Source organism: Rhizobium sp. IY2 (genome assembly GCF_047532935.1).
In the GTDB taxonomy this organism is placed as follows: domain Bacteria; phylum Pseudomonadota; class Alphaproteobacteria; order Rhizobiales; family Rhizobiaceae; genus Rhizobium; species Rhizobium anhuiense.
The window spans coordinates 1-57,671 of the sequence record NZ_JBLKNU010000017.1; the positions used below are offsets into that span (position 1 = coordinate 1).

The window sequence follows — 57,671 nt, forward strand, 5'->3', positions numbered from 1 at the left end:
TTCTACAACCCGAAACGTCGCCACTCGACACTGGGGTATCTCAGCCCAAATGACTTTGAAACCAAGGTGGGATTAGCTTAATCTCGTGTCCGATAAACCGGCAGCAGGCCACATACCAGGCCTCAATCATCGTTCTCACAACCGACTGAATAATAGGGCGGAGAATCCTCATCAACCCATCCGACGACGGGAGAGGATCATGAAGCGCTTCAAAGTATCTCGACAGCTTCAGCGTTTTCGTTTCCATCCACGACCGGATCAGCAGACACGCAGATCTTCACCCAGCCGGAACATAGTAACGTCCCGGGTTTCGAGCACCGCTAACAAAACTGCGTATCCGCATCTTCAGACTCAAGCCGCACACCATTCGGCAGCGACGCTGTCAAACATAGGCGTGTCGATGTCTGCCGAGCTTTCCGCCGGGGCCTCCATGCGCGAAGCCTCCTGGAACATTATCTCGCGCATCCAGATGCTTCCGGGGTCGGAATTGTGAAGCAAGGGCCACTGCACAGCCTCCGTGAACCAGAGGGAAGGCAGCGGATGATCGACGATCTGGAGGCGGATGGTGGGTTCGAAATGTCTGACGAGCCGCAAGGGAAGGGTTGCTATCCGATTCGTCCCCTGAAGTAACATCGGGATCGCGTTAAAGCCCTGGACCACGATTTCGATACGCCGCTTAAAACCGTGCTCTAGCAACAGCCATTGTTCAATGGATGGCTTCAAAGTACGTCCAAACATGGCCGCGACGTGTCCCAGCGACATGAATCGCTCGAGGGAAAGCTTCCCGCGCAGCTGCTGATTGTTAGGGCAGCCGACGCATACGAGCTTCTCCTCAAATAGCTTCGCACTGGGATGAGCGGCTGACATAAACTGATCTGGAAAAATCAAAAAATCCAAATCTCCACTGCGCAGACGCTCGTCCGGATCATCATTGATGTGAAGCAATTCAAAACTGACGCCGGGTGCCTCGCGCGCTACGCGCTTTATCACCTTTTCGAAGAATACGAGCGTCATGAAATCGGACAGTACGATTCTGAAGCGCCGGTTAGATTCCGCTGGGACTAATGGATCCCACGCAATGACAGAGAGCTGAATCTGCAGTAGAGCTTCGCGAACTGCAGGGGCGAGCGCCTCGGCTCGCGGGGTCGGGACAAGTCTACGCTGCTGCATCACAAACAGCTCGTCATTGAAGTAGGCGCGCAACCTAGCGATGGCTGCGCTCATGGCTGGCTGACTAAGGTTGATGCTGCGCGCTGCTGCCGTGAGTTTCCGCTCGGTCATCAAAGCATTGAGAGCGACGAGAAGATTTAGGTCCAGGCCCTTAAAACGCATTCCACCACACCTTGATGGTCCCATCAATATCGGGGCACGATCTCCCTCCTAACGAGTGTGGAGGCGAATGTGACGCCTTCAATGAGAACTGTCTCCACTGGATAACCGCGGACTTGACCGCCGGTTCACCTTATCTTCTCGTATTATGGTATACCATCAACCGCAAGTCAAGCTTCCGCGGACTCTCTGTCTGACACCTCGATGAAGTCGTGGTACGCGGGGAGAGCAATCCCCCGCTTTATGGCGCAGCTTCTCGCCGAGAAGAAGTTCCAAGCGCGATGTCACGTTGTTTCATGGACGCCTCGGTAAAGAGCCGTGGTGGTGAGCGTTGCAGAAAAGGCGGATCTTAGTCCGTCAGGTGACGTTTAGAGAGACGAGCGTATTGGTCATCACCTCCGAGGCGAGGATCTAATCTATCCACCTAATTTGTTGGGGTTGTCTAGCAAGAGGGGGAAACTCATCGGGCTGCTTGACAGGTTGGTACGCGAACATAATTGCTTTAAACGTTCCCACGGACCAACTACCGATCTTGCGATCGAACCTTCGAGATATTGGCATCAATACTTTAACAAACTAAGCCTTTCTGTTTGTTCCGCGAAAAAACCAAATACAGAATCGCATTCGAGCGCGGCAATCATGTATATCACAAAATATATTATTGTTTTATATTGATCTACGCCAAGGTGCCGTCTAGATGTGGCGTACGAGCGGCCGGAGTGTGCCCCGGGTAGCGACAAGAGGCCTAAATGACACGACCTAACACCCTGACGATGCGGACTTTCGTTGCGGTGAAGATCGCGCGACCCAAGCGAAGGATGAGAGATGGCCGGATTTTTGAGAAAATTGCTGCCGAAACGGTTCCGCAAGGATGGGCTCACCATCCCGGTCGTTAAATTGCAGGGCGCAATCGTCGCCGGCGGCGGCCCGTTCCGGCCAACCCTCAACCTCGCCAATGTCTCTCCGGTTCTGGAAAAGGCCTTCGCCATGAAGGACGCACCGGCGGTGGCCATCTCCATCAATTCGCCGGGTGGCTCGCCCGTCCAGTCGCGCCTGATCTTCACCCGCATTCGCGAGCTTGCCCGCGAGAAGCAGAAGAAGGTTCTGGTCTTCGTCGAGGATGTCGCTGCCTCGGGCGGTTACATGATCGCGCTGGCCGGCGACGAGATCATTGCCGACGCCACGTCCATCGTCGGCTCGATCGGCGTCGTCTCCGGCGGTTTCGGCTTTCCCGAATTGCTGAAGAAGATCGGCGTCGAACGCCGCGTCTATACGGCGGGCGAAAACAAGGTGATCCTCGATCCTTTCCAGCCGGAAAAGGAAAAGGATATCGAGTATCTGAAGAGCCTGCAGCTCGAAATCCACCAGGTCTTCATCTCGATGGTGCGCGAACGTCGCGCCGGCAAGCTGAGGGACGATGCGACGGTGTTTTCCGGCCTGTTCTGGAGTGGCACGCGCGGCCTCGAACTCGGCCTCATCGATGGCCTCGGCGACATGCGCCAGGAACTGAAAAGGCGCTACGGCCAGAAGACCAAACCGGAGCTCGTCACCGCCGGCCGCAGCCTGTTCGGCCGCCGTATTCCAGGTGTGTCGCCGGTCTCGCTCGAAGGTGCTGCAGCCGGTCTTACGACGGGGCTTGTCGAAGCGGCGGAAGAGAGAGCATTGTGGAGCCGTTTCGGGCTTTGAAGGGGTGCGGTGCCGGTCCATGGTGGTGGACGCCACACATAGGCGCGATCGACATCGCCCCTTGGGGTATTGTCACGTTAACTGGGTTGCGGTTGCCTGCCTGACGGGTTGCGCATAATTTTCGGCAATGCAGACATCAGATATCAGTTTTAAGCGTCACCGTTTTCCCCCGCAGATCATTGCTCACGCCGTCTGGCTTTATCTGCGGTTCAACCTTAGTCAGCGTGAAGTTGAGGAAATGCTGCTCGAGCGTGGAATCGACGTGTCATACGAGACAGTCCGCCGCTGGATCGCCAAGTTCGGACCCCAGATCGCACGCAACTTGCGGCGGCGGCAGGCGCGCCTCGGCGATATTTGGTATTTGGACGAAGTCGTCGTGAAATGCGCTGGAGAGAAATCCTGGCTCTGGCGTGCGGTCGATCAACATGGCACTGTTCTCGAAGAGATATTGCAGAAGCGGCGTGATAAAAGAGATGCAGCGAAGCGCGTGCTGGTGGCGTTAATGAAGCGCTATGGCTTTGCTCCCAAACGGATCATTACCGATAAGCTCCGCTCCTACGGTGCAGTGGCACCCGGCCTTGACTATTGATCGCACAATGGCCTCAATAATCGGGCCGAGAACAGCCATCTGCCGTTTCGAAAACGGGAACGAACCATGCAAGGCCACCGATCACTAGGCACGTTGCAACGGTTCGTCTCCATGCACTCAGCGACCCGCAATTGCTTTTCGGTTCCGTCCCGTCGCGGCACCGCGCAAACAATTCGCTACTATCGGCTCGAAGCTTTCGATGCATGGAAAATTGCGGCCTGTGTCGCCTGAATATCCACGAGCCGTTGGCCTTTCCAGCCAGAGAAACTTAACGTGACAACACCCACCAAACGCGGTGACGCCCAGGCCGAAGCCGGACGACAATGCGCTGCTGCCTGATATATCGAGGGTGAAGGGATCGTGGGACATGAAAGCTCCTTTTCGAGGATGTGCGCCATCTCCCACGGGACAGGTCCCGCGGCTGCGAAGGCGGATGAAATTGAGGTGAGGAAATTTGGACCTGGTTCGTCCGGCGGCAGCGATCGCGAGCTACGAGCGCGTGATTACGGAGCGCTGCATTGTTTCCGTCGCAAACTCCGCCCGCAGATGCGTGGCTTCCGGGTTTGTGGAAAGCATGGCTTCCAGTCTCTCAGCGTCGATGAAGACGATGCCGTCGTCTCCCCCGAAATACCGGCGCTTGTAGTCCCGGTAGTCCGGATTGGTCTTCGGATCGCACTCGTCGGCATAGACCGCGAGTGCCCTTTGGCCCTCTGCCAATTTTCCGTTGGAAAGCACATAGACGCCTTCATCGCCGACGATCCACAGGCCGTGCCGTTCGTCCTTATCCGGGAGCAGTCCATAGTGAGGATTGCGGAAACCGCCATTGGCTACCGCGTCGGTGTGTCCGCGCGCGATCACTGCACGAACGTCGACCACGCTAAAAGTGAACAAGGCGTCCTCCTCACGCGGCAATCGGGGAGGGAAGGTGGCGAAGATGCACCGGCAGCTTCACAGCGCTCTCCCGTCGGTGAGTTCCTCGAGCAGCTTCAGGAAAGTGCCCTCGTTGCCGCCATAAAGCACGACGGTGCGCTTGCCGCGAGCGGACTGCGGCCACTTGGCTCCGGCATAGCCGCGGTAATCGTCGGCAGTCGTGCTCCAGATATGCTCGAGCCGCTCTTGCCGCGTCATGGACCGGACGGCTTTCGCGCTCGATGATGGCGACGCGCATCGTTTCGACGGATGCCTTGTCGGAAAGATCGCAGTAGCCATGGAAATATCGGATGGCCGCGTCGATCCTGAGCGCGAAGAATACTGATGTCACCGAGCCGGTCATGAACTCGCGCATCGCAAACATGGATCCTCGGATCGAAAATGGTGGCAGGATCTCGAACATGTAATCATGTTCGGTTTCGCCGATCTCGAACCATTCGCCCGAGTAAAGTGGCCCGGCAACACCGACACAACGGTTCGGGCGCTGCGCGTGGCGATCAAACATGCGGAACATCTGCTGGCGGCTTGCGACACCCTGAAAAACCTTGGCGGTTGCGGGAGAGGGGATCATCTGCGGCTCCTTTGGAGGTTTTCGGACTGAAGTGCAGCGCCGTCCTCTCGACCTCGCCATCCCCTTCAGTCCTTCATGACCACTTCCGAGCCGCCGACATTGCGACCGGCCGGGTCAAGGGCCGGCTCCGCTGGGCGAAGCCTCCCTTGACGCGAGCGGTGCGAATGCGGCACGCCTCCTTCCTTTCTCTCCGGCTTTTCCATTTCCCTGATCTTCAGGGTCTCGTTCCAGTCCTCCTCGGGCGGGCGGAGCCGCGACCAGTCGCAACCGGTATCCTCGGCCAGCGCCCGCAACCGCTCGGCAAACAGATCGCCTTGTGCATTGGCGTCCGTCGCAGCGACCAGCCGGGCGTCCGGTCGGGAGGCCAGTTCCCGCAGCGCGGCTTGCGTGGCCGGCGACCATCCGCCGCCGGTGCTGAGATAGAGCGTGCCTCCCCGCATCCCCTCGATAGCCGCAAGGCTCATGGCGTCGATCGCAGCTTCCGTGACAGCCAGGCGCAACGCAGTAACCGACCCGAGACGGAAGAGAGCCTTCCTTCCACCAGAGGAGAAGCCCCGGTATTGCGGCCCTCGTGCCTCCCAGCCGGTCACAGCTCCAGTCTTGTCCGAATGAGCTGCCCATAGGCTGCCATGCGGGCCTTCTCGAAGAAGGTCGCCTTTGATCGCGTTGCGGAGTAAATGTGCAGGCAGGCAACGCTCGCCGTTGAGGTAACACCATGTCGACGACCCGGGCCATGGGCGGCGGCGCGCCTGCCAACGATCGGGGAGGGAGAGGTCGTATCCTCCATCAGGCTTCAATGGCTGCCACTCCGGCTCGGTGATCGTGAAACCGACGAGATCTGCGACCCGTTCGGCGCATTCGATAAATCCGACATGATCGAGATGCTCGACAAGCCCGAACACATCGCCTTTCGCATCGCTGAGCGGATCGAACCATCCGCGCCCCTCATGCGTAACGATGATGATTTCACCGCCACGGCGAAACTTGATCGCCCGCCGGCTGCTTTCCTTGATGTCGATGGCGAAGCTCGCCCTTTCGAGAACCGCCGCGCAACCGACCCGTTCGCGCAGCGCTTCTATGTCTCTTCTCTTCATTTGATTTCCAATCGCCCGGCGATTGGCCCTCGTTGCCTTTCTTTGCCCGTCGTTTCGCGGGCACCCTTCGGCCAGCCGCGAAGAGCAAAGGCGGCAAGGGCGCGGCTGACAAGTGTCGGATCATGCAATGCTTGACCGCGGCGAAGCCTCCCTTGCGTCTGCAGTTCGCAAGCGGCACGCCAGACCCACGGAAAGAATCGTGAACGATCGCAAGATCGTCGTCGGCGTCGATTTCGTCAGAGGGTAGAACGCCGTACTCGCCGTCGGCTGCGAAGACCGTGACCATCAGGTCGCGGGAGAGCTGGAAGGCGTGGGACCGTACAAAGGAAAGATCGAGCGACTTTAGAGGGCTCAAGCCCGGCCAATTCCCGCTGAATGACTCCTCAAAGGCGCGGGACCGGCGCGATCAGCGCGACGCGGCAGCAGCTTCCTAGCGGACCTTTCAGCGGGTTGATCGTGGAATCCGGAAGAGAGCCAGGATCCATTCAAACACGCAAATTGGCTTGCGTTCGTGGCCACTTCGATTCGGCTACGTTCCGCACCGACCGCAGGAGCCATCGTCTCCGTCTTTTTAAAAACCGGTGGCGCGATCTTGCTGAGGACCTGGACGTCGCCGAAACGGTGCATTTACAAGCGGATGAAAGGCAAGGTGAAAGCGTCCGGCGCCCGCAACCATGATGGGATCAGTCTGATCGCGTGAGCTTCGCTTTCTCAAGCGCCTGTTCCAATGATTCGGCGTTGAGCGAAATAACCGCACGCTCCACGCATGCCTGAATTTCAGCGGCACCCTTTCCCTCGATCAACGCGATATCAGCCACAGTCCACCCCCTCGATATCCAGTGGAGACAGGTTCGTTCAATCGGAGAGAGCATTGCTGTCGTCATGGCGCGAGTCCCACTCAGCTAAAGCCCACTAGGTTTTCGAGCGGAAACATCGACTTTACCGGTGCAAATTTGTTCAAAACTCACCATGGCCACTTGCCTCGAATACCTTTGGTCCACCTATCCAGCTCGACTTCAACTCAAACCCGGGGTCAACACCACGAGATCTGCGTCGTCTTGAGGCACAAGCCGCCCTTTGTGCTAAGCATGCCTTTGGCCTTTGCGGGTTCCCCAAGCGGAAGCTTATTCGTCAGAGCGATCGACGCAGCGATCACGCGCGTGGCTGCCTGGGCAAGGCAGCGCCTCGACCAAGCTGAGCCCGACACCGTAGATTGAGGCGAGGGGCGGCCGAATCGAAGAGACGGGTAATTTCGCCCTCAGCTCGATGGGACATCTCAATGAGATGGCGGGATGGTCGGACAAGCAGCGCGCGACCGTGACGACGAACGCGGTGTTCTCGGAACGCAAAGCCGCACCGGCGGCAGCGAAGGTGGCCTGCATGATAGGATCCTGTCTTGTAAGAAGAGAGGTCAGTTTTCGAGAAAGGTGAGCTCGCTGACGAAACCTTCGGCATCGCCTCGAAAAAGTGAGCGGCTGAATTCGATCGCGCGGCCCGAAGCAAGATAGGCAACGCGCTTTGTTAAAAGACCAGCCGTTCCGATCGCGACGCCAAGCGTGGTGGCGTCCGGATCTTCGATGTTAAGTGCGAAAGTGCGCTGGATCGCACGAACGGGTCTAAAGTTTGCGTCCGCGAGTGTGTTGCAGGTGGAAGAGGTAACGGTACGAGCGTCGGGCAGGAACTCGGAGGAAATGCATAGGCGTTCAATCGCAAGCGGCTGGCCCGCCGAGCTCCGCAAATGGGTGATGCGCACGACGCGACTGTCGCTTGACAGGCCGAGTGTCATCATCTCCTCGGGTGCGGGATGAGACGTGCTGCGCTCGATGCACTCGACTTTCGTGCCCGATCCAAGCCAGGAAATGTCACCCGTCAAAAGGTTCGCGCGTGACGGAGGCTGATCTGCGCGGACCGCCGATCCGGCTACGAAGGTTCCTGAGCCGCGCCTGCGAACCAGAAATCCGTCTTGGACGAGATGGTCGATTGCTTTGCGGACCGTTACACGGCTAACGCGGACATGTTCAGCGAGGTCTCGTTCGGGATAAAGAACGTCGCCCTCTTTGAGTTTACCCGACAGGATCGCCTTTTCAAGCGCCAGGCGAAGTCTATGGTAGAGCGGGCCGGCACCGTTGATCTCTATGCCCCATCCTGGAAGCATGGCCGCAAGTCTGTCACTCATTCGATCGCTTTCAGAGGCCCGAAGCGCGAAACCGCCAGGGCCACGGCCCCGCTCAGTGCATCGCCTTCGGGCGTTACCAATAGACTTTGATGCCGTGCAGCGATCCAGGACGAATAGAGCGGCCCCAATCCCCCGAGCAGGCAAATCCTCTGCGTTCCTCGAGCGACTAGACGATCAAGTGCTTCGTCAACTGAAACAGCGGCTTCTTTCAACAGGCGCGCGGCGACGGCATCGCCCTGTTTGATGTGCTCGAATACGCGCGGCGCATAGCGACCAAAGGCGCCGGGCTTTGCCTGCCGCGCAAACTCGACGATATTACGTGGGTCATTCTTGAATTCCGCAAGGACGGAGGCGGTCATCGCGGACATGACATGGATGCCGTCATATGCGAGCAGCGATTCTTGCAAAAGCGCATGTCCAATACGAGCGCCGCTGCCGAGGTCGCCGACAGTAAAGCCCCATCCGCCGGTGTAGGTCACCGTATCACAGTGGCGGGAGATGTAGATCGTGCCTGTTCCTAAAATGGCGACGGCTCCGTCTTTATCGCCAAGCGCGCCTTGTAGCGCGATCAGTCCGTCTGACTCTATGTCCGCCTCGGCGAAGGGTAGCCTGTTTTTCACGTAGTGAACGGCCTCGCCGACATTATTGCCCGCGACCCCCAGAACTGCACGCGCCGAGGCGATGCTACGCGCATTGATGCCAGCTGCGTAAAACGCCGCGCGGGTCGCACTGGCAATGTTGTCGAGCGCCGTATCCGGATCGGAAAGGATGTTGGCTGGCCCGGCTTGAGCCCGCGCAAGGATATTCCCGTTCGAACCGGCGACTGCCGCACGGCAGCTCGTGCCACCGCCGTCGATTCCGATTAGGTATGCGGTCATCCGCCCGTTCCTTCAGGAGGTCATCTGACACAACGTCGATCGCGTTCGGGCCGCGCCAGCTGCCCTCGTAGTGTTAGTACGTACGTCGCACAAACATACTTCATTGTCAATTGGAAACCGGCTGGCGAGGGCATGGGGCGACGCTGTCGCGAGTAACCCTCATGCAATTTTGGGAAAAGTTCGCGCGCAAAGACGTCGACGGCTTCGTCGCCAGGATTCGAAGACCTTTGCTCCGTTGTTCAAGTTTGAAGGATTCTTCGGACGGCATCGTGTCGAGGCAGTCGCATCAAACAACAGCCATGGCAGGGAAACTTTGATCTGGATCAAAGCGCGGTCCCGGCGAAATTGATAATCATCAAGCCGTGCCGGAAAAACGGGATAGCCGAACCCGCAATCGCGGCGTAATCATCTCGGGCATGCCCGGCATGCGCAGCCACGCCCGCCACACGCGGATTTTCGAAGGGATCAGGACATGGACGTCGTACGCAGTGAGCTTTTCGAGACCGGCACGGCGTCGTCTGCGGCGCCTTGTCCAACAGCCAGCTCCGGGAGCTCGGCCGCCACTCGCTCCGCCGCACGGTCGGCGCGGGCTGCGAGATCATCGCTCAAGGCTCGGAAAGCTCTTCCTATTCGAACATCATGCGCGGGGTGGTGAAGCTCTGCAAAGTGATGCCGGACGGACGCCAGCAGATCGTCGGCCTGCAATTCGCCCCCGATTTCGTCGGCAGGCCATTCGTGCGCGAAAGCACGCTGTCGGCCGAGGCTGCGACCGATGCCGAAATCTGCGTTTTCCCCCGCAACCTGCTCGACCGCATGATATCGGAAGCGCCGGAACTGCAGCGCAGCCTTCACGATCAGGCGCTAAAGGAGCTGGACGCCGCGCGCGAATGGATGCTGACGCTCGGCCGACGCACCGCAGGCGAGAAAGTCGCAAGCCTGCTTTACCTGATCGCCACACACGCCGAACCGCAGACCGCCACGAGCACCGATTTCGACCTGCCGCTGTCCCGCGCCGAGATCGCCGATTTTCTCGGGATGACGATCGAAACCGTCAGTCGCCAGATGACCAGGCTGCGCAAGAGCGGCGTCATTCGCATCGAGAACTTCCGACATATCATCGTGCCCGACATGGATGAGCTGGAGCGAATGATCAGCGCATAGAACGGGATCTGCCAACATCGAGGCGCTGACCCGGGATCGGCGCGCAAAACGGATCAGATGCCGAATTCAGAGTCTGGCGCTGAGCCGAGATCAGCGCGTGATCACGACGCGGGTCTTGGCGAGGCCAGCCCGTGGCGCCAGCGAGAAGAACTGCGCGGCATTCTCGAAGTGCAGGCGAACGCAGCCATGCGAGGCCGGCCGGCCCAAGCGCTTCAGGCTATAGCCCTCCTCATCACGTCACCCACCCGGGACCCCGTCCCCATTCAAGCTCGAACGAGGCAGATACATGAACAAGATCAAGGTCGCCAATCCCGTCGCCGATCTCGACGGCGATGAAATGACGCGCATCATCTGGCAGCTGATCAAGGATAAGCTGATCCATCCGTATCTTGACCTCGACATCGACTATTTCGACCTCTCCGTCGAAAACCGCGACGCCACCAACGACCAGGTCACCGTCGATGCCGCCAACGCCATCAAGAAGTACGGCGTCGGCATCAAGTGCGCGACGATCACGCCGGATGAAGCCCGCGTCAAGGAATTCAACCTCAAGGAAATGTGGAAGAGCCCGAACGGCACGATCCGCAACATTCTCGGCGGCGTCATCTTCCGCGAGCCGATCATCTGCAAGAACGTGCCGCGCCTTGTTCCCGGCTGGACCAAGCCGATCGTCGTCGGCCGCCACGCCTTCGGCGACCAGTACCGCGCCACCGATTTCAAGTTCCCCGGCAAGGGCAAGCTGACGATCAAGTTCGTCGGCGAAGACGGCACCGTCATCGAGAGGGAAGTCTTCAACGCACCGGGCGCCGGCGTTGCCATGGCCATGTACAACCTCGACGAATCGATCCGCGAATTCGCCCGCGCCTCGATGATGTACGGTCTGATGCGCAAGTGGCCGGTCTATCTGTCGACCAAGAACACCATCCTCAAGGCTTATGACGGCCGCTTCAAGGACATCTTCGAGGAAGTCTACGAGACCGAATTCAAGGATCAGTTCAAGGAAGCCGGTATCACCTATGAACACCGCCTGATCGACGACATGGTCGCCTCGGCGCTCAAGTGGTCGGGCGGTTATGTCTGGGCTTGCAAGAACTATGACGGTGACGTCCAGTCCGATACCGTTGCCCAGGGCTTCGGCTCTCTCGGCCTAATGACCTCGGTTCTGCTCACGCCGGACGGCAAGACGGTCGAAGCCGAAGCCGCTCACGGCACGGTCACCCGCCACTACCGCCAGCATCAGAAGGGCCAGGAAACGTCGACGAACTCGATCGCCTCGATCTTCGCCTGGACGCGCGGCCTGGCGCACCGCGCCAAGCTCGACGACAATGCCGAGCTCGCCCGCTTCGCCGCAACGCTCGAAAAGGTCTGCGTCGACACTGTCGAATCCGGCTTCATGACCAAGGACCTGGCGCGGCTGATCGGCCACGACCAGCCGTGGCTCTCGACCACTGCCTTCCTCGACAAGATCGACCAGAACCTTCAGAAGGCCATGGCGTAAGCCGGCTTATCCAAGATAACATGGAAGCGGCGGGAAATTCCCCGCATTCAGAGTGCTGACAAAACCCCTGGCCTTGGCTGGGGGTTTATGATTCAGTGGGACATGTTGAAGAAACTCCCGCCGCAGCAGACGGCTCTCGAGGCAAGTGGCCTGAAACGTCGCTAGCCAGCAGTCGCCGGCGAGGATCTCTGCCTATTGATCGACGACACCGACGAAGCCGACAGATTCTTTGGTCTAGACTGTCCATCCATCCGGGCCCGGAACTGTTCAGGCGTCAACGCTGCTACCGAGAAATGTCGAGGGTAAGAGTATTCGCCATCATGCGCTTTGCCTCGCGCGCGCCTCGGCGACCATCTCCTCGAGCCTAACAGCAACACTGTGAGCGCGGCGATAGTAGGCGGATTCTGGAATCCCATACCGGTCCATTGGCGTCTCGAAGTTGAGCGGAGTCTGATAAGGAGTTGCGGCGATCGCCGAGGTGATCGTGTGCCAATCTAATCGTCCATCGAATGGCAAGAGATGGTTATCCATTGCTCCGAAATTGTCGTGAATGTGAGTAGCGATGAGGCGATCCGCGAAACGCTCAAGCACGCTGAGCTTGCCTGGCTCGATCAGTTCCCAGTGGCCACAATCGAAGCAGACGCCGATGAACTCCTTGCCGTATCGAGCGAACAGCCGATCATAGAGGTTGAGGAAATTCTGAGCGTTGGCGCAAAGAAGAGTTTCCGCGGCAATCTGGATGCCATTTTCGACGCAGTAAGGCCTGATCTCGTCGAGAGACTGGAAAAGGGGTTCGAAGAACGCTCGTTCGGCGGCTTCGCTGCCGAAGACGTTGTCGTTGATATCGATGTGCAGGACAATATTTGGGGACTGGAACGCGGCCGCCAGGTCGACACGGTTACGCAGCAGCTCGACTCCGCTGCGGCGCTGCCATTCATGCGGCGACAAGAAGTCCTTGCGCGTCTCCATCGCGAAAGGGCCAGGGTTTTTGTGGCCGAACTCGGTGATAGGATTGCGGCCATTGCTGCCATGAACCGAGTGCACTTTCAGCCCAGCATCGGCCACGATCCTGCTTGTAAACTCGATCTCGGCGTCGGCTAGCCAGTACGAACTGCCGGAGTCGGGATTCCAGTTGATGTGTGTGAAGCCAGCTTCCTTGATGAGGGTGAGCGAGTTGCGAATGCCTTCGTCGTACCAACGCTCCTGGTGCGGCCAATGCCAGACGGTGATGCAGGTATCCAATGGATCAGTCTCCGGTTCTACAATGTTGTGGTTTCTGGACCTTTGCCAAGGCCGATGCGCTCGGCCAACAGAATGATCGCCAGTGAAAACGCCATGATCAGAGTGACATAGACAAGGTTGAGCGCGGCCTGCTCAGGATCGACAGACAGCGAGCTGTCTACGATTGCAATCGGCAGCGGTTTGTTGTTGACGTTGTATAGAAACGCCGACAGGGGGTATTCCGACAGGAGATCGTTGAAGGCCATCCCGGCGACGAGGATTACAGTCGGCGCCACTATCGGCAGAATGATGCGGCGATAGCGATAAAGACCAGTGGCGCCCATCGAGCGGGCCGCCTCGTTATAGGCCGGATCGATTCCTATGAAGGCTGCCCGCAGGAACCTCACCATAAGCGGCAAGGCGACGATGGCGTAGCCAATCGGCAGGAGCCAGTAGCCGCCGAGGAGGACTGCGTTTCCAACGAGCGGGTTTGGCGTGTCGAAGGTGACGATCAGCCCGACAGCGAGCAGAACACTAGGAACTACCCATGGCAGGAAGAAAGTGATGTCTAGAAGGCGTGTCAGCCAACTGCGCCGGCCAAGAATAACCGGGACAGCAAACAGCGTAACGACCAGCGCCGCCGATACCGCGACAAGGCTCATCACTATGGAGTTGAAGAACGGAAGAAAGGCGGTGCCTTCGGTAAAGACGCGGGCATAGTTCTTCAGGGTCAGGCTGGATGGGATCACTTCGATGCCGATGCTCGCGGCCGGGGCGAAGGAGAAGAGTACGACAAGAGCGATCGGCACCGCATAAATAGCCACAAGAAGATAGGCAAAAAAATGTAGCACTGTATTGCCGATCGGGCTGCAAATTTTGCGTAGCTGGATGGGCGCAGTCGCTTTCGCGCCGCCGACATAGGAGCCGCGCGCTTCGTAATATTGAGACAGCAGGATAAGCGCCATGAGACACAGTCCCATCATAAGCGCCAGTAAGGCGGCCATGTCGGGACGGCGCAGGCTGTTCAGAGTCAGCACCATCTGGCTCAGCATGTGGAAATCGCGACCGCCCAGCACCTGAGGGGCGGCGAAAGAGCTGATCGCGGTGTAAAGGGTAAGAAGGGTGACAGCGAGGAGCGTCGGCATGATTGCGGGCAGTACCACACGCCACAGGATCGTATATTCCGAGGCACCCATACTGCGCGCGGCTTCGATGGTTGCGTAGTCGACGCGGCGCATCGCAGCACGCAGAAAAAGATAGTAAAAGTTGGTCATCAGAAAGGTATGCGTGAAGAGCACGCCAAACCAGCCGATGAACCAGTCTTGCGGGAGGCTGGAAACGATCGCCTTCACCAGATGTGTCACCGCACCACCGGGACCATAGGTGAAGTTATAGCCCGCCGCCGCAACGACACTGCCGAAGACCAGCGGCGTTGCATAGGCGATTTTCAAGAGTGCGCGACCGCGTAGGTGAAAATATTCAAGGACGACGACCTGGAAAATCCCGACAATGGTCACCGTGACCATGGTCGCTGACGTCATCCAAACCGTGTTCCAAAGGGCAGCGCGCACTCTTCGTGATCTTGAAAGTTCGCTTAGGGTCTGGCCGACCACCAGGCTGCCGTCCCTGAAAAATGCCGCATGAAGTGACGCGACGAGCGGCAGTATCAGGAAGGTGACGACGATCCAGATCAGGGCCGCCAACCCGATCCAATAGACTACGCGCTCGACGGCAGCCGCGCGGTTCATCTGTCCGCTTCCTCGAAGATATGCACCGAGCCCGGGCGGATCGTCCAGGACACGGTCTCACCGATTTCGGGTAACTCGTGCCCCATCCTGGCGGCCGAAATGAAATAACCGCCGGTATCCAGGTCGATACGGCTGTGGGCGCCAAGGAATTCCACATGACGGACGGTCGCCAGCAACCCGGCTGGTATCACTTTCCCAACGAGTACATCTTCATGGCGAACAAAAATGCGCGCCCGAACGTCGCTGCCCAGGATTTGCCCGGCAAGCGGCGTGGGCAGTTCGTTGGCGGTGCCGATAAACTCGCAGATGAACGGCGTCGCCGGCTTCCGATAAAGAGTACGCCCGTCACCGATCTGCTCAACACGACCGTTTGCCAGCACGACAATCGTGTCCGACATCGTGAGTGCGTCTTCCTGATCATGCGTGACAAAGACTGCCGTGAAGCCAAACTCCCGCTGGAGCCTCTTGATCTCGCGGCGCATCGTCACTCGTACCTTGGCGTCGAGATTGGACAATGGTTCGTCGAACAAAAGCACCTTGGAGCCCGCGACGAGCGCGCGCGCAATCGCAACTCGCTGTTGTTGCCCGCCTGACATGGCCACTGGCTTCTTGTGCAGTTGCTCCGTAATCCCCGATGTTTTGGCGATCTCGGCGACGCGCTTGCCGATCTCGCTCTGCGGCATCTTCGCCACACGCAAAGCAAAGGCGATGTTTTCGAACGCCGTCATCGTTGGAAACAGCGCATAGTTCTGGAATACCATGCCGACATTGCGGCGCTCCGGAGGCTCGTTGGTGATATCTTTTCCTTCAAGAATAATCCGCCCGCTCATGGCCGAATGAAAGCCGGCGAGGGTCCTTAGAACGCTGGATTTCCCACTGCCGGAAGCCCCGAGCAGAGCAACGAACTCGCCTTCGTGAATTTCAAGCGAGAGGTCGCGGATGACTACCTTATCGCCATAGCCAATATGCAGTTTATCGATGATGAGGATCGGGGTCGGCATGATCATACTCCTGTGAAGCCTGGCGATCTGCATCGCCCGGTCCTACATGCTCACCGGATTTCAAGCTCGATCTTCTGCAACCAGCCGTCCAGTTTGGGCGCGATAGCATCCCAGTCGATAGGCTGCGCCTTGACTAGTTCCGCATTCGCCTGCACCTCTGGCGGTGATTTAGCCAGCGCCGCCGGCAGCACCGGAACCTGACCGAACTTTTTGGCGTAGCTGGCCATGACATCGGCAGAGCCGAACCAGTCGACGAATGCCTTTGCCTGCTCCAGCTGATCGGTTCCGGCCATGATCGCCACGCCTTCGGAGATGACCGGCGTGCCACCTTCCGGGTCAATGATCTTGACTTGCATGCCGAGCTCCTTGGCGTCCTTGATGACGCCGCCGAACCAGTTCAGATTGATGATCGCACCGCCCGATTTGAAGGCTTCTTTGCGCGCATCGGCATCATCGACAACGGTGGCGTTCGCATAGAATGCGCCAAGAAAATCCCATCCAGCCTGAGTGACTTCGTCCTTGTCGTCGAGGAACCGGGCCAAGATGCCGGCCAGATAGACCCTTGTCGTCTGCCAGGCGGTGTTGCCGATGACGTATTTGCCTTTGTATTCGCCTCTTGTCAGGTCCAGCCAGCTTTTCGGCGCCCGCTCAGCGGCAAGCTTTTCGGAATCATAGGCGATGACGACCGGTGTGCTCCAGAATTTGTAGACAATGCCTTCTTTGTCCTTGTATTGCGCAGGGAGGTCCGCCGCCCAGGCTGGTGTGTATGGCTGGAACAGGCCGTTCTTTTTGAGCAGAGCCATAGACGTGTCGACCATGCCGAGTACGACATCGGCCTGGGGGTTGTTCTTCTCGGCGACCAGCCGATCAAAAAGTTCTCCTCCGGGTGCGCGCAGAACCTGCACATCGTGACCGGCGGCTTTAGCCTGGTCGACTATCCACTGAACGTTCTCTTCTCCCTGAGGGGAATAAACGACAAGACTATGGGCCAAGGCCGGAGAGGTCACCGCGATCAGCACGGCTGCCAGGGTCAATAAACGTTTGATCTGATGCATGGTGTTCCTCTCGTTTCAGATTGGCCGGTCATCCCCGGCTTGGCGCGTTCTTAATGGAGCTTTATGACAGTTTAATTACATTGCGTAATTTAATATATATTGCAATAGCTCTTTGGCTGCTAACGATTTGAGGCACTCTTGGAACCAATGGACCTTTCACGGAACGAACGACGACTGGTCGAACTGATTTTCGTGGGCAAGAAGATTGCGCGCGTCGACCTGGCCGAACGGTCCGGCATGACAGGAGCTTCTGTCACTCGGCTGATAGGTCGCTTAATTGAGATCGGACTTCTGATCGAGGTGGTCGAGCGGACCGGCGCCCAAGGCCAGCCTCGGCGCTTGCTGAGCTTGCGGGCTGACCGGTATCTTTCCGCGGGAATAACATTCTCGGTCTCCCGAATGGAGGTAGCAATCGTTGATCTAGCGGGAAAGATTCTTACCTCCCGATCAGTCGACATCGAGACCAGCACGGCTTTGTCGGTGGCAGGCGCGGCGCAGGCGGCTATCGCGGCGATGCTGGCCGACCTTGGTACGCCTAAGGATCGCCTTCTCGGGGTCGGTTGCTCGGTGCCCGGCAATTTCGGCACGATGTCGAACATCCTCAAGGCCCACAGCTTCTTCCCGGCTTTCGATGATGGTGAGGCGGACCAAGCTTTTAAAGCGACTTTCGAAGCGCCCTATTACATCGAGAATGATGGAACAGCTGCAGCGCTCGGAGAGTATGTGTTCGGCGGACGCATCCCGCAGCCTGATCCGATGTTCTTCATTCACATTGGACACGGTGTCGGGGGAGGGGCGGTTATCGACGGACGACCGTACCGCGGTGTCAATGGAAACGCCTGCCTGCCCGGAGTTCTCTACCCGTACGACCAGCCGCGCCCATCCGGCCAAGACCTTTTTGCCACCCTCAACGGTGCCGGCTTCGCCATCCACGACTTCGTCGACCTCGAGCGGTTGCCAGACAGCGCCGAAGTGGCTTTAGGAGCCTGGGTAGAACGCGCCGGAAAGCAGCTCAGCGAGACGGTACGTGTTGCAACGGCGATGTTCGACCCCGCGCTGATTGTCCTTGGGGGACGGCTGCCAGAACTTGTGACAGACAAGCTGGTGGGTGCAATTTCCAGTCAGCCAATCCTTGGTCCGTCGCGCGGCTTGGAGGTTGCTGCAGTCGAGGCCTCCCGACTTGGCCCTCGCGCCGGCGCGATCGGGGCCGCCTGCATTCCGTTCTTTGCCTCTCTCTTTTCAGCCGCCGTCGCAGACGATGGCAGTCCCTACCTTAACGGTCGCAAGCCCAAATCCCGACCCTAGATAATTCGATCGCGCGCCTGAGTGTCTTCGGGAGTCTACCGGGCAGACCCAGACGCGACCCTCCCTTCCTTGCAGATCGGTGTCCCTGTAAAGCCTCAAATGACCAGCTTTAGGTGGCTGGATAAAACCAGACCCGCGGCGCCACGCAGAGCCGTATGGCCTTCGCCAATACCATTCACTGTGATCGATATCTCCTGACCAGGTCTCTTCACCACTAGCTGCTCGACATGCTGCCTGATCAGCTCCGCAGCCTTCATCCCGCCTCCGGCGACGTCTCCGTGAAGGACGTAGGAGTTGAGGGACAGTGTTTGCTGCAGGTTGACGATGCCGAACGCCACGTTGCGTGTATAACGGTCGAGAAGTTCCTCTGCCGCATTCGAGCCTTCATCTGCTTCCTTGACAAGCCTGGCACAGGTAACGCTTCTGGGATGTGGCAAGCCCATTCGGACGGCTTCTTTTCGTAGCCACGGAAGGGCGGCGACCGTCTCCCAGCAACCGTGCTTTCCGCAATTGCAAAGGGCACCGTCGATCTGAACCACGCTGTGCCCGAGCTCGCCGCCGGATCCGGCGAGTCCACGATAGACCTTGCCGTCGATGAAGAAGGCGCCGCCGAGAACCTCGCCAGTATAGACTGCTGCGAAATTTTGTTGGCCGCGACCGGGTCCGAACCATCTGTCCCCAACAAGCAAGGCACGGGGGTGATGATCGATGACAACCGGAAGAGAGAAGCGTTCTTGTAGTATTGCTACAAGGGGAAGTCCCGTTAGAACGGGAGCAAGGTTGACGGTAAGAATGGTTCCTTTGTCACTGTCGATCATTCCAGCAGAGGCCACGCCAATGCCAAACGGTGCCCGCTGGGCCTGAGACAGTGTGGCAGTAAGCGTCTTCGTCATGACAGCGATGAATGCTTCTGTGTCGCCATGCGGATCAAACTCAGCTTTCGTAACGGCCTTGATCTCGCCGGTTAAGGCCACGAGGCATGATTGTATCGTGCCGGGCAGAAGGAGGACTGCGCCAAGCATCGGTGCATCGGGGTTAAAATAAAGCGGACGAGCCGGCTTGCCGCCTTTGACGTCGGAAGGCGACGCATCTCCCTCGATAAGAAGCTGGTCTTCGATCATCGGCTGCACAATACCGGTGATCGTGGTCCGGTTGACACCTGCAAGTCGAGCGAGATCTGCCCGGCTTTTGGGTCCGTTATCATATAAGGCTTGAAGAACACGACCGCGGTTTATGGCGCCGAGTGCCGATTGGGAGACAAGTGTCACGTTGCCGCCGTTCTCGCCGGCGGCGACTTCTCTGCTGGCAGGGGTGCGCTGGCCCAACGAATAGGACGGCTGGCTCTCAAACTTCAATTCTCTTCTCCAATCTACCGGACCCTTTTAGCCCGTACATTATCGAACGGCCATACAACATAAGGCCCTCTCCGGTGATGCAAGCAGGACGTCGATGACAACCGCGGTACTGCGCGGAAATTTTCGCCGTGACAGCTCCTTGACACTAACATAAGTTTGTGCGAGGTACAAACTAACTGCTTACAAAAAGCAAATTAGGGGTAACAATCTCAGATCGACAAGCGGAAGCCCGGTGGCTCCGCTGAAGGGCCGAGGTTGGGATACGAAGCAACTGAGGAGGCTGTTTATGACAATCGATATCCGAAATATGTCGCGACGTGACCTGCTGAAAAGCGCGTCCGTTGCAGCTCTTGTGGCTGGCGCGGGATCACTGGCCATTCCACGGCGAGGGGCCGCGCAGGATGCGAACACGGTTCGCGTCCTGTCCGTTGAAGACCCATTCTTTTTCTCGATGAAGGCGCTGGTGCCGGAATACGAGAAAGAAACCGGCATCAAGGTCGAACTGGAGAGTCTCTCCTATGACGCCCTTCAATCGCGCCTCGTGTCTGCCTTTGTCGCCAAGACCTCAGACGCCGACGTCATCGTTGTCGATCAGATGTGGCTCGGGCAGTACCTCGACAATGGATGGATCATCTCGCTGAATGATTTTATTGCCAAGGACAGTGAATTCGATCTCTCCGATTTCATCCCGGAGGTCCTTTACTCCTCGAATATGTGGCGCGGCCAGATCGGCACATTGCCGGTCGCCGCTTATGCACAGGGCGTCATGTACCGCAAGGACGTGTTTGACGAACTCAGCATCGCAGCGCCGCCGACCAAGACCTCGGATGACTGGACCTGGACGAAATATGTCGACACACTGAAGTCGATGGAAGGCAAGTCATTTGGCGGCAAACCGTTGTTTCCCACGGTGGTCTGCGGCTCTCAACCGTCGCCGATCGTCCACATGTTTACGCAGGTGTCGGCAAGCCACGGTGCGAACTGGTTCAAATCATTCCCTGCCGACCCGTGGGATTTCTCCCCGCAGCTGACAAGCCCCGCCTGGGTCAAGTCTGTTGAAGTCTATAGGCAGCTCTACAAGCTGTCGCCGCCTGAAGCGATCAATTATGTCTGGTTCGACGCCGGCACCCGTTTTGCCAAAGGCGACATCGGGATGTTCTACTGGTGGACCCCGTACTTCTACCTGCTCAAGAACTCGGGCTACATGACCGGTAAGAAGTCGGACGTGATAGACAAGTACGCGACGGCGGCCTTGCCAAAGGCAGAGGGCGTGCCTCAGACGGTTAGTCTCGGCGGATGGAGCCTTGGCATCCCATCCAGTTCCGAAAGGCAAGAAGCAGGTTACGCCTTCATCAAATGGGCGACCTCGAAAACCACGCAGAAGAAAATGGCTCTTTGGCCGGACCTTAACTACCAATTCTCCGACTTTGCGCGCGTTTCACTCTACGAAGACGAGGAAGTCAAAGCGCTCTATCCTTACCTCGATGTGCAGTATGCGATGATGAAGCAGGGCAACGGCAAGGTCACACGCCCGCCTGTGCCTGGTTACACGGCCATCGAAAGCGTGCTGGGCCTCACATTGAACCAGCTTTTGACCGGTAGCGAAGAGCCGAAGACCGGCCTTGAACGTGCCAACAGCCTGTTCGAGAGCATCCTGAAGGGTAATCTCATGATCCCTTATCAAAAAGCCAGCTACGCAGATACTCTCGACGGGGCCAAAGCCCTGATCGCCAAGAGATAATAGAGTTCTCCTCGGGCCGGCGCGACAGCGATCGCGCCGGCAGCTACTTGAAGAAGAACTGGATCTGGCAATGCACACGACAACTGTTCGCTCTCCGCGAGCCTTCAGGCCCGCCCGGAAGAGCTTTATCCGACGAAACCTGCCATATTTGCTGATCGCGCCTTCAGTCGTGATGCTGCTCGCTCTGATCGCCTACCCCTTGCTGTTTGCCCTACGATCGAGCTTCTACTTCTGGAACCTGCAAATCGGCCCGGAGCCGCTCCAGTTCGTTGGCTTCGAGAATTATGTGCAGGCCTTTAACGCCTTTGACTTTCGCGCCGCACTCACCAACACATTGATCCTGTCGATCCTTGGCACGACACTTGAGTTCACGTTTGGCCTGGCGATCGCCCTCATCCTGCTCAAGGCACTGCCTGGCATGAACGTCGTGCGTGCCCTGCTGATCCTCCCCACCACGATTGCCCCTATCGTCGTCGGATTTTTGTTCCGCTATCTCTATGATCCCGGCGGTGGACTGTTGAGCTGGGTGTTGCAGTCGCTTTGGCTACCCGTGCCGGCAGAGGGAATTCTTGGCTCGCCTTCGACCGCACTTACGGCAATCCTCTTCGTCGACATCTGGCAATGGACGCCGTTTTTTGCAATCGTCCTCTACGCAAGCCTCTTAGCCGTTCCTGACGAAATCTTGGAAGCCGCGCGACTGGATCGGGCTTCCGCGTGGACGATCCTGATGCGTATCAAGCTGCCGCTGATCAAGCGCACCGCGATCATCATCGTCATGCTTCGCTTCATGCAGATATTCAACACCTTCGACACGGTGCTTGTGCTCACCCGCGGCGGACCGGGCACCTCGACGCGCACCCTTGGATACTCGCTCTACGAGCAGGGCCTCGTCAACTTCAACATTGGCCTTGTCAGCGCAATGACCTGGATCACAGTGCTGATCGTCAATGTCATCGTTGCCCTCTACGTCTTCTTCGCGTTCAGAAACGAGGAGTGGTAAAATGTCCCGTCGTCGCACAAGCTTCAACACGGCACTCACCTACACCGCCGGCCTCCTCTTCCTGGCAATCTTCGTTGGGCCGATCCTATGGTTTATCGCTCTGGCCGTTCGCCCGGCCGAGACGGCCTTCACCATGCCGCCGCAAATTACCTTCGAGCCCAATCTCGACGCATTCCGGCACATCCTCGTCGATCCCGGCACCAACGCACCGCAACTGGTCAACAGCCTGATCGTAGCAATCGGCGCCGTGTTGCTCAATCTGCCCTTTTCCGTTCCTGCTGCCTACGCGTTGTCCCGCTTCAAGCTACGCGGCAAGAAAAACATCATGTTGTGGTACCTCGGCTTGCTGATGGCCCCGCCAGTCGCGTTTCTGATCCCTTATTTCATCCTCATCACGCGCATCGGTCTCCAGGGTTCCTACTTCTCGATGGTCCTCGTCCTGCAGACGCTGACGATCCCGTTTTCCGTCTGGTTGATGAAGAGTTTCATCGACGAGGTGCCGGTGGAACTGGAGGAGGCTGCCCGGGTCGACGGCGCTCGATGGTACACGATTATGTTGCGGATCACGCTACCGATCGTTCGTCCCGGCATCATCGTAACCTCGATGTTTGCCTTCGTGTTCGCATGGAACAACGCGGCTTTTCCGCTGGTGCTGAGTTCGCGCTCCACCGCCACCCTTCCGATCGGAACACTTGGATATTTCGCGACAAGTGGCGTGACATGGAACTACATCGCCGCCGCCGCAGTGCTCGCGATGATACCGCCGATGATCATCTTCCTTGTTTTCGATCGATACGTCGTTCGAGGCCTCACCTTTGGTTCGGTGAAGGGCTGAGTTTTCCCTTATGAATGGAGTAATGCAATGAGCAAACTGCGAATGGGTGTCATCGGCGCCGGTCTTTGGGGGGGCAATCATGCCCATACCTTTAATGTCCTGCCGGAGACCGAGCTGGTGGGCGTCTGCGACCTTGATGAGGGCAGGGCGTTGAAGATGAAAGAAAGCTTCGGGGCAACACAGGCTTTCACCGATTACCACAAGCTGATCTCCAGCGATCAGATCGATGCGATCTCGGTTGCGACACCTGACTTTACCCACACGCCGATCATTCTGGCCGCTCTGAAAGCCGACAAACACGTATTGAGCGAAAAACCGCTTGCGACGACAGTGCGCGAAGCCGAGGAGATTGCTGCGGCCGCCGCAGACTCCAAGGGCAAGCTGATGATTGATTTCCATAATCGTGTGAATCCCATCCTCGCCCAGGTCCGCGACATGATCCAGGGCGGCCAGATCGGCTTGGCAAAGCACGGCACCGCGCGTCTTTCGAATACGACATTCGTTCCGTTCGAAATGTTGAGCTGGGCTGCGAAGTCTTCTGCACTCTGGTTCCTGGGCAGTCATCTGGTCGATGTCCTGCGCTTCATCCTGGCGGACGAGGTCGTACGGGTTTATTCCGTCGCCCGCTCGGGGACCCTGTCGGCCGGCGGCGTGGATACAAAGGATTTCCATGTCTCGGTGCTTGAATTTTCCAAGGGCACGGTCGTGACCATGGAGAACAGCTGGATCCTGTCGCGTGACAATCCTTCGCTTGTCGATTTCAAGATCGAGTTTGTCGGTGAAAAGGGCCAGGTCCAGGCGGACCCCACCCACAATGGCGGCCTGCGAAAGATCGTCGACGGCGGACTAAAATACAATGACTATATCGGCATAACACCAACCGGCGCGACGCGTATCGGCGGCTTTGTCCTGGAATCCATCGCTCGCTTTGTCGATAGCGTCGTGCGCGACGCTCCGCTACTGGCAGATGCGCAGGACGGCCTGGCAAACACCAAGATCCTGGCAGCGATCGAGGAATCCGTCGCGACCGGCAAGGCTGTGAACATCGGCTAAAGCCGGAACCAAAAGCGCGGGGCATGTCCGCACAAACAGTGCGGCTTGCCTCGCTTGAAAATACGGAGAGTAGATAAAAATGGCATCCATGACCTTCGACGGGATCGGCAAGACCTTTCCGGACGGAACCGTTGCCGTTGCCAATGTAAGTTTTTCGGTCGCGGACGGAGAATTCGTCGTGCTGGTCGGGCCGTCTGGTTGTGGCAAGTCGACATTATTGCGGATGGCAGCGGGTCTTGAAACGCTCAACAGGGGCCGGTTGCTCATGGATGACGCTGATGTCACCGAGACAGAACCCCAGGACCGGGATATTGCGATGGTTTTCCAGAACTACGCGCTCTATCCCCATATGACGGTTTACGACAACATGGCCTTCGGTCTGCAGCAGCGAAAAATGCCCAAGGACAAGATCGACAAGCTGGTTCGCGACGCAGCGGAAATGCTCGATCTTACGCGTTATTTGGAGCGCAAGCCGGGGGCATTGTCCGGTGGTCAGCGCCAACGCGTGGCGATGGGGCGGGCGATCGTTCGCCATCCCTTGGCGTTCCTGATGGATGAACCTCTTTCCAATCTGGATGCCAAGCTCCGCGTGCAGATGCGCGGCGAACTGAAGCTGCTCAACCAGAGGCTCGGCGTAACCACGCTCTACGTAACTCACGACCAGGTCGAAGCCATGACCATGGGCGATCGTGTCGCTGTGCTGAAGCCAGTGTTCAATGGAGAGGAGAGCAATCTTCAACAGATCGACACCCCGCAAATGCTCTACGACAAGCCCGCCAACCTCTTTGTCGCCGGTTTCATCGGATCGCCCGCCATGAATTTTGTGCGCGTCGAGCTGACTGCGGAAGCCGGGTCGCTCAAAGCTGCGGTAACTGGCACGAAGATATCCTTCTCCGTCGCCGCCAAGCCGGCACTTTCGGAATATATAGGCCGGCAGGTCATCGTTGGAATTCGCCCGGAGATGTTTCAGGTTTGCCCCGCGTCTGAAGCCTTCTTTAACGAGCAGGTCCCGGTTGCCGAAGCGCTGGGAGCCGACACCTTCGTCTTTTTCGACATCGCGTCACCGCCGGTCAACATAAACGATGCCGAAGATACCGAAGACTTTCCAAATAAAGGTAAGAACCGACTTGTCGCGCGAATCCCACCGGCGCTCACACCGCGTCCCAACCAACATTTGCCGCTCACTGTCGATCTGGAGAAATTGCACTGGTTCGATCCGGTAACCGGAACTGCGATCCGAGACTGACAGAACCTCCGCAAATTATCGCCTAACTAGGAATTCAAGTCTTTCTCCTGCCCTCCCAGGCAACTTGGCTGTCGTCGAATACGAGGTCGGCGGCAGCCATTTTTTTCTTCGGATTCCGCATTTTGAAATGCATAGCCTGAACATTCATGCACCGTGACAGAGCTTAGAGGAGTGGCTTGTGAAACATGTTTCCATTGTCGGGAAGTTCTTTGTCATCATGGCCGTTTTTGGTGTCACGGCGCTGGGACTGACGTTTTATCAGAGCCGCCAGATGCTTACGGTAAACGATAGTTACCAAGGGCTTCTCGACCGGGATGCATCTGCAGCGCTTCGATTGACACAGTCAAACCGAAGTCTCGAAACGGCGCGTGCCAGCATCAGCGACATGGTGATGACGCGGTCGAAAGAGGCGAGGGCGCGCGCAGAAGCAGGTCTGAATGACGCGCAAGAGAATTTCGTCAGGTTCATGGATCTGGCCGTCCAGGCAGTTCCCGAGCAGGGTGAACTGCCGAAGTTGAAGGCGGATGGATTCTCTGTCGTGACCGACACGTGTGGTGCAGCGATCGCTGTGGCCCGCGGCGCGACCAGTGAAGCCGAGCTTGCCATGGTACAGCAACTCTATCTGACTTTGTGTCAACCCGCCTTCGCTGCCATTTCACCGAGGTTTACGTCCGTGACGGAAAAACTCGCTTCGGACGCGGAGCAAAAGCGTGCTGATGTTTTACGCGTCGTCGATGACACGTGAGTGCTGAGTGTGGGGAGCAGCTATTACGGCACTGCTCGCCGTTTCATGGTCCTTTCGCGTCGTCGGGTCGGCTGTGCGAATTTTCCGCTCGATTATTGAGGCCTTTATGCGACCGGTGTTCGACACCGGGCATGAGGTCGCGCCTGGCGGCATCATAGGACCGGAGCTTGTCGGTGATCATGACCCGTGGTGTCCGCCCTTGAGCCTTCAGCAACTTACGCATCAGACGCTTTGCCGCCTTGGCATTTCGGCGGCTTTGCACCAGTACTTCGAGGACGAAGCCGTCCTGATCGACGGCACGCCAGAGCCACTGCTTCTTGCCATTGATGGCCACCACACATTCGTCGAGATGCCATTTGTCGCCAGCGCGTTGCATGAAAAATGCAGTGGATAGGGTTGCCTCGTCCAAAGTCTGATCCATGCAACAGTGCTCCATCAAACCGGCCGCAGCTCAGCCATCACCGAACGCGATACAGAACGTCCGCGGGGCTGGTGTGGCGGGAATGTGTCCATTACGGCCGCGAGCGAAACGGTAAGCGGCAAGCTAGGCCGTCTGTCAGCGTGGCTCATTGGCATAAGCGCATCTCACCTTGCGCCCCGCGCCGATCTTCACTTCGAGGTCACAAACCAGTTGTTGAAATTGAAGTTCTTTCCCCCCGGGGACGAGGTAATCTCGACGCCGTATTGGACGCTACCGACTTTTATGTCGCCAAAGTACCCCTTCGACTTGATCCACTGCAGGATACTCTTGATGTCCACTGTCCCGCTGTTGGTCCGCGGAGTGCGCAGCAGTGAGGTGACCTTGTGACCATCGGGCCCTTCACCTTCAAACACGTTCCAAGTCGCTCCGCCTACATTGACATTGCTGTAGACCGGAATGGCCGCCCCGGAAGGGGCATAATGATATGAAATGGGCTTAACGTTGCCGCTCCCGTCCGAGTTTCCGGTGTAGTTTGTCCAGAGCATTATCTCATGCTTGTTTGAGCTGTCCCAGATATCGTAGGCGACATCCCAGGCGCCGCCAGTGGGAACTTCCTGATTGAAGCTCGAGCTCAGAGTGTTGATTGAACTGAGCGGTTTCCCGATATTGAAAGCCACGTGCGGGTAGCTCTTGATGCCAGGAGTATTAGGCTGGTCCGACCACACGCTCCACCGGTTGACTCCACTCACCGAAATCGTCTGAGGCCCAGGGCGCGGACCCCATACGTCGTTGTTCCAAGAGTAGCCATCGCGTGAAAAGCTTCCGTATGGAGCGTCCGAACTCCAAATCGGAGCCTGTGCCGATACAAGCGCGGCAGATGATAATGACCCGGCTTCATTCGCGGCCTGCCTAAATAGATCATGATCCTCCTGTGTCCGGACGTCGGCATTGATGAAAGGGGCATCCGCCTTGCTGGCGATGGCGCTCACCCGACGTTTGAGCACCAGAAAACCGAGATCCTCTATAAGCCCAGCGCGGCGCTTGGCGAAGGTGTCAGGCGCGGCGTCATAGGGACGCGTCCAGGCGATCTGTATGCTGGTCATGCCGCCGGGAACGACGATGACCTCGGCGCCTTCGCCCTTCGTCACAAGCGCGCCAAGATCCGCTTTTGTCGGCGCCGGACCCACGGCCTTCCAGTCGCCGAAGCGCTGCCGGATTTCGACTTCCATGGCGGCGGGGTCGATATCGCCCACCACCATCAGCGTTGCCCGATCGGGTCGGTAATTGGCCCGGTAATAATCACGGACGAGGTCCACGGGCGCATTGCTGATAATGTCGGCCTTGCCGATCGGCGCGCGCATGATCGCGCGCTGGCCGGCGAGCAGCGAATTCATGATTCCGAGTGACGCGCGATATTGCGGCATGTCGCGCAGCCGCTCCTCCGACAGGATGACGCCGCGTTCGCGATCAAAGGCGCTGGCATCGAGGGTCAGCTCGCTCGCCGTCTCTCGCATCAGCATCAGGCCAGTCGAAATTGTGTCTGCATCGACCTCGGGCAGATCGAGTGCATAGACGGTCTCGTCATAAGAGGTATGAGCGTTGATGTCCGGCCCAAAGGCCAAGCCCTTGCGCTGCAGGATACGGATAATGTCCCCTTCGGCGACATGTGTCGAACCCTTGAAGGCCATGTGCTCGAGAACATGCGCCAGGCCCTGCTGGTTGTCGTTTTCGTCGAGCGAGCCGGAGCCGATGCGAAATCGGATCGCTGCCTGTCCGGGCGGCGTGACATTGCGCATAATCGCAAACCGCATTCGATTGGCAAGTGTGCCGAAATGGACGTCGGTGTCGGCCTTAATGTCACTTTGCGTTTGTGGCCATGAGGTGGACGAGGTGTCCGCAAAGGCCGACGACGCGAAGCTTGCGAGGGCGACCGTCGCGAGAAACCGCCAGGCGGCGGAGCATTCCATTTTATGAGACATTCTTGTCCAAGGATGAGCATGAAGGGTATGGATGACGCGGTTTCGTGCAGCTTCTAGCATTTGCTTGCTCCTAGATATTCACCTGTGAGGTGACTTTGCATGTCAGCGGCCAGATGCCGTTCGGCCGATGTAGTCTAAGGCGCAGATCGGGGTTTGAAGCTCGCCCAGTCGAACCCCTCGATGATGCGCCGGATCTGACGCATACCCTTTTCACTGATGTTGCGCTGGTAAGCCGGGTCGACGTAAAAATCGGTCGGATTGATCAATTCAAAGATAGGCATTCCGGCCGGTGGTGCTTGCGGCCAAACCAGATATACCGATAGGTGCTATTGGGCGAATGTTTTCCTGCATCTGCGCTCCTCGCGTTTGTCGTCCAGAACGTGAGTGAGGAGCATTTGCAAAGAAACTGAACACGACGCCGTATCGCTACTAACGTCCACAGGCCGCCGACCTCTTTTGGCGCAATGTGTGGAAACTTGCGTTACGAAACATACGCGGCGTGATTGACATGCATGCAAGCGCTGCCACTGTGTCGAATAACACGAATTGGAGCCCACCATGACCCCTGCTCGTTTCACCGAATGCCTTCTGCACATCCGCTGGACGCCAATAAATCTTGCCAGCGCGCTGCAATGTGATCTCTCGTGGGTGGAGGCGCTGGAAGCTGGGAATGTTGAAGCGCCGTCAGGGTTATCAGCGTGGCTGGAGACGCTTGCTCAGTGCCATGAAGCAGCAGGAATCCCTGCGACCTATCGCGGGCGGGGACACGAGTGAGGAGGAGAAGTGGATGGCAAAGATCACTGTTTATCGCACACAGAAGTTCGACATCTCGACTGACGAGTTCAGATATTCCTTGCGATATTGGACGAGGGAAGGCGCCAAAATTGCGGATCTGACGATTGATGAAGGCTCTGCAGTGGAAATTGACGAAGAAGATTTAACGCCCGAAGGCCTTTGTACGGATCGGGGATACAATCCCGACCGGCTTCGGGGTTTCCAGACCTGCGTAATACCGTGAAAAGCACCGCCCTTTCGCTACATGACCAACAACTATCAGCCGAAATACAGATGGCGCGAAACCTGCCCTGGGGGAAGGCAAACAGGATTTCACAGGTCGGCCCATCCGGCTCGACACGACCACTGATGGCGCGATCGGCATGTGGCAATAGAACGGCGGCTTTGCCTCCCGGGTGCGGCAGAGGATCATGCCGCAACAAGGCTGGGCTGAGACGGCGCGTTGGCGACGCGTCACTGTTAAAGCGGAAGACATTGACGATGCGATAACCACTTTCCCGTTTTGCTTGTGCCTAAGCTCGAATGCTCGCGAAAAGTCCGTGTAATCACAATCCCAATGCAGTAGGACTACAACCGTAAATAATCTTGGGAGGGAATAACATGTCAAAGGTAGTTGTGGCTGCTTTCATCGTCTTAGCGTCTCTGACCTCACAGTCTTTCGCGGGTAGTTGCGATCATTCGTGGCAGCGTGCGAAAGATGGGTCTAGCTGTGGAGGTCGTGCTTCCGACCAGCGGGATGGCGGAAACTGAGTCCGGAAATGCGTTTAGCACTGAGTAAAGGGCTCGCTTAAGCGGGCCTTTTTGATTTCGCCCCTAACATCTTGACCTATTACCATCCTTTAGAAAGGCTTTCGTGATTGCAACTCGAGAAGCCGATTGATGGCTCCGGCCGAGTACGCATTAACGATGGCGCCGCGGCAGACTTCGTATTCGGGAAAGCGCCGGCGGCCGGCGTTGGTGCACCGCTCAGCGACGGGTCATCATTCGGTCTTTGATGCGTACTTATTTCGGTGCTGCCGTCGGTGCCTCGCAACGAACGGATTTCGGGCGTCCGCAGGCGAGCATTCGGTTCAGTATGGTGACCCCGATCGCAGCCTCTGTCTGCTGCGACCGGAATGAACGAGCGTGCAAACGCGGCCCGATGATGCATCTGCCCATCGCCGTTTCGATCAGCGCCCGTTTGCCATAGCCGGTGGACGTCTGCCATTTCAGCCGGCCATCTGCCTGCATGGATGATATGTGGTCCTCTCTCTGGCAGGATGCTTGGACGTTGGGCCGTTCAACCGCGTTCGAGCGCGGTGGAATGACGACCCTTGCGCCTGCGCTGTGACGGAGAACTGCGTCGTAGGTTGGATAGCCATCATAGGCTCCATCGGCAGTGAACTGGTCGATCTCATCGTCGATCTGATCCAGCAACGGCTCCAGCTGCGAGGCATCGCCGGTTTCCTGATCTGTCAGACTATGTGCAATGATCTCGCCTGCCTTTGAAATCGACCATCATCGGCAAACTCAATCTGCCTGCTCATCTTCAACCCGGATCTACGCCTACCATACTGGTTGCAAACCCGGTGAAAAGTTTTGCGACAGAACCGGAAATGGTGCGCACGCAGTCGGAACATTGAGATAGCTCGGCAGCCCCATTTTTGGCGCCGCTCAATACATACCCGAGGATCGCATGCGGAGGCCGCTAGATGACGAAATTCAGCAATTCAGAAAGAAGCAGACTGGCGGCACCGCGTAGAGCAGCCAGGCATTCGCCATCTCCGAAAGCAAGGGCGATATCATCACCTGGGCGATGGAATACCAGATCGTGGAAGCTTTCCTGAATTAGACGAAGAATGGGGCCTCCCCCTCGTACAATGTCCCCGTGAATTACAATGAAATTCGGCGCCATAAACTGCTGGAGGTTCGCCAGGCCAACCGCAATATTGAACGTGTAGTCGCGAATGAGTTCTCTTGCGCCCGGCACGTCCTTGTCGGCCAGCGTCAACAATCGGCTCACATCCAGGGAGAGAGGTCGTGGCAACCGCCTGACCTTAGCTTCGGTCCTTAACCACTTCGAGCTGGCGATCGTTTCCCAGCATCCGCGTCTGCCGCACTGGCACATCCGACCTTTGATGTCTACGGTCGTATGACCGATTTCACCACCCGCACCTGCGGGTCCGCGATAGAGATGTCCATCAAGGTAAAGCGCTCCGCCCAAAGTCTCTCCGATGTAGACCGAGGCGAAGTTTCTCCGACCGCGGCCCTGTCCAAACCAGCGATCCCCAACGAGTAACGCCCTCGTATCTTGATCGACGCAGACTGTGACTCCGAACCGCTTGTTCAATTCGGTTTCGAGCGGAAATCCATCGAGGAAAGGCGCAAGACTGACGGTCACGATCGTGCCAGTCTCCGTATTGATCATTCCTGCAACGGCTACACCAATGCCCAAGATCGGCTTTCCAAATGCGACGGCTTTTTCGACACAGGTGCTTATAATACGGAATGCGTCGGCCGAATTTGCTACGTTCTTCGGAAAGTCGACGGCATGTTGAGCATAGACCTCGCCCTCCAAAGAGACCAAACACGCACTCACGCGGTCGTGCAGCAGGAGCACCGCGCAAATTGGCCTTGCGTCCTTGGAAAACCACAACTTGGTAGCCGGCTTGCCGCCTGTTTCATTGGGAGGGATCACCTCTCCTTCGGCGAGCACCCCCTGATCGAGTAAAGGCTGCACAATCCCACCGATAGTTCCTCGAGTCACACCGGTAACGCGGGCCAGATCCGCCCTGCTAGATGCTCCTATGTCGTACAATGCTTGTAGCAATCGTCCTCGATTTGCGGCCCCTAAAGTTCCCGTCGAGATTAGTTTTTGAGCCAACATAGTGCCCTTACCGCTTTCGCTTTTATGGCTATCGTCAGGGCTGCTCTCATTTTCTCCAAGTCGGAAAGCTTGAAGTCTTCTTATCAACGAGTCCATTTCATCTGATCCTGTTTATGAATCCAACTGAGCCGCAACGTGAGCACTATCGACCGGCTACCCGGAGCTCCCCATTCGGACGGTCTCGGATTATGGCCTTAGAGCCATCTGGGGTTCCTTTAAACGCGTCTTGTGACGTGGGAAACCCTGAAGGATCCCCTCACAAGGCTTTCTTCAATGACCTCAGATGTCCGAGCAATCGTTAAAAAACAATTGAAATATCGAAGTGACAAGCCGAAGCGGAGCGGCTCTAATGGTTGCGCCAATTACTCTACGCAACCATATAATACGAGATCCGGTCTGTTCTAGTCTATATTTAGATCTCCAAATATATATTCATATATACTTGATTTTATACTCACTTTTAACTTTTGCATTTGCGAAAACGGTGATAGCGATTGTGAGGGCTGATCAGCATTTCAATGAACGATGATTGGACAATGCAATGAACGGATTTGGTGCACCAGAGCGCAAAACGCGCAACGCGCAAGGTGCTTGCGCAGTCGAGAAGCTCGCCATTTTCGGTGGGAAGCCTGTGATCCCTCTGGGACGCGTCATACCTTGGCCCGCGGCAGAGAAGAAGCACTTGGATGCGCTTCGCGGAGTTGTGGATAGCGGAAAATATCACCGCGTCAATCATCCAATTGTCAGCGATTTGGAGCAAAATCTTGCAAGGTGGATTGGGAAGTGGCAAGTGCGCGCTGTTGGCAGCGGAACGGCGGCCATTCACATTGAACTCGACTACGTCAAGGAGCGCGGAGAGCAAGTTGTTACCGCGGCACTGAATTGGCCGGGAGCGGTAGGACCAATTGCAATCAATGGCCTTGAACCCGTCTTCGTCGATGTCGACATGAGCGTGGCCGGGATTGATCAGCGGGCGGCCGCTGAGAGGTTCAACCCCAACGTCGCTGCGGTTCTGATCACCCACCTTTTCGGGAACAATGTTCTCGTCCCCGATGGAAGGCATGCTGCGCGTGCTCAGGGAATTGCAGTGATCGACGACATCTGCCAATCGATCGCAGCCGCGAAAGCAATCGTCGGCGGCTCTCATCTTGATACAGACGCACTCGCTCTTTCCGGAAACGGCGCTAAACACCTTGGGGCTGGCGAGCTGGGATTTGTCATAACGGAGGACGCCGACCTAATTGCACATGTTGATCGCGTATCGCTGTCAAGCTCGTCTCGGAGCGGAGCGCGAATATTTTCACCTCGTTCCCAAGGGTACAATTACCGGCCCAACGTATTCTCTTCATCTATTGCGAAGCTGCGGGTCACAGAGATGGATGCGCAACTCGAAATCCGAAGAGACAATAGCAATCTGTTATGGGAGATGATCAGCGACCTTGTGGGTATACTTCCGCTTTTCGACCCGTCAGACTGCGACCATTCAGTGCTCAATTTTCCTTTGCGCATTGAACCTGAGGCGCTTGGCTTTGCGCCAGGTCCGGCTGCGAGGGATTTCGTCGTCAAATCGCTGCAGGCCGAAGGTGTGCCTATCTGTGTTTGGCTCACGAAGCCCGTTTTTGAATATCTCCCGGAAATTCGCAACAACTGGAACGCCGCCGATTTTCCAAACACCGTGAAAATATTGGATACGATGTTCTACGTCTCCGAGATCGCGCCGCCCAACGGTGGCGAGTTGATGCATCTTTACGCAGATGCTTTTCACAAGGTTTGGGGTGCAATTCATAAGCAGGGGCCGGAGATCGCCGCTGGAGCAATTTCCAACTGAGCACCACGCCTCGCGACAATTCCCCAGTGCCGCAATAGTCTATCCCCACAGATTTTAAGCACGCCTTTATCAATGGGCAATCTAAAGCTGCACTGGGACAAAACTCAAAGCCATTTCTACGACGAGGCTCTTTGTATGTCTTTCTTAAAAAAACCGGAATTATTGATCTTCGACTGCGACGGGGTCCTCGTCGATAGCGAGCTTATCGCAACCGCAGTGCACATCGAAGCGTTGGCGAAGTGTGGCTATATCATATCCGCTGAAGAGTATAATGATCGCTTCGTGGGAATGACTGACCAGCAGAGTTATTCAGTCATAGAATCCGAGCGAGGCCTCCGCCTACCAGAGGATCACCATGAAAGCGTGATGGCCGAAATCGCAAATCGTTACGCGCGTGATCTGCGCGCGACCAGTGGCGTTCGGCAAACGTTGCAAGCCATCAATTTGAAGAAGTGCGTGGCGTCGAACAGTGACACTGCAAAGCTCTGTTTGGCACTTATAGTCACAGACCTACACAATTTTTTTTGGCCCCATGTCTTCAGCGCTTCGCAAGTTGCGCGTGGTAAGCCGGCTCCGGATCTCTTTTTGTTTGCAGCACAGAATATGAAGACGCCAGCTGGCAGTTGTCTTGTTATTGAAGATAGTGTTGCTGGAACTCAGGCGGCGGTGGCTGCCGGGATGACGGTGATTGGCTTCGTAGGTGGCTCCCATTGCCTACCTGGACATGGAGACAAACTGGCAGAAGCAGGTGCGATAAAGCTGTTTAATGACATGGCGGCACTGCCACAAATCTTGGCCGATTTGTGATCATCAATTGCGCTCTGGCGACCCGCTTGAGTCCCGGTATCACTGTCCAGATTCATGGTGGGTGCGATAGCATCAGGGTAGTGCACGGGCTTCCTCATTGACCTAACCGCGCCTTGTTGGCTCGGACCGCCAAAGACATGGAGACACTATGATCGCGAAACCAATGGCAGCTGAAACTCCGGTAACGATCGATTACCTAGAAGGATTTCCGAATTTCCTTTCCGTTTGCACAAGCTGGGCCTTCGGACAATGGGGTTGTCAATCGTATGGCTCATATGAACAAACGCGATGTGAGTTTGAAGCCGCAACGAGCAGTTCAATGCCACTGACACTTATTGCCATTGAAAACGCCGTGCCCGCAGGAATGATCACGTTAGCTGATCGTGACTTCGACGGAAAATCCAATCTATCCCCATGGCTTAAGTCGCTGTATGTCCATCCATTCCACCGCAATAAAGGAATAGCCGCGTTGTTGATTAACCGGCTGGAGCAGGAGGCATTGCGTCTCGGTTGCAAAAGCCTCTACTTGGTAACAGAGGACGCGCGCGTTCTTTACGAAAACAGTGGCTGGCAGGCAATTGACTACGTCCAAACATCGTTTGGCCTAGCAGATTTGATGACGAAGGTTCTGCCGGAGACTCCACTTGCCTGAAAAACCCCTACGCCATCGCGACCCCTTTGGTGTGATCCGATTTTATGGACCATCTTGATGTTGCTGTTGCAGCCGTAACGCCAGCGGCGACTGAGGCGCTGGCTAACTGTCTCTTGTCGCTGCGATGGCATTCATCCCTGCTTCCGTTCCCACCAGCTTAACCACTGCTGAGACGCTTGTGCTGTTGCAAAAAGCCGCAGGTGCAAGAGGTACGATGTAGCGAGCTAACGAACATTATCATCGAAAGGTTCTGAATCTTTATGCAATCCAGCAACAACGTAGCAGCGTCAGCGACTCTTCATTCTAGCTCCTGGCGTTTTGGCCACCTCTGCGGCCGGTCGTGTCTGCGAGCATCGCTCATATTAACTTCTTTTTTTGCCTTCGGTGTTTCATCCAGTGCCGAAGGAACGGCGCTGCTGCCGGTAAAGCCTTCGCCATATCTCGTAAGTGCGATTACGAGAAGCATGTTTAAGCTGCCGGAACCCGACGATGACCTGGTCATCTTATCTGCGCATCGCGGATCCTGGGAGATCTATCCAGAGAATTCAGCCTACGCCTTGCAAGACGCCTGGAATTCGCAAATCGAGAGCGTGGAAGTCGACGCCCGCTTCACCGCGGACAAAGAAGTGGTTCTATCTCACGACTACAGGATTGAGCGCGAGTCAACTGGAAGCGGTCTATTATACAACCAAGACTTTTCTCAATTAAGGCAGGCGGATCTAAGGGACCGGCATGGTCGCGTATTTACGGATCCGCACGGACGAAAGGCTAAGTTCCTGACGTTCTCTGCCGCGCTCGATCTACTCGCTCAATATGTTTCCGACGATGGTCGTGGCTACGTGATGATCGTAGACGTCAAGGCGGCGGTCGATGATCAGGACCCGACCGATCCCATCGAGCTCATGCAACATTGCCTTGACATTCTCGCGACCAAGGCAAATGCGAAACTCAGCAAAGCCGTCGTATTCAAACTCAAAGCGAAGGATGCGGTGGATGTCGGCACGATCTTGAATCGGACGACCTACGACCCCGGCCTCATTGGTGGGCTGATTATTGTCGAGAACCCGGATGACCAGAACGTGAAGGATTCCAGCTATGATCCCCACGAGGACTCAATCTACGATCAATGGAATGTGGCGCCGTTTTCCATTCAATTTGAGATGAACCAATTCTACAAAGGCGACGGTCTTCAGGCGTATTTTGACTATATCGACCAGAAGCAGGGCTTCGCCACCTATCATGAAAGTAACTACTATCCCGAGGGCGTTGCCAACAGCGCTGGCAAATGCTGCTTCGAGCATAACACCGATCCTAAGTCGACCGCGCAACGAGGTATCGTGCCCGATTACCGAGGTGATCCGGAGATGGCGATCGTCAATCGTACGAATCTTATCACCACCGATTTGCCCGACGTAATCGGCGACATGCTGCGCCAGATTGGGCGCCGCAACACAACCAAACTCAGCCGCTAAGGCAAGACCAACGCGTCCGCAAAGGATTGTCTAATGAATTATGGGAAAAGAATCTTCCTACTGTTTTCTGCGGTGGGTTGTCTTGCTGCTGGCGCGGGCCAATCGGCATCATGCATCGATGAAGCCAATTGTCTTAGAAGCGCATCCGACAAAGTATCTCAGACCCTTACACCGAAGGTCGTGCCGATTTTCGGGCAATATCCAAAGGTGTACATACACGACTCGGCGGCAGGAGTGGATTATCCAGTGCCTGAAAATACGAGGCAGGCATTTGACTTCTATACCAATAAGACTTCTTTCAACTTTCCACCGCACGGATCAGTCGAGACTAGTCGACCCGCATCGATCAGACCCGACAGGGGATTCACAGTCCTTTTGGTAGAAAAGACCCGAGACAATACCGTTCCTAATGGCGGTAGCGCGCTGTCGCTACTTAGTTCCCCTTCGAACGGCGCCTACCTGTCATTTGCGTTAGGTGCCACGCCTAACGCAAATGGTCAAAAGTGGTCTTTTGCAAAAAGCCTGCTTCAAAGTGGAAGGGCGGATACTGCGTGGTGGCAAAAGCCGTGGGATATGAACGTCGTGGGGCCAACAGGCGCATTCTCCGGCACAGAGTGGATTTACTACACCTTCACTCCAGACGGCAAACTTCGCATCGACCGTTTCGCGCCATATACCTATCTTTTGATGTTTACAGCTTACCAATGGGATGAGGCAGTGCTCGACAGCGGGTTCCCGCATTCTGCCTACAGCTCTGGTACGCCAACCGGCCGCCCGAAATCCGTCACTTTCGGCTCGGTTGGGCCATGGGTTATTGGCGCGGCCGCGGTGCCCGGGCAGAGCTCGCCCATGATCGAGCCAGTGGAGGCACTGCCGGGCTTTGAGGGAGTGACGATCTTTTCGACCCCGTTGTCCATGAAAGAAGTTATAGCGTATCAGAACTCCCTGAAGTCGAGCGATTTTCTCGATGTCAGCATGCTGCCATGCAATAGCGGTCAGTACCTTTCCGGGGAAATCAGAACCCCCTGTGGTACGGCTCGTCCTGGCAATCCTCCGTCCAATGTTAATTCGGTGGCTCGAAATGGGATCAGCAACAAAATCGAACGTCAGTGACTCTCATTCTGTTCCGACGACAGCTTTACGAAACCAGTTTCAGGACGACCGGTTAGCGGTGAAAGCTGCGCGAGAAATCGATCGTGACAAACAAACAGAGCCGTCTCCAGGGAGCCGAATGAACGGATTGCGTGACGATCAAAGTCGGCAGCCTTCACAGACCCAATGCCCGCATCATTTTGTGAGGGCGGTAATGTGATCGGCCGCTGGATCTATTGTTGATCACTGAGATGTGTCGGAGGCGGGATTGATCGAAATCAAGCAGCCTTCCAATTATCATGAAGCGCTTCTGCTTGAGCCTCATCTCGGATCTGTTGTACCGGTTAGTGAAGGTTAGCACGCCTTGCGAAGCAGGTCGACGCTATCGACCAGAACGACCTTGCCTCTGACTTCGACGCCCGACGCCGCGAGCGCCGCAAATGCGCGGGAAAGGGCTTCCGGCGCCAGGCCCAGTTTGCCGGCCAAGATTCGCTTCCGGTAAGGAAGCCGGAACGTGACCCGCGAGGGGGTCGCCGAGGCGGGGCAGCGGCTCATAAGGTAGTTTGCCACCCGTTGCGCGGCTGTGAGCAACCGGTCTCCCGCAATACAATCCATCGCGCCGAGCAGGTGCCTGACCATGATGCGCATGACGTTCCGGTGTACGACCGGATGTTGGTCGGCGAACGCCTGCAATTGCGCGAGCTCGAACAGCGCGACCTCGGCCCCGTCGGCCGACCACGCGCTATAGGCATAGGAGCCGCCGCCTGAGAGAAGATATTCGCCAAACGTGTCGCCCGGCTCGCACACGCAGATATCAGCCTCGCGCCCGGCGGATTCCGATTTTGAAAGTCGGACAAACCCGTTCGTGACGCAGTAGACGAATGATGCCTGCTGGCCCTCGCTTATGATCTTCTCGTCAGCAGCGAAGGTGCGAACCTCAGCCGTTGCGGTGAATTGCTCCACGGTCGCCGGATCCAAACCAGCGAACAGGTCGGACTGCAGAAGGACTGAATTTTTCGCAAGCATCCATCTTCCTTTCGTGTTTGGACCCGGTTGCGGTTAGGGTTTTCTTCGATCGGTTTCGTCCTCGGCGAGAATTCGCCAGGCGGCGCCTTGAAGGTCGTCATACTGGCCGCTCTTCAGCGACCAAAGGAATGCCAGGAGTCCTATTCCTCCCATCAGCAGCGCGATCGGTATGAGATAGATCAACATGTTCATGCGGCTTTGACCTCCGCACTCCTGCCGATCCGCCCTCGAATGCGCGTATCCGGACGCTTGCCAAAGGCGTTCAGGCGCAGGGCGTTGGTCACGACGATGATCGAAGATGTCGACATTGCCACCGCCGCTATTAGCGGCGTCGCCAATCCGGCGATGGCAATCGGCACCGCCAGGACGTTGTAACCGATGGCGAGAGCGAAGTTCTGCCGGATGAGGTTGGCGGAGCTTCGCGCAATGGCGATCGCTTCCGGCACAGCGTCGAGGCGATCGTTGAAGAAAACGAGGTCGGCGGCCTGTCTGCCGATATCGGAGGCCGTGGCCGGCGCCATCGAGACATGGGCCGCAGCAAGGGCAGGAGCGTCGTTGATCCCGTCGCCAACCATGAGCACGCGACGCCCTTCGCCGTTCAGCCTCTGGCATTCATCGACCTTCCGTTTCGGCGTCAGAGAGCCCAAAGCCCTCCCGATGCCCAGAGCATGCGCCGTATTGTCGACGACGATCTGACGGTCGCCGGACACGATCAGCGTTTCAAGGCCGGCTGCGTCGATCTGGCCGATGGCCTCGCGAGCGCCCGGGCGAAGCGTGTCATCGAAGAAGAAGTGGGCAAGATCGACGCCGTTCTGCGACAAGACCACTTCCGAGAACGGACTATCGGCGGTGCGGGGCACGAAGCTGGTTCCGCAGGCAAACGCCGTGTTGCCCAATCGATAGACGTCAGCGCCCTTCCTGGCTTCCAGTCCCCCGCCGGGGATTTCCGTGACGCTGTCGAAGGACATGGGGGCGGTTTCGGTGCCCCGCACCAGAGCCTGAGAAAGAGGATGCCGTGAATGCACGGCCAATCCGCGGGCGATTGCCGTGCTGTTCTCTTCCATGGCGTCCACTCTGACAAGGCGCGGCCTGCCCATCGTCAAGGTGCCCGTTTTGTCAAAGGCCACAGTGTCGGTCTCGGCCAGTCTTTCGAGTGCCGAACCGTCCTTCACCATGATGCCCTTGCGGAAAAGCTCCCCCGCGGCGACGACCTGGACCACGGGCACGGCAAGACCCAATGCGCACGGGCAGGTAATGATCAGCACCGCTACGGCGACCAGCATGGCCTGTTTCCAGTCTCCGCCCAGGAGGCCCCAGGCAAGGAAGGAGACCAGCGCCAGCAGATGCACGACCGGGGAATAGAGTGTCGCAGCGCGATCGGCGATCCTGCGATAGCGAGCTCTTCCGCCCTCGGCGGCTTCCATGAGGCCGATGATCTCCGAGAGAAGTGAATTCTTGGCAATTCTCGTCGCCCGCAACACGAGCGAGCCGGTCAGATTCATCGCCCCGGAACTCACTTCGCTGTTGCTGGCGACGGCGACGGGGCTGCTCTCGCCGGTGACGATGGAGAGGTCCAGGTCGCTTTCTCCGCTGACGACTATGCCATCGACGGGAACCCGTTCGCCTGCGGCTATCGAGATTTCATCCCCCGCCGCGATCTCTTCTACCGCAATGTAGCGTCGCGACCCGTCCGGATTGATCAGCAATGCTCCGCGCGGGGCCAGTCTTGCGAGCCCGTTGATCGCCGCCCGAGCCTTTTCCCGCATGACATGATCGAGAGTTCTGCCGATCAGCAGGAAGAAGAGCAGCGAGACCGAAGCGTCGAACCACGCATGCTCGCCGTGATGGACGGTCTCCCACAATGAAACGGCATAGGAGAGCGTCACGGCGAGTGAGATCGGAACGTCCATGTTGGTGCGCCCGTGCCGCAGCGCATTCCAGGCCGATTTGAAGAAGAAGCGCCCCGCATAAACCAGCGCGGGCGCTGCTATCATCGCCGAGATCCAATGAAACATATCGCGCGTCGCGGCATCTGCGCCCGACCAGACCGATACCGAGAGCAACATGATGTTGGCAGCCGCAAAACCGGAAACGCCGATCGCGAGGAGAAGCTGATTTCTGGTCTTGTCGTTCTCGGGAGCGGAGGGGGTGAAGAGATGTGCGCGATATCCGGCCGCGTTGATCGCTGCGAGGATCTTGGATGGATCGGTTGCGCCCGTCTCGATCTCCTCCTGGTAGACGCAGCTCACCCTTCGCGCCGTGAGATTGACTCGCGCTGTCTTGACGAAGGGAAGCGTCAATAACGCCCGTTCGATGGTCGAAATGCAGCCGCCGCAGTGCACGTCGGAAACGCTCAGGTCCAGCTGGCGCAATCCTTCGCCGAGCGGCTGGCTGGCAAGGCGGACCTCTTCGGCACTGAATGATGTCGTGCTGAGGGCAAGTACGCTTTCCGCGTCCATGGTACAGCAGGTCATTGGCCTAACTCCGCGGTATCGATGCGTTTTGCCTCATGCATGACGACCACGCCGCCGTTTCGCGAGATGGCCTCGACGATCCAGTCACCTTCGGCTAGGTCATGCTCCGCTTCGAAACGCCCTGCGGCTGCCTTCCTGAGCGTAAGGTGGAAGTCCTCGTGGTCTCCGACGGGCCGTTTGAAATTCAGAACGACGTCGTCGACGATCGCAGGCGATCCGCTCTTGTCGCGAATATCGTAGCGGATCTCGTGCCCCTTTATGGAGAGGTTGCCCACGATGCCGGAAGCGGCCATTGCCTTCATCGCCGCGGCTTTGCGGTTGAACTCCTGACTGGCGACATAGGTGTTTTCCACGACCAGACCGCTCCAGCTGGAGGAGGCATAGAAGGCCATGGTGACGTTCACCGCGATCACCACGCCAAAGAATGCCGAGGTCGCAAGCAGCATGTGCAGGCCCGTAAAACCTTGAGCGGAGGTCTTCATTTGATGTCTCCCGGTGCATTGAACGCCGCGCGGTAGGTTGCCCGATCGGCATGATCGGTATCTTCGATAACGAACAGAAATTCATTGATCGCCGCTCCGGTAGGCTTGCGCGTAACGAAGACCTTGAGCGTCGTGGCCGCGTCGGGTTCGGCATGGACTGTAAAGCTGCGAGCGTCTTCCTTGCCGAACTCGGGAATGCGCATCGTCGCCCCCTCCAGCCCGACCAGACTTATGTTCACATCCCTCGGCGTCGGCACCATGTTCAGAACACGAAGCGTGTAGCCATTCCGCAGCGAGCCGTCGCTTTCCAGAACATATTGGGGGTTTCGGTCGTGAACGACGTTGAGTTCAAGGCGCTCCCGAAAGGTGAGATGGACGAGCATGGCCACGCCGACCGACGCCCAGGCGACTGAGTAAAACACGGTTCTCGGACGAAAGATGATACGCCAGTTGAAGTGCCGGATCGCCGGAATGAAGGTCCCATCCTCGTTTCGAACCCTGGATGGCTGGACGGCCGTTCGTCCTTCGTCCGTGGCAAGCGACATGTTGCCCGAGTATTCGCTCAGCGTGGCGTAGGCGATCAGGCCGCGAGGCGAGCTTGTCCATGACACCGTCGCAGGCGTCGATGCAGAGCGCGCATGTGATGCACTCCATCTGCTGTCCGTCGCGAATGTCGATTCCCATCGGACACACCGCCACGCAGGCATTGCAATCCACGCAATCCCCGACCGATAGGCCATTAACTAAAGCCTTCTTGGCGTGACGCGACCGCTGCTCGCCCCGCCAGTCATTGTAGGTGACGACGAGAGAATTTTCGTCGAGCATCGCACCCTGGATGCGTGGCCACGGGCACATATAGGTGCACACCTGCTCTCGCATGAGACCGCCGAGCACATAGGTCGTCGCAGTAAGGATGGCGACGGTGGTGTAGGCGGCTGCAGGAGCGCGGCCGGTGAACAGCGAAACAAGCAGGCTCGGCGCGTCGGCAAAATAAAAGATCCACGCTCCGCCCGTGACGACGCCGATCAGCAACCAGATCGAGTGTTTGACGACACGCTTCCTCAGCTTGGCAAAGCTCATGGGACCAGCGTCAAGCTTCATTCGCGCGTTTCGATCGCCTTCGATCGCACGTTCGACGACGAGAAAAAGATCAACCCAGACGGTTTGCGGACAAGCGTAGCCGCACCATGCGCGGCCAACCGCGGAAGTGACGAGAAACAGGCCAAACCCCGCCATGACGAGGAGACCCGCTACATAATAAAATTCCTGAGGCCAGATTTCGATGAAGAAAAAGAAGAAGCGCCGTGAGGAAAGGTCGATGAGGATTGCCTGGTCAGGCGCGTAAGGACCGCGATCCCAGCGAATCCATGGCGCGAGATAGTAGATGCCGAGCGTAATCAGCATGACGATCCACTTGAACCGACGGAATCGTCCCTCTGCACGCTTGGGAAAAACCTTCTTCCGAGGTGCGTAGAGAGGCTGCCGGTTGCGACGGGCATTGACCGGCTCGACATTGAGCCGCTCGATGTTATCGGGATCTGGTGCAGTGTAGAGGTTCATGGGACCTATCCGATTTCACCCGCTCTTGTCCCATCTGCGCCGCATCCGTTCCTTGATGCAGATCAAGAAATGCCCAAATGCAATCTCGTGGGAAAGTGATCTTCCCGAAAAGGAACAGGCCACGCCCTGGACAGAGGGCGCGGCCCGCAGGAGCTGCCGAGGAAAGGCACGATTGGGACATCCTCGACGAGGCTAGGGACTAACGGCGAGTCTGCTTGTGGTCCTTGACCCAGGTCAAACTTACGATCGAATTGCCGATCTTTGCCGGGTCGTGCTGATCGGAAGGCGGCGGCGTGGCCTTGCGCGCCGACACACGCGATCGTATGGTGGCCCGCGGCGTGCCATAGAGATCGAGGATCGGGTTGTGGCCGTGAGCTGCCATGGCTTTTCTCCTCACGTCCCGCCGCCAAGCGAATGCACGAAAATGGTAAGTTCCTTGACCGTCGTATCGCCGAGACGCCCTGCCCAGGCAGGCATGACGCCATGCTTGGGAGCGGCCACCTGACGGATGATCGCGTCCTCGCCGTGTGCCTTCAGCCAGATCGCATCGGCGAGATCCGGCGCGCCCATTTCGGCTTTTCCTTTGGCGTCGTCGCCGTGACATGCGGCACAGTTATCGACGAAGACCTGTTTTCCGGCCTCTGCGAGACCGGGGTCCGACGGTGTATTGGTCAGTCCCCAGACGTAAGCCGCGACCTGCCTTGTCTGGAGGGGATCCAGAACATCGGCAAAGGGCGGCATTTCGGAAGCATGAGTGTCCGTATCCCCGTCGAAGCGAATCCCATGCGCGATCGTCGCCTGGATGGCATCCAGGTCTCCGCCCCACAGCCAATCGTCGTCGTTGAGGTTCGGAAATCCCGGACCGCCGCTTGCTCCCGAGCCATGGCACGGCGCGCAGTTCACCTTGAATGCAGATGCGCCGCCGGCGACCGCGAATTCGCGAAGGGCAGAATCGGAATCGATCTCGTGCACCGTCTTGGCGGCGATCAGATCATGAAGCGTCGTCTGCGATGCCTTGGCCTGATCCAGGTTCTGCTGCAGCTCGGCGCGGCTGGAATAGCCCAGCATGCCCTTCGTGGCGTCGGTCATCATCGGGATGGCGGGATATGCGATCGCATAGCCCAAAGCCCAGACAATGGTGGCGTAGAAGGTCCACACCCACCAGCGGGGCATCGGATTGTTGAGTTCGCGGATGCCGTCCCATTCATGTCCGGTCGTTTCGACGCCGCTAAATTCATCGATATGCTTTTCCGACATCTCAATCATCCTTCAAGGGAATATCGGCGGCCTCTTTCGCCGTTTGCTTGCTGCCTGGGCGAAGGGTGAACACAACCGCGCCGACGAAGAATGCCGCCATTGCCAGGAGGCCCCAGCTGTCGGCGAAGTGTCTCATTGCAGTGTAGGTTTCCATGGATCACCTCACCGGTAGCCGGTCGCATCGTCGTAGGTCGAGAAATCGACCAACGTTCCGAGCATCTGCAGGTAGGCCACTAAGGCATCCATTTCGGTCAGCGCAGCGGGATCGCCGTCGAAATCGCCGGTCTTCGCCTTCGGATAGCGGGCAAGCAGGGCCGTCGTATCTGCGTTCGGATCGGCTTGGGCCTTCATGTCGGCTTCCGCATTCGCCAGCATGTCGTCGTTATAAGGTACGCCCACGTCCTCGTTGGCCTTCAGGTCCATTCCCACGTCTTTGACCGTGACCCTCTGCTCTTTGAGGAAGGCGTAACTCGGCATGATCGACTCCGGCACCACTGCCCGGGGATCGGCGAGATGCTGGACATGCCATTCGTTGGAATAGCGTCCGCCGACACGGGCCAGATCCGGCCCGGTTCGTTTGGATCCCCATTGGAAAGGATGATCGTACATGGACTCGGCCGCGAGCGAGTAATGGCCGTAGCGTTCCACCTCGTCGCGGAACGGTCTGATCATCTGGCTGTGGCAGAGGTAGCAGCCTTCGCGGATGTAGATGTTTCGTCCGGCCAGCTCGAGCGGCGTATACGGCCGCATGCCTTCCACCTTTTCAATCGTGTTCTGCAGGTAGAACAGCGGTGCGATTTCGACGATGCCGCCGATGCTCACGACGAGCAGCGAGCCGACGAGAAGAAGCGTCGCGTTCTTCTCGAGGATCTGATGTTTATCTAGTATCGATGCCATGTCTCACCTCATTCGGCAGGCTGTGGTTGGGGCACGAAAGTGGTTGGGATTGCAGCTTCGTCGCGCAGGTGGCCGCGGATCGTCATGAACACGTTCCAGGCCATGACGAGACCACCCGCCAGGTAAAGCGTTCCGCCGACCGCGCGCAGCACGTAGTAGGGGAACATCGCCGCGACCGTCTCCGCGAAGGAATAGACGAGGAAGCCCTGGGAATTGTACTCGCGCCACATGAGCCCCTGCTGGATGCCGGCAACCCAAAGCACGGCGGCGTAGACGACGATCCCGAGGGTTGCGAGCCAGAAGTGCCAGTTGACCATCCGCAGGCTGTAGAGACGCTCGCGTCCCCATAGCTTCGGCGTCAGGTAGTAGATCGCCCCGAAGGTGATCATTCCCACCCAGCCGAGAGCGCCGGAATGCACGTGACCGATCGTCCATTCGGTATAGTGGCTGAGCGAATTGACGGTTTTCACCGACATCATCGGGCCTTCGAAGGTCGACATCCCGTAAAAGGCGATCGCGACGATCATCATACGGATGATCGGATCGGTGCGGATCTTGTCCCAGGCGCCTGAAAGGGTCATGAGACCGTTGATCATTCCGCCCCAGGAGGGCATCCAGAGCATGATCGAGAAAACCATGCCGAGCGTCTGGGCCCAATCGGGCAATGCCGTGTAGTGCAGATGATGCGGGCCGGCCCAGATGTACATGAAGATCAGCGCCCAGAAGTGGATGATCGAGAGCCGGTATGAATAAACCGGTCGGTTGGCCTGCTTCGGCACGAAGTAGTACATCATGCCCAGGAAGCCGGCGGTGAGAAAGAAGCCGACGGCGTTGTGGCCGTACCACCATTGGGTCAGCGCGTCCTGGACGCCCGAGAAGACAGAATAGCTCTTGGAGCCAAGGAACGAGGTTGGAACCGCCAGGTTGTTGACCACGTGCAGCATCGCGATGGTGACGATGAAGCTCAGATAGAACCAGTTTGCCACGTAGATGTGCGGCTCTTTGCGCTTCAGGATCGTTCCAAGATACACGGCGAGATAGGCGACCCAGACGATGGTCAGCCAGAGGTCGACGTACCACTCGGGTTCGGCATATTCACGGGCCTGGGTGATTCCGAGAACATATCCGGTCGCAGCCATCACGATGAAAAGCTGGTAACCCCAGAATACGAACCAGGCCAGGCTGCCGCCGAAAAGACGTGCGCGACAGGTGCGTTGCACCACGTAGAACGACGTCATGATCAGCGCGTTGCCGCCGAAGGCGAAGATGACCGCCGATGTGTGAACGGGCCGCAGCCTTCCGAAATTGAGATAAGGGGCGATGTTGAGGTCGGGATAGGCCAGTTGCAGCGCGATGACCACGCCAACCAGGAAGCCGACCACGCCCCAGAATACCGTGGCGATCAGGCCATACCGGATCACCTCGTCGAAATAGCCTGATATATCGACTTTCCGCCGTTGGCCTGCCGGCGAAAAATCAACGTTCCTGACCAGCAGGGCAGCACCCGCGAGCAGGCAGAAGCAGAGAATACCCATGTGGACTGCAAAGAGGTGGTCATGTGCGAATGCAGCTCCTAGCAGCGCCAGAAACGCCGCGACCGTAATCACCATCGTTTCCGTTGTGTAATTCATGATATCGTCCTCAGTGCACAGACGGCCGCTTTCCGGCCGGCTTTTTGGTACTTGCGCCAGGACTGTCATGAAGACGGTGCTGGCATCTTGATCCAAGTCAAACTAGGCCAGCGTTTTCCCACTATGTGCGGGGTTGCTTCATTCGTGAAAGGGCTTGGACGCCAGTCTGATAGCTACGCTGAAACGACAAACACGAAGATGCAGATCAGCACTTTTCGGAGGAACTGCACGCCGCAGCCGAGCGACCCAGATGCTTTTCTCGCTTGCGCAATCTCTGCATGTCAGGGGGTGTAGGCCGGCGAGAGGACATGCGTGAAGTACGACGTCGAGCCGTCGCCAATGGAGCGATGCGCGGCCCATCTCTGACTTTGTTTAGGCGGAGAGCAGGTGGGGCGTGACCTTCAACGTCAGGGCGGTGCTGTGATCATGTTCGCCTTCAGCCGGCGAGAGATGATGGCCGATCTGGTGAAGACACGCGGCCGCGGAAAACCCGCATCGGCTCTGTGGCTGCAGCTTATTTGTGAGGCGAATAGGGTCCTCGTCGACGGCTGCGCGGAGCCGTGCATTGAGCGGGAAAAAGATTGGGACCACACAAGCAGTGAAGGCCCCGCCAAGATGATCTCGAACTGTCGCAGGATCTAACGCTCTTATTCTGCGAGCATTGCAGAGGTGAGCTTTTCTCTCCGCCGGTTCGTTCATTGCGAGGTCTTTCGAACGCAGAGCGGCGTCGAGTGAATTCGAGCCTTAGGGCTTCAGTTATGCGATATCACAAGATTCACGCCGGCCGAGAAAACCCTGTTAATCCACGTTCGTTCACCTCGTGTACGACCCTTGAGACGGCACCCTGTTCTAGATCAAGGTGGTTCATCAACGCGGACTGCGCCCGGTCCGTTGCCACGCCTGATTCAGACATTGCGGCACTTAGTCTTCCGAGGCTTTTGACAAACGCGGGCCGAAGATCCGACGCGGTTATTTCCATTCGTAAAGGGTGAGTACAAAAACAAAATCGGTGGACGATTTTGCAAGCCTCACAATTGGCCGCTTCCTCGGCGATTTTTGCGAATATCGCTTCTGTCCTTAAGGCGAGTTCGTCAGGGGACAATTTGTCCGACACGCTCCAGCTCTCTGGCGCCTGCGGCCGCATCCGATTTAAGGCCGAAATGAGGGTCTCGCGTCCAACAACATAAAAATCCAACAGTGTATTTTCTGACATCGGTCTCGTGAAAAAACCTCTCTGAGGGATGTATTGGATCTTCCCTTCCGCCGCCAGCCGCTGAAGTGCTTCGCGTACTGGGGTTCGACCAATATCGAGCTTAGACGCCAGATCCTGTTCCCTGAGATGTTGGTCCGGCACACGGCCGTAACTGTGCAGCAATCGCCGAATAGCATCGTAGGCAATATCGGCCTTTGCAGGTTCTGGTTCAATGTCAAAATTTAAATCGACCCCGCGACGTGGAGGCGCGTTCTTGCAACACCGCATTTGATAGTTTTCCTCTGTCGATGTCCTTTAAGGACTCTACAGGATCTTATTCGTTGATATCGGGCGTCGTTCCGAATTCAAGGCTGAAAATATTTTGGCCTCCCTATACCGGCACGAGTTTTGGCCCGAGCGAGATTCGCCGGCCTGTATTACAGCCGCGGTTGGCTTTTATCACTTTCTCTCGCAGTTGAGTTCAATGCCATGCGCAAGAGGTCGCGGTCACGTTCTCCAGCTACAAGGCTGACCTTCATCTCTGGCCTGTCAATTCTGGCTTTGTATGTGTGCATGTTGTCACGTCGGTTCATCTAAGCCTCCCTTCGCTGACCGGGGTAGGCCCCCGTGCCGCGTGTTGAGCAGATCTAGACGGCGGCTCGCCACAGATCAATATATAAGGATAATATATTTTTTGATATTTTGGGGTTATCGCTCGAGCGTAAGTTTTTGTATTTTAGCTTTCTGCGGATGACTAAGTAAACGTATAATACTGTACGTATTAATCAAACAACTGCGCATGTTCGGTCACACGATTCTCAGTTGGCGAGTCGCAAAATCTTTAACTGGCCATGTTCGCTTACCAATCGCTCAAGCAGCCGGATAAGTTCCTCGTCTTGCTAGACAATTCCAACATTTTAGGTGGCTCGATTAGTTCCTCACCTCGGAGCCGATGGCCACGGGAGTGAATTTCTTCGAGAAAATCAAATAACATAGGAAACGCAATGGAAGTGTATCATCGCCGTTGTCAGGGTAGGGGATCAGGCACTTTCAAGCGCGTGGGTAACGAAGACTTTGGCTTAACGCCTTGGATCTCATGTATTTATCAACCTGTAGGTGGAGTTAATGCGCAAGACCGACAAGCTGACGCTGGTGATGCTTGATCGATCGGTGTCGCAAGCCATGCAGCGGCAGCGAATTCGCTGTTTGCCTTCTAGACGGCTCTCTTTAGCACGGAGATCGAAGGTAGAATTCCGACGTGCAGTTGGACAGAGCCGAAATTTCACAATCGCTGCGAGGTCGCGCGCCAACAGCCCGACCGCGGGGAACACCATATGAGTCGGTTCAAATCAGTCCCGCACGCCAGCAGTTCCTCATCACTTAATCTTGGCCGCAACCGAACGAGCACTGCTGAACATCGCAAACTGCGAAACGCCGCCATAAATACGTGGCAGGAAATCACACTCTCGACCGCCGCATGGCATCCTATGCTCGACCCAAGCTAAGGCGAGCTACCGTATGGAGAGAGCTTGCCCATCTGTAGGCCGCTTGAGGGACCTCGCGCCTTAACTTGACACGAGGCCAGTAACGGTACAACGCTGGATGGATGAATTTGAAGCTCAGTTTCTGATTTTCACTACCTGCCAAGAGCCGCTTCCGCCGTCACGATTGAGCAGACGCGCACCCGTGACGCTGTATTTGAAGCCGCCTGCACCTACGCCGTTGGTATCCAAAGCGCCTGCCAGCGTACCAAAGGTAGCTACCAAATATATGTCGTTTGTGTCGCTCAGATTTGGATCATTGCGTTTATTTTGGCTACTAATGAGGACGTACCAAGCGGCCGCAATCGTATCATCATTCAAAGTGGTGGTGGTTGCCACGGGATAACCGCTATCACCCGGCGGATTGCTGCTGAATAATGCCAAATAACTTTCATCTTGGTAATTTTGAAGGCGAATCTGATCACCGCTGCAAACGTTTTGTCCAGGGGTTTTAGAGGAGCCCGGCGCCGCCATTATTGTCCATTGCGTAGCAAGTTCTTGTCCTGATAGGCTTGCATATGTTCCGACATTATCCACGGCACTGGGTACCTTTGATTCCCCGCCAACACCGAGGTAGCCGCCAAGCCCGACTCCTCCGTATGCGTTGATGATGCGCAATCTATCGCCGTATTTGAGATAATCGTCTGCCATTTTACGCTCCCGGTAGCGATGTGACGATCGAAAGGATCGTTCCATCGTAGGTTTAATAATGCGTCTCACTTGAACCTGGGTTCGTGGCGCTAGTAAATGAGTAAAATTACTTAATTGAGCGGCCTTGTTGCGGATTTCAGACGTGAACCCGGCCACCGTTCCAATCAAAGACCGGCCAGTTTTCGGCACTGAAGATTACCTCCTGGGTCAGCAACGTTTGGCATCGATACCTCGTGATGATCGAGGACATTTTGAGCCGGCAAAGAGAAGACTGAGCATGAGACATTACGATAAATGCTGCGACTTGCCGGAAGCGGGACCAGCTCCCGCGAGATTGTAGTCGTATTGGGAATAGCGCGCAGTACGCCCATTACAGACTTCCGATATTCGCATCAACCTCGCAAGGCGGCCCCACCGGGAGCTTACCGAGCGATGTGACAAGCGGAGGCTTCAGTTTCTCACCAGGCCCGAGATTGAAGCGATTCTGGACTGTACGGATCGAAGCACATGGCTGGAACGCGGCGATCACACTCTTCTACTGCTGGCCGCGCGAACGGGGTGGCGGGGCTCTCCGAGGTCATCGATCTCGACCGAGACGCGGTAATGTTCGGCCGCGGTGGATAGGTGCAATACATCGGAAGAGGCCGCAAAGAGCTAGGTACGCCACTCACAAAGGACGCACAGCAAGCCCTTCGTTGCTGGCTCAAGAAGCCCAGGAAACGAGGCGCAGCGGCCCTCTTTCCGAACATGCACGGCGGCAAGCTCAGCGTGCAGGCGCTGCTGAACAGTTTCGCCCAGGCGCGCGTGCACTGCGTCTCCGAGAGTGGCTCGGGAAAACCGTCAAATGACATCAGCGGCCGTGAGTTGTTGCTCAGCACGTCGGCAAAGCTAAGTAATAGTACCTATTTAAGTGAATCCTTTTTTAGCTCACAGTGGTTATCACAACATACGAAAAGGGTGCCTTTATACGACCACTACACCCAAAAGAATGATCGGCTATCGGCAACTACAGATTGCGTATAGCGGGACGCATGACTTCAAAAGAGGAGAATGGAAATGGCTTATGCAAGAAATCCCTTTCTTCAAGCATCGCGTGCAGCAACATCGTCGACAAAACCTAGCCGCGGTTTTTGGACTTCGCCAGCTGGAAAACACCTACGTCTAGCCAAGAACTGCTTCGCATTGGCGAAACAGCACAGGGCGGCAGGCAACAAGAAGAAGTATTGGAGCCTGCTGAATGCCGGCCGCAGTGCTTTGGCCCTTTCCCGGCACGAGGTGTCCCTTTGGAAGCGCGGGCAGAGTGTCCGGCGCAGGTCTTACGCGATCCATCGCGCCGTCTAGGTGTGTCCCTCCGGCGCGGAATGTATTCTCGCGAGTGCATTCCGCGGCAATTGTTTCTGCGCAGCCCGAGGCAACGGTCTTTTGGCTGCATTTCGGTCTAGGGAGGAATAACTAAGATGAGCGACTCGTTGCTTTTTGGATATTCGGTAGAAGAGAACGACGGCAAGTTCGTCATCACGTTGGCGGGGAAGCTGGCTGTTCTGATTATGCAAGATATTGGGGCAAACATCGAACCCGAAGCTTCTGGCACTGCCTGCTTGCCCATGATGTTTCCCTATAGCCTGCTTGCATCCCATGCCGTCCGGATGAGCTCTCAGGCCGCTGTCGAGGGGGGACAGAAGAGCGAGTCCACACTCTCCGACATCTTTGCACAGGGCTTTGACAAGGATTTAGGAGAATTCGATCGCCAACTCGAACGTTATCAGGCTCTGCTATCGCCAGCTGGATCGAACGGGCGCGGGCACGAGACGCCGGTTGCCGTGAATGAAGCCGCCGATGTCGCTAAAACAAAAACGGTCGTCTCGAAAAATTAAGAGGATAGAAGGAGAGCAACAATGGTTCAGCTGTCCCGAGAGGAGACTTTTCTCCTACTGACTTGTAGACCGGACCTGACGCCCTCCGATGACGTGCGCCTGCAGCGGATTGTCGATTCGGATCTGGATTGGTCATTCGTCCTTTGGCGTGCCGAGAGCTATCAGACATTGCCGTTGTGCGGTTTCCACCTCAATAGACTAGCCTTGCTTCCCCGGACACCAGAATGGGTCGTCCACTACATACATATGTGGTCGCAGTTGTCGAAGGCGCGGAGCGAGGTACAATTCCGTCGCCTTGGTGAACTTCTAGGACATTTTCGTGCGTGCGATCTGGAACACTATTTGTTCAAGGGTCCTCTATTGGCAGCTCTGCTATATTCCGACCCGGCACTGCGCCCGATGCAGGATTTGGACATTATGGTGCGCAAAGCAGATGTCTGGCGAGTGCAGAAAGAGCTTTACCGATTGGGTTATCAGCACGGAGTATTCAATCCGGCGGATGGTGTCTTCACACACATGTTCCGCAAGATCACACACCAGACGCTCGAGCATAAGTACGCGCTACATTCAGTCACTATGGTCGAGGAGATTCGGCCGAAGTTCGATACGACCCTAATCGCGCCAGAATGGCGAACGCGGCAGATCAAATCCTTCGTCCAAGACGATGGCTCGGTGCGGATGCCGGTGTTCGTCGACATCCACTTCAGTCTTGGAGCTGGCATGGAGGAGGTAGACGTCTGGCGCGGCGCCGGTCCCCGCAGGTTGCTCGGTCGAGAAGTGCATTGTCAGTCGCTGACTAGCGTTCTGTGGTTCAGCGCTGCCCGCATCTATTTTGAAGCCTACCAACATGGCACCCTGAAATTGCAGATGCTGGGCGACATCGACGCGCTGTTGCGCCTTCATGCCGAGGACATCGACTGGCCCGAGTTGCTTGCGGTTGCCGGCAAGTACGGCTTTTCAGCTGCAATCTTCTACGTCCTTGAACAGGTTCGTCGCCTCTTTGATGCGCCGGTTCCCTTGAAGGTGTTGGCGCTTCTGATGCCAGATCAGCAAGGACGGCCGGATGAAGCGGACTTCGGAGACATTGTCCCTAAGCTGTTATCGCGTACAGTCATCAGTGATCTTCAGCTCGCTTGAGGCGGGACCCGCGGCCGGCCTTGCGACACGGCAATTACAACATGGCTAAGCTATTGCAGCTAGCGATCAAAGGTGGTCGCCGCCTGGCAAGGCGATCCTTATATGAGGAGCAAACGGTGGAACGCGTAGCAATAATCGGTGGAGGGCCGGCCGGCCTGGCAGTTGGCCAGGCTCTTGCCAAACAGCGTATTAAATTCCTCTTGTTCGAGGCTGGCCGTACGCTTGCAGAACGTAAGCATGACGTGGCAGACCATCTAGGAAGCGGAATTGGTGGTGCCGGCCTTTTCTCCGACGGCAAGTTCAGCTTTTTTCCATCCGGCACACATCTTTACACGCTAGAGGGCCGTTGCCGTCTTGAGGATGCCTATGGCGCAATCGAACGCCAGCTGGCGGAGGTGGGCATTCCGGCGCCCCCTTTTGATCCGGACACCGAAACCAGCTTTCTCGGCACGGGCCAGCCCATGATATGCAAGGACTATCCGTCGACCTACGGCTCGTTGGCGCAGCGAAACGCGCTGATAGCCGCCATGATGCATGAGTTCAGCAACCTCATCTTGGCCAACACGCGCGTGGAAATGATCATTCCCTCGCCACAAGGCTACCTCGTGCAAAGTCGTGGAGCGGACGGCGATCTGAGAGAGGAGTTTTTCACCCATCTTGCGATCGCAACTGGGCGCTTCGGTCCGCAGGCACTACGGTCCATGATGACGGCGCCGATCGCCATGACCGACCTGCGATACGAGTTTGGTATCCGTATCGAACATCCTAACGGAGTTGGGTTCCTTAACGCCGTTAAACGCCCAGACGTGAAATACATTCTCGATGCGGCGTGTACGGAAGTGCGAACCTTTTGCACTTGTCGCGACGGGGAGGTTTGGATGATCCCCTATGGTGGCACTGCTGCTCTTTCCGGTCGGTCGGACGGACCCCCGACCGGCTACTCCAATTTCGGTTTACTGGCGCGCTTCGGCGGGAATAATCTCGACAGAGGTCGACAGATTTGGGCCGATTTGCAACAGCGGTTGGGGAGCGATACGACGGCGACATGGCAGCCACTCACCGAATTCCTAGATCGCCCTTCCATATCCCAAGCGCTTGAATTCGGAAAGGCTGATCGTCCCTGGTTCCCGCGGCAGAAGTTCAGCAGGGGCGACGTGGCCGCTCTATTACATCCCGAACTCTATAGGATCCTCGCCGAAAGCGCGCGTATGCTCATCACGCAGTTTCCGGACATGGCGACGCCAGAGACTGTCTGCATTTTCCCATCAGTCGAGGGTGTTGGTGCCTTCCCGACCGTTGATGCCGCCTTGCAGAATCATAGTGGGCGGATCTGGTATTGCGGCGATGTCGTCGGCCGGTTTCGCGGCCTCGTCCCCGCCCTTGTCAGCGGACATTATGTCGGGGCCTCCATCGCGGCATGTCTTCGCGAAACTGCGGCCGAGGAGTTACATGATGTGCAGACAATTGCCGCACAATAAACTGGCGCGGAAGTACACATCCGAAAATCCGAGCCGATCAACGGGCGGCAATACTGCGATAAGCGCAGACCATTTGCGGGAGGTAGTGGAGCATGCTTATAGCAATCGAAGGAATTGATGGAGCGGGCAAGACTCATATTGCCCGAAAGTTGGCTCATAACCTGCGTGATGGGGGGTATCTGGCCCGTTATTTGAATAAGAGCGACATAGAATTCGGAGACGCTTTCACTGATAGTCGGCTTCGCCTGCTAAAGGAAATCATTTGGCCTGAACAGGGCGAACCGAAGATTGACCTGCTCGGAACCCATTTTTATTTGTTTTTGCTCGCATCCTGGTTTTCTGCCGTGGGCCAAATGCTTCGCAGAGAGCCCAGGTTTGGCAATCTCATCACCGTTATGGACGGTTCGCAGTTCAGAGTGGTCGCCAAAGCGCATTGCCGAGCGAAGATCGACAGAGCCCAGCTTCTCGATTATTTCGATCGGGCTGCCGAGCCTGATCTAGTCGTCCTGTTGGAGATAGAGCCGCATGTATCTTGGCACCGGCGCACGGTCTTCAAAGAGACCGAGATGGGGCGTTGGGACGGTTATCGCGGCGATCCGCGCGACGCTTACTGCGCCTATCAGACAAAGATTCAGAACGTCTTGCAGGAGATGGCTTGCGAACGTGGTTGGCTTGTCGTTCCTCAGAATGAGGATACACGCGATACCGATGTCGTTGATTGCATTTTGCAGCACATTGCCGCGCAACACGACGTCGAGGAATACCACCTGGCTAGGAAGGCTACACCGTGTGAATAAAATTACTGCAAATCGCCAACCCACTTTACATCGGCAGCTGCCATTGGCGGCCCTTCTGCAGTGTCACAGCATAAATAATTGGTCTCCGAGGGCACAAGAAACGAAAACTTCGTAAGAAAACATACAGACGCCCGCCGGGGCGGCGCCCTTTAAGCCCAGCCGTTCACGCAGCTTAAGCCCCACGGTGCGTAGCGGCAAACAAGGTGAGATTCGTATAGCCTCATTGGAGAATGCTCCTGAATGAACTGCCTATTGCCTCACCAAAATGCTCCTTTCGCGTTAGGGCAGCTCCGTTGTTCTGCTGGGGTCGATTCCGAAGATCATCGATCCCGGCCGGTTCTCCATGGTTCCTCCTGGAACCATGCACGGAGATCTTCCGTAACGCTAACGAGCGGGTCGGGTCGCCGCCGCTCACCCTTGAGTTTCGGCTTCGCTTTCGCCGTCGGACGAACCTTCCCGTCTGTCCAAGCGACACGCAAGCTTTGTAGAAAGCTCTCGATATCAGGAGCGTCGGTTGATGGTGCGCCCTGGTGAGCGATGTCAACGAGGCGCTGTTGTCCCGCACGAATGCCGCGGAGAAGCTTTACGGAGTCGAGTTGCTCGCTCATGTGCAATAGGCGATTGCGAACCTCGGTCGACGTTCTTGGATCCGTCATCAGCCGCTGATGCGGTGTCGCGGGAGAAGCGTATCTTTTCTTGACCAATGTGCCATCACGCCGCTTTTCCAGGAGTTTGAACGACGGTTGAAAGAAGTTTACGAACAAACGCATTGAACGGTATAGGTCCGCGAGCGTCGCCGCAGCTTCAACGCCTTCGTGGCGATGATAGCCGGCAATCCCCGCCGGACGACCGATCCGTTCTTCTGCTCGACACCTTTAGGCACTCCTTATCACTTCGCAGGACCATCGACGACGGCGTTGGCCGGCGAACGCGTGAAAACTAGGTAATTTCACTCATTTAAACGACCGGGGGTCTAATGCATTCTTTGATGGGGGGCAGAATGATAAGATTTTACGTCGGTCGCCACGAATCACGCGGGCAAGCAATGGAGAAAATTTGGCGCTTTCGGCACGAGCAATTCGTGGAAAGGCTTGGCTGGGAGGCGCTTTGTAGAAATGACGGATTAGAAATCGACCAGTTCGATCACGACCGCATCTCTTATCGGATGTTTATCCGCAGATCATGAAAGGGCAAGCATGGCCGCGTTCGCCCGAGATCGTACCAATCCAGGCAAAGCCTTCCATGTCTGGCTTGAGGAAGCATCATCAACTCTATTCTATCCAAGGAAACACCCTCTTGCTCGAGCCGGAGGTTCGAAATCCGCTGAAGCCCGATGCTACTTTGCACCAGGTCAAGCCAGCTCTGACATCAGGTCCGGGCCATTTGCAAGTACATTGTCATAAGCAAAGGCGGAGCTGTTGACCTGGTTTCGTTGTCTGGGCAACTTTGCCAAAGATACAGACAAGGCTCCTCTTCGCTGGGTTTTTCGTCTACAGTGGCTACTCGGAGAGTTAGCTCCTACCGGAAGCGACCATGAAAAATGCT

At 56.9% G+C, this 57,671-nt stretch carries 46 protein-coding genes and 10 pseudogenes; 24 read left to right on the forward strand and 32 right to left on the reverse strand.

The window, feature by feature from the left end; translation table 11 throughout:
• Positions 1–112: 112 nt before the first annotated feature.
• Positions 113–296, forward strand: a pseudogene (locus tag ACMUVN_RS31125) (DDE-type integrase/transposase/recombinase); the annotation flags it as partial.
• Positions 297–351: 55 nt separating this feature from the next.
• Here the strand turns inward: ACMUVN_RS31125 and ACMUVN_RS31130 are convergent.
• Positions 352–1,332, reverse strand: coding sequence for a LysR family transcriptional regulator (locus ACMUVN_RS31130; RefSeq protein ID WP_033181974.1), 981 nt, complete (start codon positions 1,330–1,332; stop codon positions 352–354).
• An 822-nt stretch (positions 1,333–2,154) separates the two neighbouring features.
• Here ACMUVN_RS31130 and ACMUVN_RS31135 point away from each other — a divergent pair.
• The gene (locus ACMUVN_RS31135; RefSeq protein ID WP_414815955.1) at positions 2,155–3,015 is read left to right on the forward strand and encodes a S49 family peptidase; all 861 of its coding nucleotides are present in this window, start codon (positions 2,155–2,157) and stop codon (positions 3,013–3,015) included.
• Between the two features lie 127 nt (positions 3,016–3,142).
• A pseudogene (locus tag ACMUVN_RS31140) lies at positions 3,143–3,835 on the forward strand (IS6 family transposase).
• Between the two features lie 258 nt (positions 3,836–4,093).
• On the opposite strand, the gene ACMUVN_RS31145 reads toward ACMUVN_RS31140, so the two are convergent.
• The 7 genes and pseudogenes from ACMUVN_RS31145 to ACMUVN_RS31175 all read right to left on the reverse strand — a co-directional run bounded on the left by ACMUVN_RS31145 (position 4,094) and on the right by ACMUVN_RS31175 (position 9,253).
• Positions 4,094–4,495 (reverse strand): DUF3085 domain-containing protein, encoded by a 402-nt coding sequence (locus ACMUVN_RS31145; protein WP_130729029.1) that lies wholly within the window; start codon positions 4,493–4,495, stop codon positions 4,094–4,096.
• Positions 4,496–4,505: 10 nt separating this feature from the next.
• Positions 4,506–5,105: pseudogene (locus tag ACMUVN_RS31150) on the reverse strand (DUF1419 domain-containing protein).
• A 65-nt stretch (positions 5,106–5,170) separates the two neighbouring features.
• Positions 5,171–6,199, reverse strand: coding sequence for a DUF3991 and toprim domain-containing protein (locus ACMUVN_RS31155; protein WP_130729030.1), 1,029 nt, complete (start codon positions 6,197–6,199; stop codon positions 5,171–5,173).
• 683 nt (positions 6,200–6,882) lie between these two features.
• Positions 6,883–7,017, reverse strand: a complete 135-nt coding sequence (locus ACMUVN_RS31160) for a hypothetical protein (RefSeq protein WP_267975673.1) — start codon at positions 7,015–7,017, stop codon at positions 6,883–6,885.
• A gap of 306 nt (positions 7,018–7,323) precedes the next feature.
• A complete protein-coding gene (locus ACMUVN_RS31165; protein ID WP_130729032.1) occupies positions 7,324–7,581 on the reverse strand; it encodes a hypothetical protein in 258 nt (85 codons plus the stop codon).
• Between the two features lie 29 nt (positions 7,582–7,610).
• Positions 7,611–8,375 carry a GntR family transcriptional regulator gene (locus ACMUVN_RS31170; RefSeq protein ID WP_130729033.1) on the reverse strand — a complete coding sequence of 255 codons (765 nt, stop codon included), beginning with the start codon at positions 8,373–8,375 and terminating at the stop codon, positions 7,611–7,613.
• A complete protein-coding gene (locus tag ACMUVN_RS31175; RefSeq protein WP_065276655.1) occupies positions 8,372–9,253 on the reverse strand; it encodes an N-acetylglucosamine kinase in 882 nt (293 codons plus the stop codon). The genes ACMUVN_RS31170 and ACMUVN_RS31175 overlap by 4 nt, the downstream gene beginning before the upstream one ends.
• A gap of 472 nt (positions 9,254–9,725) precedes the next feature.
• Between ACMUVN_RS31175 and ACMUVN_RS31180 the strand changes: the two are divergent.
• Positions 9,726–10,414, forward strand: a pseudogene (locus ACMUVN_RS31180) (Crp/Fnr family transcriptional regulator).
• A gap of 90 nt (positions 10,415–10,504) precedes the next feature.
• On the opposite strand, the pseudogene ACMUVN_RS31185 reads toward ACMUVN_RS31180, so the two are convergent.
• Positions 10,505–10,636, reverse strand: a pseudogene (locus ACMUVN_RS31185) (L,D-transpeptidase); the annotation flags it as partial.
• A gap of 64 nt (positions 10,637–10,700) precedes the next feature.
• On the opposite strand from ACMUVN_RS31185, the gene ACMUVN_RS31190 reads away from it, so the two are divergent.
• Positions 10,701–11,912 (forward strand): NADP-dependent isocitrate dehydrogenase, encoded by a 1,212-nt coding sequence (locus ACMUVN_RS31190; protein WP_130654318.1) that lies wholly within the window; start codon positions 10,701–10,703, stop codon positions 11,910–11,912.
• 318 nt (positions 11,913–12,230) lie between these two features.
• On the opposite strand, the gene ACMUVN_RS31195 is transcribed toward ACMUVN_RS31190, so the two are convergent.
• The 4 genes from ACMUVN_RS31195 to ACMUVN_RS31210 are packed head-to-tail and all read right to left on the reverse strand — an operon-like array spanning position 12,231 to position 16,937.
• Positions 12,231–13,154, reverse strand: coding sequence for a sugar phosphate isomerase/epimerase family protein (locus tag ACMUVN_RS31195; protein ID WP_130654319.1), 924 nt, complete (start codon positions 13,152–13,154; stop codon positions 12,231–12,233).
• Positions 13,155–13,171: 17 nt separating this feature from the next.
• On the reverse strand, positions 13,172–14,881 hold the full coding sequence (locus ACMUVN_RS31200) for an ABC transporter permease (protein ID WP_130729018.1): 1,710 nt from the start codon (positions 14,879–14,881) through the stop codon (positions 13,172–13,174).
• The gene (locus tag ACMUVN_RS31205; RefSeq protein WP_130654321.1) at positions 14,878–15,882 is read right to left on the reverse strand and encodes an ABC transporter ATP-binding protein; all 1,005 of its coding nucleotides are present in this window, start codon (positions 15,880–15,882) and stop codon (positions 14,878–14,880) included. The genes ACMUVN_RS31200 and ACMUVN_RS31205 overlap by 4 nt, the downstream gene beginning before the upstream one ends.
• A gap of 50 nt (positions 15,883–15,932) precedes the next feature.
• Positions 15,933–16,937 carry an extracellular solute-binding protein gene (locus ACMUVN_RS31210; RefSeq protein ID WP_130654322.1) on the reverse strand — a complete coding sequence of 335 codons (1,005 nt, stop codon included), beginning with the start codon at positions 16,935–16,937 and terminating at the stop codon, positions 15,933–15,935.
• Between the two features lie 147 nt (positions 16,938–17,084).
• Between ACMUVN_RS31210 and ACMUVN_RS31215 the strand changes: the two genes are divergently transcribed.
• Positions 17,085–18,242, forward strand: a complete 1,158-nt coding sequence (locus ACMUVN_RS31215; RefSeq protein WP_130654333.1) for an ROK family transcriptional regulator — start codon at positions 17,085–17,087, stop codon at positions 18,240–18,242.
• A gap of 95 nt (positions 18,243–18,337) precedes the next feature.
• Here ACMUVN_RS31215 and ACMUVN_RS31220 read toward each other — a convergent pair whose 3' ends face one another.
• Complete coding sequence (locus ACMUVN_RS31220) at positions 18,338–19,597, reverse strand: ROK family transcriptional regulator (RefSeq protein WP_063473370.1); 1,260 nt, start codon at positions 19,595–19,597, stop codon at positions 18,338–18,340.
• A 286-nt stretch (positions 19,598–19,883) separates the two neighbouring features.
• Here ACMUVN_RS31220 and ACMUVN_RS31225 point away from each other — a divergent pair, with 286 nt between their 5' ends.
• From ACMUVN_RS31225 to ACMUVN_RS31250, 6 genes are all read left to right on the forward strand, one after another.
• Positions 19,884–21,338, forward strand: a complete 1,455-nt coding sequence (locus tag ACMUVN_RS31225; protein WP_414815956.1) for an ABC transporter substrate-binding protein — start codon at positions 19,884–19,886, stop codon at positions 21,336–21,338.
• Positions 21,339–21,408: 70 nt separating this feature from the next.
• Positions 21,409–22,338 (forward strand): carbohydrate ABC transporter permease, encoded by a 930-nt coding sequence (locus ACMUVN_RS31230; protein ID WP_063473372.1) that lies wholly within the window; start codon positions 21,409–21,411, stop codon positions 22,336–22,338.
• 1 nt (position 22,339) lies between these two features.
• On the forward strand, positions 22,340–23,173 hold the full coding sequence (locus ACMUVN_RS31235) for a carbohydrate ABC transporter permease (protein WP_130654323.1): 834 nt from the start codon (positions 22,340–22,342) through the stop codon (positions 23,171–23,173).
• Positions 23,174–23,200: 27 nt separating this feature from the next.
• A complete protein-coding gene (locus ACMUVN_RS31240; protein WP_130654324.1) occupies positions 23,201–24,226 on the forward strand; it encodes a Gfo/Idh/MocA family protein in 1,026 nt (341 codons plus the stop codon).
• Between the two features lie 79 nt (positions 24,227–24,305).
• Positions 24,306–25,472, forward strand: coding sequence for an ABC transporter ATP-binding protein (locus tag ACMUVN_RS31245; RefSeq protein WP_063473375.1), 1,167 nt, complete (start codon positions 24,306–24,308; stop codon positions 25,470–25,472).
• Between the two features lie 178 nt (positions 25,473–25,650).
• Positions 25,651–26,217: a Tar ligand binding domain-containing protein gene (locus tag ACMUVN_RS31250; RefSeq protein ID WP_245488362.1), complete on the forward strand. Its 567-nt coding sequence runs from the start codon at positions 25,651–25,653 to the stop codon at positions 26,215–26,217.
• Between the two features lie 38 nt (positions 26,218–26,255).
• On the opposite strand, the pseudogene ACMUVN_RS31255 reads toward ACMUVN_RS31250, so the two are convergent.
• The 3 genes and pseudogenes from ACMUVN_RS31255 to ACMUVN_RS31265 all read right to left on the reverse strand — a co-directional run.
• Positions 26,256–26,578, reverse strand: a pseudogene (locus tag ACMUVN_RS31255) (IS6 family transposase); the annotation flags it as partial.
• A 248-nt stretch (positions 26,579–26,826) separates the two neighbouring features.
• Complete coding sequence (locus tag ACMUVN_RS31260; RefSeq protein ID WP_414815962.1) at positions 26,827–27,591, reverse strand: glycoside hydrolase family 12 protein; 765 nt, start codon at positions 27,589–27,591, stop codon at positions 26,827–26,829.
• Positions 27,565–28,617: pseudogene (locus tag ACMUVN_RS31265) on the reverse strand (M16 family metallopeptidase); the annotation flags it as partial. The pseudogene ACMUVN_RS31265 and the gene ACMUVN_RS31260, both read right to left, overlap by 27 nt.
• Positions 28,618–29,175: 558 nt before the next feature.
• On the opposite strand from ACMUVN_RS31265, the gene ACMUVN_RS31270 reads away from it, so the two are divergent.
• The gene (locus tag ACMUVN_RS31270; RefSeq protein WP_414815957.1) at positions 29,176–29,391 is read left to right on the forward strand and encodes a hypothetical protein; all 216 of its coding nucleotides are present in this window, start codon (positions 29,176–29,178) and stop codon (positions 29,389–29,391) included.
• A complete protein-coding gene (locus tag ACMUVN_RS31275; RefSeq protein WP_414815964.1) occupies positions 29,288–29,635 on the forward strand; it encodes a hypothetical protein in 348 nt (115 codons plus the stop codon). The genes ACMUVN_RS31270 and ACMUVN_RS31275 overlap by 104 nt, the downstream gene beginning before the upstream one ends.
• A 779-nt stretch (positions 29,636–30,414) precedes the next feature.
• On the opposite strand, the pseudogene ACMUVN_RS31280 reads toward ACMUVN_RS31275, so the two are convergent.
• Together ACMUVN_RS31280 and ACMUVN_RS31285 are read right to left on the reverse strand one after the other, a co-directional pair.
• Positions 30,415–30,894, reverse strand: a pseudogene (locus ACMUVN_RS31280) (transposase); the annotation flags it as partial.
• A 205-nt stretch (positions 30,895–31,099) separates the two neighbouring features.
• The gene (locus ACMUVN_RS31285; RefSeq protein WP_130692709.1) at positions 31,100–32,374 is read right to left on the reverse strand and encodes an ROK family protein; all 1,275 of its coding nucleotides are present in this window, start codon (positions 32,372–32,374) and stop codon (positions 31,100–31,102) included.
• 445 nt (positions 32,375–32,819) lie between these two features.
• Here ACMUVN_RS31285 and ACMUVN_RS31290 point away from each other — a divergent pair, with 445 nt between their 5' ends.
• The 5 genes from ACMUVN_RS31290 (at position 32,820) to ACMUVN_RS31310 (ending at position 38,150) form a co-directional block, all read left to right on the forward strand.
• Positions 32,820–34,106: a DegT/DnrJ/EryC1/StrS family aminotransferase gene (locus tag ACMUVN_RS31290; protein ID WP_063473327.1), complete on the forward strand. Its 1,287-nt coding sequence runs from the start codon at positions 32,820–32,822 to the stop codon at positions 34,104–34,106.
• A 135-nt stretch (positions 34,107–34,241) separates the two neighbouring features.
• Positions 34,242–34,913: an HAD family hydrolase gene (locus ACMUVN_RS31295; RefSeq protein ID WP_065276674.1), complete on the forward strand. Its 672-nt coding sequence runs from the start codon at positions 34,242–34,244 to the stop codon at positions 34,911–34,913.
• Between the two features lie 148 nt (positions 34,914–35,061).
• Complete coding sequence (locus ACMUVN_RS31300) at positions 35,062–35,565, forward strand: GNAT family N-acetyltransferase (protein WP_245294511.1); 504 nt, start codon at positions 35,062–35,064, stop codon at positions 35,563–35,565.
• A gap of 464 nt (positions 35,566–36,029) precedes the next feature.
• Positions 36,030–37,037, forward strand: coding sequence for a glycerophosphodiester phosphodiesterase family protein (locus ACMUVN_RS31305; RefSeq protein ID WP_063473330.1), 1,008 nt, complete (start codon positions 36,030–36,032; stop codon positions 37,035–37,037).
• Positions 37,038–37,070: 33 nt separating this feature from the next.
• Positions 37,071–38,150, forward strand: a complete 1,080-nt coding sequence (locus ACMUVN_RS31310; RefSeq protein WP_065277068.1) for a hypothetical protein — start codon at positions 37,071–37,073, stop codon at positions 38,148–38,150.
• 333 nt (positions 38,151–38,483) lie between these two features.
• Here the strand turns inward: ACMUVN_RS31310 and ACMUVN_RS31315 are convergent, their stop codons facing one another.
• From ACMUVN_RS31315 to ACMUVN_RS31370, 12 genes and pseudogenes are all read right to left on the reverse strand, one after another.
• Positions 38,484–39,155: a Crp/Fnr family transcriptional regulator gene (locus tag ACMUVN_RS31315; protein ID WP_414815958.1), complete on the reverse strand. Its 672-nt coding sequence runs from the start codon at positions 39,153–39,155 to the stop codon at positions 38,484–38,486.
• Positions 39,156–39,188: 33 nt separating this feature from the next.
• Positions 39,189–39,347: a cbb3-type cytochrome oxidase assembly protein CcoS gene (gene ccoS, locus ACMUVN_RS31320; RefSeq protein WP_414815959.1), complete on the reverse strand. Its 159-nt coding sequence runs from the start codon at positions 39,345–39,347 to the stop codon at positions 39,189–39,191.
• Positions 39,344–41,629 carry a cation-translocating P-type ATPase gene (locus ACMUVN_RS31325; RefSeq protein WP_414815960.1) on the reverse strand — a complete coding sequence of 762 codons (2,286 nt, stop codon included), beginning with the start codon at positions 41,627–41,629 and terminating at the stop codon, positions 39,344–39,346. The genes ccoS and ACMUVN_RS31325 overlap by 4 nt, the downstream gene beginning before the upstream one ends.
• Positions 41,626–42,111: a FixH family protein gene (locus tag ACMUVN_RS31330; protein WP_130729022.1), complete on the reverse strand. Its 486-nt coding sequence runs from the start codon at positions 42,109–42,111 to the stop codon at positions 41,626–41,628. Before ACMUVN_RS31330 ends, ACMUVN_RS31325 begins: the two co-directional genes overlap by 4 nt.
• A pseudogene (gene ccoG, locus ACMUVN_RS31335) lies at positions 42,108–43,671 on the reverse strand (cytochrome c oxidase accessory protein CcoG). Before ccoG ends, ACMUVN_RS31330 begins: the two are co-directional and overlap by 4 nt.
• Before the next feature lie 199 nt (positions 43,672–43,870).
• Positions 43,871–44,053: a hypothetical protein gene (locus ACMUVN_RS31340; RefSeq protein ID WP_130729024.1), complete on the reverse strand. Its 183-nt coding sequence runs from the start codon at positions 44,051–44,053 to the stop codon at positions 43,871–43,873.
• 11 nt (positions 44,054–44,064) lie between these two features.
• A complete protein-coding gene (gene ccoP / locus ACMUVN_RS31345; protein WP_130729025.1) occupies positions 44,065–44,928 on the reverse strand; it encodes a cytochrome-c oxidase, cbb3-type subunit III in 864 nt (287 codons plus the stop codon).
• A gap of 1 nt (position 44,929) precedes the next feature.
• Positions 44,930–45,082 (reverse strand): CcoQ/FixQ family Cbb3-type cytochrome c oxidase assembly chaperone, encoded by a 153-nt coding sequence (locus ACMUVN_RS31350; protein WP_003568501.1) that lies wholly within the window; start codon positions 45,080–45,082, stop codon positions 44,930–44,932.
• Positions 45,083–45,090: 8 nt separating this feature from the next.
• The gene (ccoO, locus tag ACMUVN_RS31355; RefSeq protein WP_414815961.1) at positions 45,091–45,825 is read right to left on the reverse strand and encodes a cytochrome-c oxidase, cbb3-type subunit II; all 735 of its coding nucleotides are present in this window, start codon (positions 45,823–45,825) and stop codon (positions 45,091–45,093) included.
• Positions 45,826–45,833: 8 nt separating this feature from the next.
• On the reverse strand, positions 45,834–47,456 hold the full coding sequence (gene ccoN, locus ACMUVN_RS31360) for a cytochrome-c oxidase, cbb3-type subunit I (RefSeq protein ID WP_130729026.1): 1,623 nt from the start codon (positions 47,454–47,456) through the stop codon (positions 45,834–45,836).
• 775 nt (positions 47,457–48,231) lie between these two features.
• Entirely contained in the window at positions 48,232–48,936 is a 705-nt protein-coding gene (locus ACMUVN_RS31365) for a GntR family transcriptional regulator (RefSeq protein ID WP_130654423.1), read from the reverse strand.
• A 1,331-nt stretch (positions 48,937–50,267) separates the two neighbouring features.
• Complete coding sequence (locus ACMUVN_RS31370; protein WP_080635755.1) at positions 50,268–50,840, reverse strand: hypothetical protein; 573 nt, start codon at positions 50,838–50,840, stop codon at positions 50,268–50,270.
• A gap of 1,457 nt (positions 50,841–52,297) precedes the next feature.
• On the opposite strand from ACMUVN_RS31370, the gene ACMUVN_RS31375 reads away from it, so the two are divergent.
• The 4 genes from ACMUVN_RS31375 to ACMUVN_RS31390 all read left to right on the forward strand — a co-directional run bounded on the left by ACMUVN_RS31375 (position 52,298) and on the right by ACMUVN_RS31390 (position 56,126).
• Entirely contained in the window at positions 52,298–52,714 is a 417-nt protein-coding gene (locus ACMUVN_RS31375) for a hypothetical protein (protein WP_017968905.1), read from the forward strand.
• Positions 52,715–52,735: 21 nt separating this feature from the next.
• Positions 52,736–53,851: a nucleotidyltransferase family protein gene (locus tag ACMUVN_RS31380; protein WP_017968906.1), complete on the forward strand. Its 1,116-nt coding sequence runs from the start codon at positions 52,736–52,738 to the stop codon at positions 53,849–53,851.
• 116 nt (positions 53,852–53,967) lie between these two features.
• Positions 53,968–55,329, forward strand: a complete 1,362-nt coding sequence (locus ACMUVN_RS31385) for an NAD(P)-binding protein (RefSeq protein ID WP_130654386.1) — start codon at positions 53,968–53,970, stop codon at positions 55,327–55,329.
• Positions 55,330–55,421: 92 nt separating this feature from the next.
• Positions 55,422–56,126, forward strand: coding sequence for a hypothetical protein (locus ACMUVN_RS31390; protein ID WP_017968908.1), 705 nt, complete (start codon positions 55,422–55,424; stop codon positions 56,124–56,126).
• A gap of 326 nt (positions 56,127–56,452) precedes the next feature.
• Here the strand turns inward: ACMUVN_RS31390 and ACMUVN_RS31395 are convergent.
• Positions 56,453–56,997, reverse strand: a pseudogene (locus ACMUVN_RS31395) (transposase); the annotation flags it as partial.
• A 174-nt stretch (positions 56,998–57,171) separates the two neighbouring features.
• On the opposite strand from ACMUVN_RS31395, the gene ACMUVN_RS31400 reads away from it, so the two are divergent.
• Complete coding sequence (locus ACMUVN_RS31400) at positions 57,172–57,312, forward strand: acyl-homoserine-lactone synthase (RefSeq protein ID WP_414815963.1); 141 nt, start codon at positions 57,172–57,174, stop codon at positions 57,310–57,312.
• Positions 57,313–57,671: the final 359 nt, after the last annotated feature.

Coding starts and splice junctions, on each gene's coding strand:
- ACMUVN_RS31270 (WP_414815957.1), top strand. CDS start 29,176: ATGACCCCTGCTCGTTTCACCGAATGCCTTCTGCACATCCGCTGGACG.
- ACMUVN_RS31315 (WP_414815958.1), bottom strand. CDS start 39,155: ATGCTTGCGAAAAATTCAGTCCTTCTGCAGTCCGACCTGTTCGCTGGT.
- ACMUVN_RS31155 (WP_130729030.1), bottom strand. CDS start 6,199: ATGAAGAGAAGAGACATAGAAGCGCTGCGCGAACGGGTCGGTTGCGCG.
- ACMUVN_RS31200 (WP_130729018.1), bottom strand. CDS start 14,881: ATGAACCGCGCGGCTGCCGTCGAGCGCGTAGTCTATTGGATCGGGTTG.
- ACMUVN_RS31190 (WP_130654318.1), top strand. CDS start 10,701: ATGAACAAGATCAAGGTCGCCAATCCCGTCGCCGATCTCGACGGCGAT.
- ACMUVN_RS31325 (WP_414815960.1), bottom strand. CDS start 41,629: ATGACCTGCTGTACCATGGACGCGGAAAGCGTACTTGCCCTCAGCACG.
- ccoS (WP_414815959.1), bottom strand. CDS start 39,347: ATGAACATGTTGATCTATCTCATACCGATCGCGCTGCTGATGGGAGGA.
- ACMUVN_RS31165 (WP_130729032.1), bottom strand. CDS start 7,581: ATGCAGGCCACCTTCGCTGCCGCCGGTGCGGCTTTGCGTTCCGAGAAC.
- ACMUVN_RS31215 (WP_130654333.1), top strand. CDS start 17,085: ATGGACCTTTCACGGAACGAACGACGACTGGTCGAACTGATTTTCGTG.
- ACMUVN_RS31390 (WP_017968908.1), top strand. CDS start 55,422: ATGCTTATAGCAATCGAAGGAATTGATGGAGCGGGCAAGACTCATATT.
- ACMUVN_RS31305 (WP_063473330.1), top strand. CDS start 36,030: ATGTTTAAGCTGCCGGAACCCGACGATGACCTGGTCATCTTATCTGCG.
- ACMUVN_RS31285 (WP_130692709.1), bottom strand. CDS start 32,374: ATGGACTCGTTGATAAGAAGACTTCAAGCTTTCCGACTTGGAGAAAAT.
- ACMUVN_RS31375 (WP_017968905.1), top strand. CDS start 52,298: ATGAGCGACTCGTTGCTTTTTGGATATTCGGTAGAAGAGAACGACGGC.
- ACMUVN_RS31225 (WP_414815956.1), top strand. CDS start 19,884: ATGACAATCGATATCCGAAATATGTCGCGACGTGACCTGCTGAAAAGC.
- ACMUVN_RS31170 (WP_130729033.1), bottom strand. CDS start 8,375: ATGAGTGACAGACTTGCGGCCATGCTTCCAGGATGGGGCATAGAGATC.
- ACMUVN_RS31245 (WP_063473375.1), top strand. CDS start 24,306: ATGGCATCCATGACCTTCGACGGGATCGGCAAGACCTTTCCGGACGGA.
- ccoN (WP_130729026.1), bottom strand. CDS start 47,456: ATGAATTACACAACGGAAACGATGGTGATTACGGTCGCGGCGTTTCTG.
- ACMUVN_RS31235 (WP_130654323.1), top strand. CDS start 22,340: ATGTCCCGTCGTCGCACAAGCTTCAACACGGCACTCACCTACACCGCC.
- ACMUVN_RS31300 (WP_245294511.1), top strand. CDS start 35,062: ATGATCGCGAAACCAATGGCAGCTGAAACTCCGGTAACGATCGATTAC.
- ACMUVN_RS31365 (WP_130654423.1), bottom strand. CDS start 48,936: ATGCGGTGTTGCAAGAACGCGCCTCCACGTCGCGGGGTCGATTTAAAT.
- ACMUVN_RS31290 (WP_063473327.1), top strand. CDS start 32,820: ATGAACGGATTTGGTGCACCAGAGCGCAAAACGCGCAACGCGCAAGGT.
- ACMUVN_RS31380 (WP_017968906.1), top strand. CDS start 52,736: ATGGTTCAGCTGTCCCGAGAGGAGACTTTTCTCCTACTGACTTGTAGA.
- ACMUVN_RS31330 (WP_130729022.1), bottom strand. CDS start 42,111: ATGAAGACCTCCGCTCAAGGTTTTACGGGCCTGCACATGCTGCTTGCG.
- ACMUVN_RS31370 (WP_080635755.1), bottom strand. CDS start 50,840: ATGGCAGACGATTATCTCAAATACGGCGATAGATTGCGCATCATCAAC.
- ACMUVN_RS31275 (WP_414815964.1), top strand. CDS start 29,288: ATGTTGAAGCGCCGTCAGGGTTATCAGCGTGGCTGGAGACGCTTGCTC.
- ACMUVN_RS31310 (WP_065277068.1), top strand. CDS start 37,071: ATGAATTATGGGAAAAGAATCTTCCTACTGTTTTCTGCGGTGGGTTGT.
- ccoO (WP_414815961.1), bottom strand. CDS start 45,825: ATGGCATCGATACTAGATAAACATCAGATCCTCGAGAAGAACGCGACG.
- ACMUVN_RS31175 (WP_065276655.1), bottom strand. CDS start 9,253: ATGACCGCATACCTAATCGGAATCGACGGCGGTGGCACGAGCTGCCGT.
- ACMUVN_RS31240 (WP_130654324.1), top strand. CDS start 23,201: ATGAGCAAACTGCGAATGGGTGTCATCGGCGCCGGTCTTTGGGGGGGC.
- ACMUVN_RS31400 (WP_414815963.1), top strand. CDS start 57,172: ATGGAGAAAATTTGGCGCTTTCGGCACGAGCAATTCGTGGAAAGGCTT.
- ccoP (WP_130729025.1), bottom strand. CDS start 44,928: ATGTCGGAAAAGCATATCGATGAATTTAGCGGCGTCGAAACGACCGGA.
- ACMUVN_RS31135 (WP_414815955.1), top strand. CDS start 2,155: ATGGCCGGATTTTTGAGAAAATTGCTGCCGAAACGGTTCCGCAAGGAT.
- ACMUVN_RS31350 (WP_003568501.1), bottom strand. CDS start 45,082: ATGGAAACCTACACTGCAATGAGACACTTCGCCGACAGCTGGGGCCTC.
- ACMUVN_RS31340 (WP_130729024.1), bottom strand. CDS start 44,053: ATGGCAGCTCACGGCCACAACCCGATCCTCGATCTCTATGGCACGCCG.
- ACMUVN_RS31295 (WP_065276674.1), top strand. CDS start 34,242: ATGTCTTTCTTAAAAAAACCGGAATTATTGATCTTCGACTGCGACGGG.
- ACMUVN_RS31230 (WP_063473372.1), top strand. CDS start 21,409: ATGCACACGACAACTGTTCGCTCTCCGCGAGCCTTCAGGCCCGCCCGG.
- ACMUVN_RS31210 (WP_130654322.1), bottom strand. CDS start 16,937: ATGCATCAGATCAAACGTTTATTGACCCTGGCAGCCGTGCTGATCGCG.
- ACMUVN_RS31130 (WP_033181974.1), bottom strand. CDS start 1,332: ATGCGTTTTAAGGGCCTGGACCTAAATCTTCTCGTCGCTCTCAATGCT.
- ACMUVN_RS31205 (WP_130654321.1), bottom strand. CDS start 15,882: ATGCCGACCCCGATCCTCATCATCGATAAACTGCATATTGGCTATGGC.